Below are 57513 nucleotides of genomic sequence, written 5' to 3'. Positions count from 1 at the left end.
TTCATCCCAGTGATAGATTTCAGAACGCAGATAGCGTAGTTCATCGTCGAGGGCGTCCTCCGCAAGCTCGATCCACCATGATTTCAGCCGCCCATCACCGCCATCCGACCAGCGATAGCCGCGCGCCTTCAAGTGGTCCTTCATTTCGAATGGGCTGTTTTCGGCAAAGAGGCGAACGCGCGACCACTGGCTTGCCTCATAGAGTTCGGCAAATGGCGTTCGTCCCTGCGCTCCCCCCTCCTGTGCGAGGACTTCGAGTAAGGCAAAGCAGTCGTCGACCGCGCGATGGCCTTCATGGAAATAGCCCGCCTGCCCGATCAGATAACCAAGCTTTGTGCCCTCGAAGCCACGCACGCGCCAATCGATTTCGGAGGCCGAGCACGCCCAGGCTTTTCCGGCAAAAATGGGTGAGAACGCCTCGCAGAACGGCCGATCGAAACCAGCATTGTGCGCGATGACGAGATCGGCGGGCTCGACCATGGCTCGCAATTGATGGAGATCAATCATTTGGCCGGCGACCATTTCGTCCACGATGCCGGTAAGGCGGGTGATTTCCAATGGGATCGAAACGCTTGGCTGCTGCAATCCACCATAGATGCCGATGACATCGCCTATATTGCCAGTCTCGTCAAATGTGAATGCGACCACACCGATTTCAATAATCTCGTCTTTACGATAATTGAGGCCGGTGGTCTCTGTATCGAGGATCAGGCCCCGCAGTGGAAACCCCGGTTGCGCCGCGGTTGCGACTGAACGAGACTTAAGCTTCTTCAGGATACGGTACCGGCCCGTCTCCTCGAGATGCCGTACCATATCCTCGTCGCTCAACGCAGCCGTGGAATGGCGTTTCAGCGCTGGGGAACCAGTCACCTTCACAGGCTCTGCGTCGGGTGAAACAAACAGATCGAATTGCTGCGTCATTAGCTATCCCGGTTTCAGTTTCAGCTTCGCAGGCCGAGCACTCTCAGCCACACATCCACCTGTCCAAAAGCATCAAGTTGCCACTGGACAGGCGCGCGGTCACCGAGAATCTCGGTTTCAGCCACGAATTTTCGGACACTTGTCGGGCCATATCCCATCATGGCCAACAACACTTGTATGGACCATACGCTAGGCCCATTTGGCATTTCGATCATAGGATACTTAGTCATCCGTAATCTCATCGGGCCACAATTGCGCTCCATGCAGAATGCGCAAGACGCGAATTGCATGGTCAGTTACCGCGCATAGGCCGCGATGTAAGACGTTCGCGTAATGACAAGCTCTCGAGTGCCTGCGACTCTGCCAGGTCTTCCGCTCTCCGGGAAATCCACCAGACATCGAACGGCCAAACCGATCTGTTCGTCGACATGAATCGCAGCTATGGGATTTTCAGCTTCGATGTGATCGAATATCGCATCACGGTCAAAAAGAGCACACTGTGCCCAAATAAGTTTCCTCATTGATCAGAGGAAACCTTGCGAAGCGCAGTGCTGCGCCGTTTTACAAAATGGGCTTCGACATCAGTATCATCAAGAGCTTGCTGAACTTTTGCGCGAAACCATTCGTCATAGGCGTTGCTGTTACTGATCAACTCAAGAGGCAACGCTCCTTCCTTCGCAGTACGGGTCAACAAAATTCGAACTACGTCTGAGACTGTTAGCCCCATACCTTCCAGAACAGCTGTGGCACGTTCTTTCACGTCAGCGTCGATTCGTGTCTGAACCAATGCATTCGAAGCCATGACAGTTTCTCCTTTGCTCGGTCACAATGTAATGCAAATGCACGACATATACCAGATTGGATTTTGATCAGATTCTGGTTTTATACAAACTCGTAGAATGCGAGAAAATGATTGTTTGTTGGTTCCGCTAAATGGCATACTCACGGAGTGGACACGCGCCTTGACATGTGTCGACATCAGCCAGTTTTGATGATTTCGAAATAAGACAAACATTCCGCAATCACGGTTTCTGCCGCAGGATGCGAACCATAGCGTTATAGTTCTCCAATAGCGTGCACCAGTCTGCACCTTGCATCATTTACCAACTCAGAGAACCTGGAGTTGGCAACAATCAGCCTGACTTCATTGCCTTGTGGCCTGTTTTCGCTTCCACCAATATCCGGAAGTAAATCGGTTCCAGCTTTCGGATGTGGTCGCGGATTATGGTATCGACATAGGCGGGCTGCCACCACTCAGCCCGTTTGCTCAACAGATTGTAGGCTTCGTTGCGAGCCTCCAGATGCTCCGTATCGGACGTCAATTCCTCGTAACGCCCAGTGACGAGCACGCTCTGCCAATCATCGGTTGCGGATATGTGGTCGAACTCAACGCAGACCTTTGGATTGGCGCGCATCCATTCGACCTTTTTACCGAGCGTCGTGAAGGAATAAAGATAGCCGAGACGATAGACGAAGTTTAGCGGAACGATGTATGGCTGACCATCTCGGGCGCAGGCCAGGCGTCCGACCTTCGCCGTTTTCTCCAGTACCTCCATAATTTCGTACTGGTTCATTTCCCGAATGATCATGGAACCAACTCCTCGTGTGAATTCGGCTGAGGCTTCTGAAACGCTTTAACGCGCCATCAGGATTGGCAAACGCGCTTCATCGATCATCGACTTGGTGACGCCGCCGAAAATACGTTCCCGCATGCGCGAGTGCCCATACCCGCCCATGACAATCAGATCAGCGGCAATATCGGTCGCGTGCTGCAGTAGAACGCTGGCAATGGAATCGCCGCCGCTCGGCAGCCGGTCGACAATAATCTTGACCCCATGATGTGCAAGATAGGCCGCAATATCGGCACCTGGCTCGGCTCCATTGGCTATTGAACTCGTGTCCGGGTCAATCATTGTCACATGAACTTCTGATGCTGAAACCATGAAGTCGAGCGCTTCCCGGGCAGCGCGTGCACATTCCACACCGGAGTCCCAAGCCAACAGCACACATTTTGGTTTCAATGTCGGCTTGCTGTTCGTGGGAATGATGAGAATCGGACGGCCTGATTCAAACAGGCCGCCATCAATGGCCTTTGTCTTGAGCAATTCGTTTTCAAGCAGGTCAGATCCGATAAGCGTGACATCGGCATATCGGGCACGCCTGCCGATCAGGTGCCCAACCCTTGCAACTTCAGGATATTCATCGGTGACGGAGGCCGAAATATCGGCATCCCGAACGAGAACTTCAATCTCATCCACCCGCCGTATAAGCGCGTCCTGATCGTCCTGACGCTGTTGGAGCCACACATCGGCTGTACCGATGGGATAGTCGCCAATGGGCGGCAGTTCCGCCAGGGCAACAACCATCACCGAGAGTTGCGCATTCTGTTCGGAACAAAGCCCAATGGCAGTATTCAGATCATCGTTTGACTGATTGACGTCAACGACACTCAGCAAGGTTTGGAAGTGCATCGCGTTGCTCCAGATGGGATGGAAATGTTCATGCCGACATCGGTAGCAACAGGCTTCGGCTTTCACATTGCGCTGGATCAAACACACCGCAATTCCAGAATTTGATCCGCATCAATGCGGCTAATTCCAGCACTCGCGAGAATTGCGAAAGCCCGGAAAAAGTTCCGGACAGAAAGGGAGAACCATGACCATGAAGTTCCTGGTGCTTTATTCGAGTATTGAAGGCCAAACCCGCAAGATCGCTGAAGCCATAGCCAGTCATCTGGAAGCACAGCAGCATTCTGTCCTGTTAAGCGATGCCAACCAGGTTGGATTCGCCGACCCTGGGGTTGGCGATGCCATCATTTTGTGCGCGCCTGTTCACGGCGGACAGTACCCTGCTGCCTTTGTTCACTATCTCCGCAACTGGGCACAGGTTCTCAACGACATGCCGTCGGCCTTCATTTCCGTGTCGTTGTCTATCGCAAGCGCCGACGTCGGCGAGCAGCGGGAAGCCAAGAGCTACCCTGAAGAGTTTTCAAAGGAGACCGGCTGGCTTCCCTCAGCGACCCTCAATTGTGCCGGAGCACTCAAACATTCGGAGTATGACTATTTCAAAAAATGGATGCTCAAGAGAATTGCCACCGTTGAAGGCGGTCCCGTGGACACCCGACAGGACTATGAGCTGACCAACTGGACCGCAGTAAAATCTTTCATCGATTCATTCGTCCAAGTGGTGTCGTCAAAGGAAACTGCGAAAGCCATTTAACTGTGGTTCTGTCCGGCCAAGATATCCGGTTGCGAAAAATCTGTCCGCTTCGATCACCTATCGTCAAAGCGAGCAGAAACATTGCTCAAGCGTACATCTGCTAGCGCGTCATGAAGAGAGGCAAGGTTGGCGCTGCCAGCATTGACCTGGTTACACCACCAAACACGCGTTCATGCAGGCGCGAATGACCATAAGCCCCCATCACCAGCATATCCGCACCAAGCGTGGCTGCGTGTTCGTTGAGTATTTCGGCGATGGATTTGTACCCTGCCGGCAATTGATCAATCGTCAGATTGACGCCACGACGCTTCAGATAGACGGCAAGGCCCCCGTCCTGCCCAATCCTTTTCTCATGTCCAAAGGACATGTGACCCACGGTGCTGAGATGAACCTCATCCGCGCCAACAAGCATGTCGATTGCTTCATGGGTGGCGCGTACGGCCTCAATGCCTCCATCCCATGCCAGCACAATTTTCTTCGGATGGATCGTTGCCTTGCTTCCCGATGGCACGACAAGCGTTGGCCGGCTGGAGTGAAAGAGCGCGCCTTCGACGGCGGGCTCTCTTAGCTGAGGTTGCAGCATGAGATCGGGACCAATGACGATGAGGTCAGAATACCGCGCGCGCCTGCCGATCATGTCGTCAAGCCAATCCTTGTGCGAATATTCAGTATCGATATCGGCGGAAAGACCGTAAGCGTTTATGAGTGCCTTCACTTTCTCTTGACGTGTTTTGATCGAGGCGAGCTCGGCTTCCCGCTCCAACATCCACTCATTTGATGACAAAACGCCGTACCCGCCTATTGGCGTTGGCGCAACGCCAACAATAAGCACATTGAGATGGGCTTCTGCTTCAATGCACAGATTGATGGCCGCGATCAAATCCTGGTTGCATTCGTCTCTTCCGATGACACAGAAGACTGTTTTGCAAGACATGGCGACGCTCCTTGTTTGGCTTCACGCGTATCGCTCTTTGATAAAGGCGATTTCAAATCCGCTCCTTGCGCTGGATCAAAGCGTCTGGAGTTGCTCTCGGTAGACTTCACTTGAAACAAGGGAATATCTGCCATGTCTGAAACCAACGAAATCAACGCAAATTTCCGTCACGCACGCCTCGTCCTTGCCCGCGAGAAGGGTCATCCGGCGGGGGATGATGACGAGGGATATGACCTTCTGTTACCGCTCGACCAAGAGGGGCGTATCAATGCCAAGGAATGGAAAGAAAACCAAAGCGGCTGCCGGGTACGGCATTTTCGCACAGGCCAAGACGATCGGATCGGGCGATTACGGCGCAAACCGGGTGGCCAATGGTACTTCGATTATGCGGATGGCTCGCCCGGTGGTGAGACAGTCTTCCGCTTGAGCGAAGAACGTTTTGTTGCCGGCGAATATATCTCCATCCGGAGGGCGGGCGTCATGCACACTTACCGCGTTGCTTTCGTTGAAACGCCATGACATCTCCCGAAACAACGGCGCATTTGCGGCGACATCACCCCAGTAGAGAAGCCATCATGACCTACAGAACCATACTTGTGAATCTCAGCATCGACGAGAAGGCAGCCTCGTTGATCGAACTGGCCGTAGATCTGTCAAACAAGTTCAATGCTCACTTAATTGGATTCGCCGCCGCAGATATCATGCCGATGATCGCCAGTCCGGATGGAATGGGTGCGACCGGCGAAGTCATGCAGCTTGAGCGGGAGGATATCGAACGCCGGTTAAAAGAACTGAATAGGGAATTTCAGCGCATCTGCGGCCCCCTGCCAAGCCACGAATGGCGCGCAGACGTGGCCAATCCCACGCACTATTTGATCGAAACCGCTCGTGCTGCTGATCTGATCATAACGTCGTCCGTTTCAGAATCCATTTTTACAAATGGCAACAGGTCAACCAATCTAGCTAGTCTCGTGTTGCAAGCCGGCCGGCCGGTGCTGGTAGCGGCACAAACCACGCGGCGATTGTTTTCCAACACGGCACTTGTTGCATGGAAAGATACGCGCGAGGCACGACGAGCCGTCGTCGACGCCATACCATTGCTGTGCCAAGCGACAGACGTGATCGTCGCCACTGCTGACCACACCGGTGACGTTCTGGTCCGCGAAAGCCTGCAAGACGTTTTGGCTCTTTTGCTGCGTCACGGCATCCGAGCTCGTAGCGAAATCATCAATGATCGGGACGAAAGCGCTGCACTTCTCGCCTTTGCCGGATCAATTGAAGCCGAGCTCATCGTCTCGGGAGCCTATGGGCATAGCCGGGTGCGGGAATTCGTCTTTGGCGGCGTGACACGGTCGCTGTTGGAAAGGCACGACACCTGCAGGCTTATGTCGAGCTGAATGGCTGGCATCCTCATCCGCGTGTGGTGATTGCTATTGTAAATCAACAAATTTGCTGCTCTCTGACGGGATACTATATCGTTCCGCACATATGGCGACTGATAGCAAAATGCCCGCACGCGATATCCCAGGTTTTAAAGGCCGGCTCTTGCAAGCAGCCCTTTCCTCTCAATTTGAAGGAATAAGGGGCCACGTGCTTGCAGCCGTGGCCGTTGCCGGATCGTTTTTCGTCCGGCTGGCTCTGCAAGGGCTGTTGCAGGACCGCGCCATTTTCATAATGTTTGTTCCTGCCATCCTGATTACGTCAATTGCCGGGGGTATTGGCCCCGGATTATCGGCCGTCGGCTTATCGTTGGTCTGTGCGTTCTATATTGGTGGAATGCAGTTCAACGCGTCGGAAAATGCGATCGAGTTTGTCATTCTGATCATTATCGGCGTGGCGATTGCCTGGATGGGCGGACTACTGCACCGTGCCCGACGTGTCACCGACAAGACACTCAGCGAGCTTGATACACGCGAAGCGCACCTGCGGTCCATCCTGGATACCGTGCTGGACGCAACCGTCGTGATCGAGAAAAGCGGCACAATCACATCATTCAATGCCGCCGCCATCAGGCAGTTCGGATATTCTGAAACCGAAGTCGTCGGTCAGAATGTTCGGATACTCATGCCGGAACCTTACCGCCATGAACATGATGGTTATATCAATCGCTACATGGAAACCGGCGAAAAGCGGATCATCGGTGTGGACCGCGTGGTGGTCGGCCGCAGAAAGGATGGATCCACCTTCCCCATGAAACTGGCTGTCGGCGAATTCAAGTCGGGAGGCCAGAGCTATTTTACGGGGTTCATCCGGGATTTGACCGAACGCGAAGAATCTGCGGCCAGGCTTGAGGAAATTCAGGGGGAGCTGGCTCGAATGGCGCGGCTCAACGAACTTGGTGAAATGGCTTCGACTTTGGCGCATGAGCTCAATCAGCCGCTTTCTGTTATAGCAAATTACGCGCAAGGCTGTACCCGCCTCTTGCGGGATATGGACGATTCCGTCGCTTCGAAGATGCGCGACGCGTTGGAGGAAATGTCCCGGCAATCGCTCAGGGCCGGCCAGATAATCCGCCATCTTCGCGAATTCGTCACGCGAGGTGAAACCGAGAAGACCCCCGAAAACATTCGCGGGCTCGTTGAAGAAGCAGGAGCCTTGGCCCTCGTCGGGTCCCGCGAACGTGGAATGCGATCAGAATTCGAATTTGGAGCCAATGGCAAGCTTGTCGTGGCGGATAAAGTTCAGATTCAGCAGGTTCTGATCAATCTTATGCGCAATGCCATGGAGGCGATGCGTGATAGTCCCGTTCGTGAGCTGGTTGTGAGTACGTCTACAACTGGAAACGGCATGGTTGCCATCGAAGTTGCCGATACAGGACAAGGCATTTCGGATGAAATAGCCGCTCAGTTGTTCAAGCCATTTGTGACAACGAAGCCTGGCGGTATGGGCATCGGCCTTTCAATCTCAAAACGGATCGTTGAATCCCATGGAGGTGAGATTTCTGTGCGGCGAAACGAGAATGGCGGTGCTACATTCCGGTTCACACTTCCAGCACTTGAAGGCGAGACCCTGAATGGCAAACAGTGACTATATCGTGCACATCGTGGATGACGAGGAGGCGGTCAGACAATCCCTTGCATTCCTCTTGACAGTATCCGGGCACGCTGTCCGTTTGCATGACTCTGCCACGGTCTTTCTCACTTTGGCGCCTTCAATCCGCAATGCCTGCCTGGTAACGGACCTGCGGATGCCGGATATGAGCGGCGTTGAACTGTTGCGCAAGCTTCAGACCGCAGCCATCGACATTCCGTCGATCGTGATCACCGGGCATGGTGACGTGCCAATGGCCGTGGAAGCCATGAAGGCCGGCGCACTAGATTTTATCGAAAAGCCATTTGACGATCAAACCCTTCTTGATGCGATCGAACGTGCCGCGGCGCGGATAAGCCAAGTCCCTGCTCTCGAGGATAATGACGCCATTCATGCGCGGCTCGCGCAATTGACAGAACGTGAACATCAGATCATGGCGGGTGTCGTGCAGGGGCTTGCGAACAAGACGATTGCTTATGACCTCAAGATTTCGCCGCGCACCGTTGAGGTCCACAGAGCCAATGTGATGACAAAAATGCAGGCCAAAAGCTTGCCGGAGCTGGTCAGAATGGCGCTCAGTGTAAAATTCGGCAGCGAAGAGTGAATGACGCGCCCCACTTTTCGTTGATTTGATTTAGCGCAATGCCGGTATTTTCCCGAAACACTAGGCTCATTGACGCCGATTTTCCGGCAATCGATCAGAGATCGTGTTGTGAGGGAGTTCCTTGACCAATTTGAACCAGATATTGATCATCGCTCCCGATCGTGGATTTCGACAGTCCCTCGAATTCGCGCTGGAAGTCGAAGGTTTTAAGATCGCGTCCTATTCAACTCTGGAAGCAGCATCCGCAACACTCCAAACCGCGGCAAGCGCATGCGCGGTGATCGATGAAACAGCGCTCAAGAAGGGCTCGACATCATGGAACACCCTTCAAAATGGACCAATTCCCATCATTCTACTCGTTGACCGTGCGCACCCTTTTCCCGAAGTCGACTATGTCCGTTTTTTGATAAAACCAGTCTTTGGCAACGCGCTGATCACCGAAATCCGCAAGCTCATCGGTGGTGAGGCAGACAATTAGCACAGCCTCTACGGGAAAACCCGTAGGTACATAACCGAATTACGCCAGGCGGCCATTTGCAGGATGCTCCAATCATCAGGGAATTGGGAGATCATCATGTTCGCTTTCGCAACACCGCAAATGGCTGTAGACACGCAGGCCGCAACAATGGGTGTTCCGCTGCCCTTCGGTGCCAGGTGTCCCCAGCATACAAGCTTCTACGCGCCCGGATGCGAGATTTACGCTCAAGGTGAAGCCGCTACCCAGCTCTATCAAGTGGAGTTCGGAGCCGTTCGTGTTTACCGTCTGTTATCGGACGGGCGCAGACAAATCAGCGCGTTTTATATGCCAGGTGAAGTCTTTGGCTTTGAGGGCGATACAATCCACCACTTCTTTGCAGAAGCAATCATCGGCACCAGTATCCGCGGTTTCCGCGCGTCGCAGTTGAACGACGCCTCCCATATACTTCTGCCAATGACATTACGCGGGCTGACCCGAGCCCAGGAACATCTGCTGGTCCTTGGCCGCCAGACTGCGGCAGAGCGTGTTGCTGCCTTTCTCGTTGATATTGCCCGCCGTCAGGGTGGGCTCGATCAGATTGATCTACCGATGTCGCGCATGGATATTGGTGATTACCTCGGCCTGACCATCGAAACCGTGTCGCGGGTTTTCTCCAAGCTGAAAGAAAAAGGGATCATTGCCCTGCCTTCACTGCGCACGGCGGAAATCCTGAAATGGAATGCTCTTGAGGCCATGCGTGATTGACCCAAGATTAATGGCAAGAAAGACGTTATGATCATGCTTCCCTTTTTGCGGCGATTGATGGCACAGGCTCGAAGCGAGGATATGGAGTTTCAACTCGCCTGTATTTTGACCTTTGTCGCAGGCACGGTGAACGCTGGCGGCTTTCGCGCCGCGAACCAATAACTCATCTCTTGCGCCTGGAGAAACAATACACGATGTCATTTCCGCGCCTGCATTTTCACGGTGCTGCTCATTCGGTCACGGGATCCTGTTTCGAGATAGAAACGAGATCAGCGCGCATTCTTGTTGATTGCGGTTTATTCCAGGGTCCGAAATCCGAACGGGAGCTGAACTACAAGCCATTCCCTTTCGACCCAGCAAGGATCGACGCGGTTCTTCTGACACACGCGCACATTGATCACAGTGGGCTTTTGCCCAAGCTTGCTGGCAACGGTTTCAATAGTCGGATTTTTGCAACCAAAGCCACAATCGACCTTTGCTCTGTCATGCTGCCGGATTCGGCGCATATTCAGGAAACTGAAGTGGAGCAATTAAACCGCCGCAATACGCAACGCGGGCGTCCAACCGTTGATCCGATTTACACACAGGCCGACGCTGCAGCGTGCATGACCTTGTTTCGATCAGTTGAGTACAGGAGCTGGATCAACATCGTGCCTGGCATAAGGGCGCGCTATTGGAATGCCGGGCATCTGTTGGGATCCGCCTCCATCGAACTTGAAATAGCGCAGGATGTTGAAAATAATCCGATACATTTGATGTTTTCCGGAGATGTCGGCCCTGCTCATAAGCTGTTGCAGACCTCGGCCGAAGGGCCCCGCGATATCGACTACCTTGTCTGTGAGTCCACCTATGGCGACCGCGAACGTGGCGAAGTTTCATCGGATCAACGACGGGCCATTTTACTGGACGAAGTACAGATGGCTGTAAGGGCGAATGGGCCCCTTATCATCCCGTCCTTTGCTGTCGAACGCACCCAGGAACTATTGGTGGACCTTTTCCTGCTCATGAAAGCGGGAGATATTCCGCAAACAAATATCTTCGTGGATTCGCCGCTTGCGACACGCGCCAGTGAAATATTCGAACGGCATGCCGCAGAAATCGAACGCGGCGATGTCCTGTGCGAAGCGCTTAATGACGGTCATATCCGTTTCACCGAAACAGTGGAACAAAGCAAATCGATCAACCGAATTTCGGGTTTTTTCATCGTCATCGCTGCCAGCGGCATGTGCGATGCCGGCCGGATTCGCCACCATCTGAAAAACAATCTATGGCGGAAGAATGCGACAATTCTCTTGACCGGCTATCAGGCACAAGGCTCGCTCGGCCGAATTCTCCTCGATCAGGAGCCAAGCGTCCGCATCCAGGGCGAGGAGGTGCAGGTTAAGGCCAGAATACGTCAGCTTGACCTCTATTCCGGGCATGCCGATGCCACCGAACTCTGCGAGTGGATTCAAGGACGATTTCCTGTTTGGCAGAACATATTCCTGGTTCATGGGGAGGAAAGCAGCCTTCACGCCCTGAAAGACCGCCTTGGAAAACTGCACAACGCTCCCCATGTCGTGTTGCCGCAATTGGACGATGTTTATGAGCTTGGGCAACCAGAAGCCAGATTGATCGACAGCGAACATCCGCGCCGCTTGCAACCTGGCAAGGTTGCCCGTCTCGATTGGCACAATGATCTGACAAAGCTATTGCTTGACGTGAGCGACGCGGTTGGCAATGAAGCTGACGAACGCGGCAGATCTCTCATCATCCGTCGGCTGCGCAATGCTTTGAATGCCACCGAGCACGATCGGTCAGGTGCAAATTGAGATCGGCCCGGTGCCCACCGGCAGTCGTGATGCCGCTGGATCAGCCATCCAAGACGCCTCATCCAACTGTTATCCTGTCGTCGACCTTCTTGACACCCGGAGCGGACCAGGCTGCCCTTTCCGCTGCGATGCGCGCAAACCAGGCATTGACCTTTCCCTGCAACGTCACCATGCCGGCGTCATTCACGTCGACCTTGATAGATTCAGCATCCACTTGCGCAATGCGGCGCAGTGCATCCTCAATACGCCGCTTCACATCGAATGCGGACACATGCGGTTTGACTTCGATATAGTTGACCACATCGAATACGCCGGCAAGCCCGCGTATCGCTTCCATTGCGGCGATCTTCTGATAATGCCATTCCACTTTTCCGGTGAGCGTTACGCGACCATCCTGAACGCGCACCTGCACTGACTCGTTGGGGATTACGGTGTTCCAGCTGATGACATTGAGCGCTCTTTTCGCAATTTCATCGTCGGCCGTGCGATGGCTGCCCAAGGGCCTCACTTCGATTTCCTGAGCAATCCCTCGAACGCCCTTCACCCTGCAAACAGCGTCCGCCACCGAATTCTTTTCGCAATAGGTCGGTACATGCCCGGTTAAAGTTACAATGCCGTTCTCCACGGCCACGCCAATGCTGGCTGCATTGATGCTGGGTTCGTAGTCCAATTCGTCGATGATGTTTTGGCGCAAGGCGATGTCGTTCATATCCGTTCCTCTCGGTATCAAGGAGACGCAATTATTCTCCCTGTCGAGACAACAATGCCATTCCCGCTTGCCCAACGCATTGATTACAATCAATGCGTTGGGCAAGCGGGTGAGTTACGCGGAGGTGAGGAACGACAGGACTTCCCGGGCAACGGCATATTCTTCATCGGTTGACATCACAAGAACCTTCACAGTCGAGCCGCGCGCAGTAATGTCTCCCTCTCCTCTCCGGTTGCGCTCCTGGTCTATCTTAACGCCAAGCCATCCGGTCGCTGCACCGATCTTCTCGCGGATCAAGGAAGAATGCTCTCCTATACCAGCACAAAAAACCAGGGTATCGAAGCCGGCGAGCGATGCGGCCATGCATGCGATCTGCTGACTGGCACTGTACACAAAAAGATCAACGGCCTCCCTGGCCGACGGCTCCTTGGAGGCGAGCAAGACCTGCATATCACCCGATATGCCGGAAAGGCCCAACAGACCTGATCTATTGTACAGAAGTTCAACGATCTCCTCAGTGGGCATACGCTTCTCCTGCAGCATATGCAGCACCACGCCCGGATCAAGGGAGCCGCACCGTGTGCCCATTATCAGGCCATCAAGGGCCGAAAAACCCATGGTGGTCGCCGCGCTTACGCCCCTATGCATTGCGCACAAACTCGCGCCGCTGCCCAAATGCGCAACGATTGAACGCCCTCCCGCGTCGCTGCCATATTTTTCGCGCAGACGCCTTGCTATGAAGCCGTAGGATATTCCATGAAAACCATAGGAAACAATGCCTTGCTCTGCGAGGTCGAGAGGAAGACCATAGAGCTTGCCAATGCGTGGCCTGCTATGATGGAAAGCGGTGTCAAAGCAGCCATATTGCTGCGCTTGGGGGAGCGCTTTCATGGCCGCCGCTATAAGCTCGAGATTGCGCGGCTGATGCATGGGCGCAAGCGGGATAAACTGGCGCAAGCGTTCGACAACAGTATCATCAAGCACTGTCGCGCCTTCGAACACGCCACCGCCATGAACAATCCTGTGGCCAACCGCCCCCACAGAACGCAAATAACCGCGGTCGGACAGTTGTTCCAGCACCAGACTCATCGCCTCTTTGATATCGATGGCATCGCCAACGACCGGAACTTCAATGCTGTTCGCGCCCACACTTTCAGACAATTTCATCTTTGGCCTGGAATCCAGCGACGCGACACTGCCGCGAACGCGCACGGGTAAATCATCCTGCAGTTCAAAGATGGCAAACTTCAAACTGGATGAACCCGCATTGAGGACAAGTATCGAGCCCGGCATCAAACCGCTTCGCTTTGCAAGCGCGAACCCCACTTCCAATTGAGGATCTCCGGCATGTCTTCTCCGTGCACCCGGATATAGTCATGGTGCTCGAGCAGTTTGGCTTTCATCAATTCAGCCAGTTTTGCTCCCGATGAACGCGCTGCGCGAACCTTGTCGAGCACACTCAGAACAAGGTGATACCGATCCAGTTCGTTAAGAACCGTCATGTCAAAGGCGGTTGTCGTCGTCCCCTCCTCATTGTAGCCGCGGACGTGAAAGTTGTCATGATTGGTTCGCCGATAGGTCAGCCGATGAATCGTCCAGGGGTAACCGTGATAGGCAAAAATGACGGGTTTACTGTCTGTGAATACAGCGTCAAACGCAGCGTCGGAAAGGCCGTGCGGATGGCGTTCCTTGGGCTGCAATGCCATCAGATCGACGACATTGACCACCCTGACATTGAGCTGCGGCAAATGCTCCTTCAAAATACTGACAGCCGCCAATGTTTCGAGCGTCGGCACATCGCCTGCACATGCCATGACGACGTCGGGTTCGCCGCCATTTTCCGTTGACGCCCAGTGCCAGACGCCAAGCCCTTCCCGGCAATGAATCTTGGCCTGTTCAAGCGTGAGCCACTGCCAGAGCGGCGGCTTTCCAGCCACGATTATATTGATGCGATCCCACGTGCGCAGCACGTGGTCCGTCGTGCACAAGAGCGTGTTGGCATCCGGCGGCAAATAAACCCGTACGACATCGGCTTTCTTGTTCAGAGCTACATCAATGAACCCGGGATCCTGATGGCTGAACCCGTTGTGATCCTGATGCCAGACGTGACTGGTCAAAAGGTAGTTCAAAGATGCGATGGGCTGCCGCCAGGGAATGTCCCGGCTCGTATCCAACCATTTCGCATGCTGGTTGAACATGGAATCCACGATGTGAACGAAGGCTTCGTAACAGGAGAAGAACCCGTGCCTGCCGGTCAAAAGGTAGCCTTCGAGCCAGCCCTGACAGGTATGTTCGGACAAGATTTCCATGACCCGTCCGTTACGGCCAAGACTGGTGTCTTCAGGCAGTATCGACGCCATCCAGGCGCGATCCGTCACCTCGAACACGTTTTGCAGTCTATTTGAAGCGGTTTCATCCGGACCCATGATCCGGAAATTTCGGGTGTCAATATTTGCCGTCATCACGTCGCGCAGAAACGCCCCCATGACTTTTGTGGATTCGGCCTTGACGGTACCAGGTTGCGAAACATCAACGGCATGGTGCGCAAGATCGGGCATCTTGAGCATTGTTCGCAGCAATCCGCCGTTTGCATGCGCATTACATCCCATCCTGCGCGCGCCAAGCGGCGTTGTTGCGGTAATATCGGATACAGGTGCGCCTTCTGCATCAAAAAGCTCCTCCGGCCGATAGCTGTGCATCCACTCCTCGAGAATCTTCAGGTGCTTGGGATTGTCCGCCAACCCCGATAGCGGCACCTGATGCGATCGCCAGAATCCCTCGGTTTTCAGACCGTCGACTTCCTTTGGTCCTGTCCAGCCTTTGGGGCTGCGCAAGATGATCATCGGCCAGTTCGGACGTGTTGCGTAAGCATCGTAGTCTTGACGCGCATTCTCCTGAATGGATCTGATTTGCTGCATGGCTTCATCCATGGCATTTGCCATGAGCTGATGCATCGATGCGGGATTATCGCCCTCGACAAAAATCGGTTCATACCCATAGCCGACAAAGAGCGAACGAAGCTCCTCCTGCGGAATGCGGGCAAGAATGGTCGGGTTGGCAATCTTGTAACCGTTGAGATGCAGGATGGGCAGCACCGCGCCATCACGTTGCGGATTGAGAAATTTGTTTGAGTGCCACGCCGCTGCAAGCGGACCAGTTTCCGCTTCACCGTCACCGACAACGCAGGCGACAACCAGATCAGGATTGTCAAAGGCAGCGCCAAAGGCGTGGGAAAGGGAGTATCCAAGTTCTCCGCCTTCGTGAATGGATCCAGGAACGTCCGGCGCAGCATGGCTCGGTATTCCGCCGGGAAACGAGAACTGCCGAAAGAGCTTTCGCATGCCCTCTTCGTTTCGGCCAATGTCGGGATACCGGGCGCTGTAACTGCCCTCCAGATAGGTGTTTGCCACCATGGCCGGGCCGCCGTGCCCGGGGCCGCACACGTAAATGACGTTGGCGTCCATCGTCCGGATAATGCGATTGAGATGGGCATAGATGAAACTCAATCCCGGCGAGGTTCCCCAATGGCCCAATAGCCGCGGCTTCACATGCTCGATCTTCAGCGGCTTTCGCAGGAGCGGATTATCAAGCAGATAAATCTGTCCCACGGTCAGATAGTTCGCAGCGCGCCAGTATAAATCGATGTTTACCAACTCATCCGCGGACAAGCGTGCGGGAGCAATGTTCATAGCCGTTCCTTCCATCTCGATTCCGGGTATCCAAAGGGTACTGCCTTTGACGAAACTATCTGCATCAGCTCCTGGTGCCCTTGCTAAAGCCCCTGCCTGATCAATGCTTGGGCCTTGCGGGTCTCACAGGGCCCGATTTCCGGATTCAACACCTAAAGCGCACGCACTTTTATGACATTGCGCTGGATCAATCCTTGCAGCCGCGGGGCGAACTTCGCATCCGAGGCGTCTACTCTGGCTGGTATCCAGTTTCTTACCGCGTGGTACGCCACGAAGAATGGTGCCCTGAAGCGGGAAAAGTACCGTGACTTCGGCGCGGCAAACCTTCACCGGCGATTGTGTCAATGCTGGTTCAGTTGCTTGCGGACAATGATCAGAGAAGGATCGTCAGGATAGGCTTCAGCAACGAAGCCGAACTCGCGCTCAAGTTCGATTGCCGCATGATTTTCGCGGTTCTCAATCGATTCAAGGCTCTTGATGCCTTTGGCCTCGGCATACCGGGAAATATGACCAAGCAACTCCCAGCTCACTCCGTTACCCTTATTCTCCGCACGCACGGAGATTGCGACCTCTGCCTTATCGAGAGCGTCGTTGCAGGCCAACATTGCAGTGGCTATGATCGGGCCTCCCTTGTGAGAAAAAGCCAAAAAATTCTCTGTTCGAAGATGATCGACCTGAGCCAAGGCGACGAGGCGGTCATGCCCGACTTCCCGTATGCTTGACAAGAACCGGAATCGCAGATCCTCCGGTGTCACATGAGTGAAAAACTGTGCCAAGGCGGCTTCATCATCTGGTTGCGCAGGGCGTACGTGGAATGTGAATCCAGTACGCGTCGTCAAATCGCGGGTCCATGGATCTGTACTCATTTTCTTGCTCCTGAATGAACCTCCACCCACGGGTGTGCCCAATCTGTGTGGAGGGCTGTTGGGAGAGGTAATGTTCGAGCCACATCGTTGTCTTTTGCCCCGCTCAAGGCATTGATCTTGATCAATTCTCCGGCCTTGAAACAATGGCAATCGATATCACTAGTTCGGTATGAACATAAATACGGCTGCGGCCCCCATGATCAGGGTGGCGATCCAACCGAGAACAAGGAGCGAGCGGCTGGCGGTGTAAGAGCCCATGACGGACTTCTTTGAAACAAGCAGAATGATGACCACCATAAGCGGGACGGCCACAACGCCGTTGATTACGGCACTCCAGAGCAATGCTTTCATAGGGCTTATCGGTGAATATTGAATGATGAGCCCTGCGAGCACACTAATGGCGATCACCCCGTAAAATCCGCGGGCGTCCTGTGCCTTCAGTTCCAATCCGGATTTCCAGCCCATCGCCTCGGAAAGAGCATAGGCCGCCGAGCCCGCCAGAACCGGTACGCCGATCAAACCGACACCCAGGATGCCGAGTGCAAAGAGAAGATAGGCGAAGTTTCCCGCCAGCGGCTTCAATGCGCTGGCTGCTTGCGCGGCAGTCTCGATATTGGTTACGCCTGCCACGTTCAGTGTCACGGCAGTCGCCAGAATAATGAAGTAAGCCGTGATATCGGAGTACAGCATGCCGCTCCAGGTGTCCCACCGGATCCGGTTGAGCTCCGTCATTGCGGCAGGTGTATCGGAAGTGAGCAACGCATGTCCATGCCTTGCCTGCATATCCTCAACCTCCTCAGAGGCCTGCCAGAAGAAGAGATAGGGACTGATGGTTGTGCCGAAAACACCAACGACCATGGCCGCGGCACTGGCATTCCAAGTCAGCGTTGGCCAAATTGTACGAAAGGCCACTTGGCTCCATGGAACATGGACCGTGAACAACACGGCGGCATAGGCCAAAAGCGAGAGCGTCAGCCACTTCAGAAACGAGACATAACGGTGGTAGGGAATGAAGACCTGAAGCAACAAAGTCCCAATGACGAAGAAAGCTGTCATTAGATGACGATCGACGCCGCTGACGAGTTCAGCGACTTCGCCCATGGCTGCAACATCGGCGGCAATGTTAAGAATGTTGGCGATCAGCAGTAAGAATACAACGCCTTGAAGAACAATGGGCGGAAAAGCTGACTTGATGTTGGCCGCAAGACCCTTTCCGGTCACACGGCCGATGCGGGCGCACATGGACTGAACTGCCGCCATCAACGGGAAGGCGACCGGCATGGTCCAAAGCATGTTCAGACCAAATTGCGCCCCTGCCTGTGAGTAGGTAGCGATACCGCTGGGATCGTCGTCGGCAACACCTGTAATAAGCCCTGGACCGACGCGTGATAAGGGATGCTCCTTGAGGCGAGCCCAAAGAGTTTGAAGATTGCTTGCCGGCCGAGGTTCATTGCACTCATGAACCATGGCCCATCTCCATCCGGCCCAATGCCACGCTCCCTTAAGGGTCTGCCGCGCTGATTATGAAATCGCCGTACAGAGAATATCGCTGCAAACGATCGCGACATTGTTCTGGATCAAACAAATGCGCTCGATTTACTGACCCCTCCTTTCGCACAGTCGGCTCCTCAAATGGGGACACAAAAAGATCGCCGCTAAATCCTATTGAACGTTAGGCGAACTGTGGAAAATGTCAGATGTGTGCAAACTGGAAAGTCGTGAGATAACGATCATTTGATCGCACTGCGATTGACTCGTGAGTTGGAGTGAACCCGGCTAAGATCCGGAAACAGGACGGCTGCGAAGCTTCAATACAGTCTCCCGTTCTGCACGTCTGCAGACCTGAGGCGGAAGACCGCGCAGCACCAACTCAGTGTCTGCAACGACCAAGCGACCAATGTCGAAGAAGCTCTCGGCCATACCTCCGCTTCGGTGGCTCGAAAGAATGACGCCGTTCATTTTCCTGATCGGTGCATCCGACGGCAGCGGTTCAACGGGAAAAACGTCAATGCCTGCACGGATGCGTCCTTCGCCGATAGCGTCCTCCAATGCCGAAAAATCGATAATCCCCGCCCTGCTCATCAACAGGAGAATGGAACCACGCTGCATTCTTTCCAGTTCTTTGGCCCCGATGAAGCCTTGGTTTTCGACCGTCGATCCAGCAAAAAGAAAGACAATCCGAGAGCGCGAGAGAACCTCGTCAAGCGTGGACGGCACACAGTCCCTCTCCATAATTACCCGCTCCGAAAGCCAAGGATCATACGCTCGTACTTTGCATCGGAACGGCACAAGCATACGCCGCAAGGCAGTGCCGAGATCGCCGAGCCCGACGATGCCTACGTTGGACCCGGTGAGCAGAAAGCTGTCTTTGTTACTTGCCAGACCCCAAGATTCCGAAGCCGTGCGAAACATTTCGTGCGTCGACGTAATCTGCCTTGCCAAGTCCATAGCCATTCCAAAGGCCGTTTCTGCAACAGCCGTCGCATACACCGGGCTAACGTTTAACACGTGGATGCCGCGCTCCAGACAATAGCCGTAATCTACATTAGGAAAAAAATTGCCTTCCACATTGAAGACCGCCTTCAATTTAGGCATTTTTGAGAGGCGGTCAGATGGCAGGTCGATCTGGCCTATGACAATTGTGGCCTCCGCCAGATCAGTGGCAAGCTCAGTGTCGCCAAGCCGCTGGCCGTCGGCATGGATCCTGACGCGCCCCAAACTACGCAGCTTCTCCATTACTGCAGGTTCGAAGATCATCGCCACGGTTCGCGGCTCCGGATCGGCAATAAGTATCAATGGATGATGTTCCGACATTTTTTCCCTTGCTTTCCGATTGGTGGCTGGGGTCAAACAACGAGCTTGCAACTGCGCCATTGATCGCACTGACTCGATTCGAACGCTGCTTCAATGAACCTCACTCCCTTCGCGCCATCGAGTGCCGTGGGATAGGCCAAAAGATCCGGGTTTAGCTGGACGCCCAATCTGCGGGCATCCACCGCTACGGCAATTTCGGTATAAAGATTGGCCCAGGCATCGGTGAGCGCCTCAGGGTGCCCTCTCGGCATGCGCACGAACCGCACCGCGGCGGGTTTCATGCCGCCGCCATAACCCCGGCTGATCACTTGAGTTGGCTCGTCGATGCGGGTGAAATTAAGATACTCGGGGTTTTCCTGCTGCCATTCCATACCACCCAATGTACCGAACACCCGCAGGCGTAGTCCACAGTGCGTGCCGGCAGCTGCCTGAGAAACCATCAACGTTCCGGGGATGCCACCTTCAAATCGTACGTGCATGAACGCGGTGTCCTCGAGCTTCTTCGGCTTACCAGACACATGGAAGTCAGCGCGTACGCTTTCCAAGTCTTTGTCCGTCACAAATGCGGCCAAGTGCGCGGCGTGCGTGCCGATGTCGCCCACGGTGAAGGTAGGACCGACCTTGTCTGGATTCAATCGCCATGGCACACCGTCACTACCCTCGTCCGTCAGTGAAACAGCCCATTCCTGAAAATACTCGACGTGGACTTGTTTGATCTCCCCAATCTCGCCTGCGCGGACCATCTCCCGGAATTGCCGAACCATCACGTGTGAGGCATAGGCATATGTCACTCCGAAGACCAATCCGGTTTGCTGTTGTCGCCGAACAAGATTGAGGGCTTCTGCGAGATTGGTGGTGAGGGGCTTGTCGCAAATAATGTCGATTCCGCCATCCATGAAAGCAAGTGCGACATCATGGTGCAGATGGTTGGGAGTGGCTATGACGACGGCATCTATGCCGTCCTCCCGTCGCGCCTCCTTTACCGCCATGTCTCTGTAGTCGGTGTAGATGCGGTCCTTGGATAACATCCACGCCCTGCCGGACCGCAAGGCTCGCTCCGGCTCAGATGAAAGCGCTCCGGCAACAATTTCCCAGCGGTTCGACAACCGCGCCCCGTTCGCATGAACCTGCCCGATTAGAGCCCCTTGGCCGCCGCCGACAAACCCCAAACGCAAGCGTCTGGAAGGTAGGGGGAAGGCCTGACCTTGAACCGTATCGCTCATATGTTTGCTCACTCTCAATCAGGTTGCTGTAGCAGATTGGGGCACACCCTCCGGCGTGCCCCGGATCAACCTCATTTATATTGGTCGGCATTGTCCTTGGTGACGAGCACCGTGCCGGTATCAATCACCAAAGGCACTTGCTTGCCGGCCTTGAGATCAATAAGCGTTTGGATCCCCAGACCACCGATTTTCTTGGGCGCTTGCGCGATGGATGCCGTCATCTCGCCCGCAAGAATAGACGTTGCCGCATCGGGATTGGCATCGTAGCCGACAACCATGACGTCCTTTAGTTTTGCCGCGGCCTTCAAGGCTTCGACAGCGCCGAGCGCCATGTTGTCATTGGATCCAAAAATGCCTTTGATGTTGGGGTTACCAGCTAAGATACTTTCGGTCACCGAAAGACCCTTTGCCCTATCCCATTCCGCCGTCTGCTGGGCTACAATCTTTAACCCGCAAGCTTCGAACGCGGCTTTGGATCCACCCGCGCGGTCCACTCCATTGGTCGTGCTCATAATTCCTTGAAGAATCGCCACCTCCGAACCCTTTGGAAGGTTCTTGCACATATATTCGCCTGCAAGTTTGCCGCCTTCCAAGTTATTGGTCCCGATGAACGGGACCCCTTCGTTGGTACCGGCACCGTCGACAAACACCGTCTTGATGCCGGCAGTCTTTGCCGACTCTATGACCTCTGCGAGGGAATTCGGATCGGTCGGCGCAAGGGCGATACCGTCGACTTTTTGAGCGATCAAATCTTCCAGCTGGTTGATTTGCGACTGCACGTCGGTTTCAGCAGGCGGCGCAACGACAATTACATCGACGCCCAACTCCTTGCCCTTGGCCTTGGCGCCCTCCTCAACCGCAGCCCAATAGGGGTTTCCCGCACCGGGGCCTTTCATGCTGAGGACGAACTTGTCTGCATGTGCGGTTCCGGCCAACGCGAATACACAAATTCCCGCGAGCAACATTTTCTTCATTTGATAGGTCCTCCCGACCATAGCGTCCCCTGAATACAAGCGCCCGTCAGGAGACGGAACGGGCTGTTTCGTGTTCAAAAACGTCCACGATCAACTGCGGACTCCGGCACGGCGCCTTAGGACATCGATGTAAACGGCAAAAATGATGACGAACCCGATTAGGATCATCTGCCAAAACGCGCTGACATTGTTGATGTTAAGTCCATTGCGCAGAAGTCCCATGATCAGGACGCCGGCCAATACGCCGAGGACTGTCCCTCGTCCGCCAAAAAATGATGCGCCTCCGATAATGACAGCCGCTATCGCATCCAGCTCAATACCAATGCCCGCATTGGGGAACCCGCTGTCGGTTCGGCCGGCAAGCAAGAGGCCCGCAAGGCCGGCAAAAAAGCCGCAGATCATGTAGACCAGCACCAGAATCCGATCGACATTGATGCCGGACACACGGGCAGCGTGTTGATTTCCTCCGATAGCGTAGATGTGCCTCCCGACATTTGTACGTGCCAGAAAATACCAGAGGCCAATAGCGCATACAGCGACAATAACAAGGCTGGCTGGCAAGCCAGCAGGCGGCGCGAAAATGCCAAAATCGAAATACTTGACGCCGAGATAGCGCACTTCGGGTTGAAGTCCGGAAACCGGTGCCCCAGCAGTGACGAGATAGGTTAGGCCCCGCGCAATGTTGAGCGTGCCGAGGGTCATGATAAACGGATGCGGCAGTTTGAGCCACGTCAACCCTACCCCGTTTATCCATCCGACCGTCAAGCCTATTGCCGGTCCGATAAGAAGGCATAGCGGCCAAGCGATTCCTGCCTTACTGGCGATAGCAATGCACACCATTGACAGGCCCATCGTGGAGCCCACGGAAAGGTCAATGCCGGCCGTGACGATGACGACGAGCATCCCGAGAGCGAGCAGCGCCAGCGATGCGTTCTGCTTAAGAATATTCGTTAAGTTCTGGGAAGTGAGAAACACGTCCGGTTTTATCGTCGCAAGTCCGATCATCATGGCGATGACGACGAACACGATCCCGTAGGTTTCCATGAAAGAAGCGAGTTTCGGGCTGTAGATCATTTCACTGCACTCTGTCGTGAGCTAGCTGATCATGGTGACCTTTGGTCCCCATGATCCAACCGATTACTTCGTTGCGGGTGGTTTCACCGAGGGGGGCTTCGGCAAAATTCGTGCCTTGAAAGAGTGCAATGACGCGATCGCAGCAGTAGAAAATGTCGTCCATGCGATGGGAAATGATGATGACCGCTACGCCGTGCTCTTTGAGCGACCGTATGAGATCAAGTACCTTTCCGACCTCTTTTATCGCCAACGCCGCAGTGGGCTCGTCCATGATCACAAGTTTCGCATCGAATGCCGTTGCGCGAGCTATGGCGACCGCCTGTCGCTGGCCGCCGCTTAAATTTTCGGTGTTCTGGTCAATCGATTTTACATGGATTTTCAGCTTATCGAGATGCGCGGCTGCCATCTCCCGCGCTTTGGCGTGGTCCACGATGGTGAGCGACCCAAACTTGAGGCCAGGCTCGCGGCCAAGATAAATGTTTTCGTAGATGGGAAGGTTCCCGGCGAGAGCGAAATCTTGATATACCATCTCTATGCCCAGGTTCCGGGCGTCACGTGGACTCGTGAATTTAACCGGGTAACCTTGGTAAATGAGTTCGCCTTCGCTCGGCACATAGAGCCCCGAGAGTATTTTCATCAAAGTTGACTTGCCAGCTCCATTGTCGCCAACGACACCGAGCACCTCTCCTTCCCCTATGTGAAAATTAACATCGTGAAGCGCTGTTATAGCTCCAAAATATTTTGATATGCCCCTTGCCTCGAGAAGCCGTGACCCATTTGCGGGAACATTAGCCATTTATTCCTCCCTTGATACTTCGGTGCAAACCGAACGACTGCTGTTCACACCATAACGATGCAGACCAATCTCTAGACAATGCGGTCAAGTGAGACAGCGAAGACACCAGCGGTCCCGCCGTCCCCACTTTCGAAGTCATCTTTCGAATTCTCAGGCGAACGTCGTTGTGAACAAAAATCTCGGTGCCGACAGAACTGCCTTTAACAAGGACGCTCTCGATTACCCTTTATTTTTAATTGCTTGCGGCCACTCCTCAATGCCGTGGATCCGAACTGAAAACATCGCAAGGACCTTCAGCAACCGTATTATGCAATTAATTATGCGTCAATGAAAAAATGCAATAAAAATTGCATTACATGCAAAGCGGAAAAACTTTGCCCCTGCGGTCTCAAGATCGGTTTTCAGTTCAATTGGTCCACCCCCGAAGAGAGGCTCTTTATGAAGTATGGCTTTTGAGCCAATAAGGGATAACGAGAATGCCAAAGCAAGCGACGCCAAACCCAAATAGTTTGGCGCGAGGTGGTCGTCTACCGCTTGTTTTGATGTGGTAGAATGGGTGCATTCTGCAGCCGTCATCAATGGCACCTCGCCATTGCCTTAAGCTCTCTTCCTGCGCCGATAGACGTCAGCCACAACAGCAGCAACGATAATACCGCCCTTGATGATCTCCTGATAATACGCGTCGACGCGCAGAAATGTGAAACCGGAAGTCATCACACCGAGAATGATTGTGCCAATCACAGTGCCAGTAATGCGGCCCACGCCGCCTGAGAGCGATGTTCCTCCGATAACAGCGGCTGCAATGGCATCAAGTTCATACATTACACCCATGCCGGATTGAGCCGTCTGTGCTCGCGCAGCGGTCACAATTCCGGCCAAGCCTGCAAGAAGCCCTGCAATTGCATAGACTTTTACGAGATGAGCTTCGACATTGATCCCGGAAACCCTTGCCGCCTGAGCATTCGCGCCAATCGCATAGGTGAACTTGCCGTAACGCGTGTAACGAAGCGCAATGTGGAAGACCACAGCCATAACGAGGAAGACGATGACCGGTACGACGCCACTGCCGATAAAATTGAACTGATCCGTGAGCCCGGATATTGGCTGGCCCTTCGTGTACCATTTGGCAACACCGCGCGCCGACACCATCATGCCGAGTGTTGCAATAAAGGGCGGGATGCGGGTGAAGGCAATCAACCAACCGTTCAGCAGTCCGGCCAATACGCCGATGATCAGCCCGATACCGATCGGGATAAATGCAGGCAAGTCGGTCATACTGGGATAAATGGCACGGGCCCAGGTCGAGGATTGTGCAAAGCCAGCGGCGATCATGGCAGTCATGCCAACAACCGATCCTGACGATAGATCGATGCCACCGGTAATGATCACCTGCGTCACACCAATTGCAATGATCCCGATGACGGAAACCTGCAAGATCATGATCGTCAAACGTTGAGGATTAAGCAAAAAGCTCTGTCCAACGAAGAGCCAGCCCAGCACTTCAAGTACGAGTGCGATAGCGATCAAAACCATAAAGATGTTCAATTCCGGAGGCAAACGTCGGGCGGATGTGGTTCTTTCGGTCTTTTCAGTGACAAGTTGATGAGTGGTCATAGTTGTTCCTTCCAACCGTCCGCAGACGCTTAACGCGCAGCCAGTTCCATTATTGTTATTTGGGTGGCTTCTGATCTATCGAGGAATCCGGTGACCCTCCCCTCATGCATCACCATCACGCGATCGCTCATGCCAAGCACTTCCGGCAACTCCGACGAAATCATGATGACAGCCACGCCGTCCCTCGCCAGTTCCGTCACGAAGCGATGGATCTCCGCCTTTGCACCAACGTCGATACCGCGCGTAGGCTCATCAAGAATAAGGATGCGCGGATTGGTGAGAAGCCATCGACCGATGAGAACCTTTTGCTGGTTACCGCCCGAGAGGTTTTCGATTTTCTCATGCAAGTTCGGGGTCTTTACACGAAGCTTTCGGCTCATTTCCTGACAGGCAGCATAAGCCTGCTTTTCCCGGACGAAACCGCCACTTGCAAAGCGATCCTGCAAAACGGCTATTTGCATGTTTTCAAGAATATCAAGAACCAGCAGACATCCTGTGTCTTTCCGGTCTTCAGTAAGAAACGCCATGCGATTGCGGATGGCGGTTTTGGGACTATCGATGTTGACATGATTGCCATTGATTTCAATCAAACCGGACGACGCGGGCGTCACTCCGAACACCGCTTCTGCCACATTCGATCTGCCAGATCCTACAAGCCCGGCTATACCGAGTATCTCGCCTGCACGAACATCAAACGAGACGTCGTGAAACACGCCGTTGAGTGTCAGGTTCTTGACAGAAAGGACCGTATCCCCGATCGGCACCTTTTCCTTGGGGAACATCTGTGTGATCTCACGGCCAACCATCATCCGGATAATGTCGTCCCGTGTTACGTCCGTGGACCTGTGCGTGCCGATGTACTTGCCGTCGCGAAAGACCGAGAATTCATCGGCGATCTCGAACAGCTCATTCATTTTGTGGGTAATGTAGACGATCCCGATGCCTTGCGCGCGCAGATCGCGGATGATCTCGAACAGATGACCGACTTCACGCTCGGTCAAAGCCGACGTCGGTTCGTCCATAATGAGAACATCGGACTCGTACGAAACAGCTTTTGCAATCTCGACCATCTGCCGATTGGCAACGGACAGGAGCCGGACTTCCATTTCCGGATCGATGTTGATCTTCAAGCGTTCGAAGAGTTCGATCGTCATCCGGTGCATTTCTCTATGATCGACGAATCCAAACCGGTTCTTTGGTTCTCTGCGGATCCAGATGTTTTCCGCAACGGTCATATAGGGCATCAGGTTGAGTTCCTGATGGATCATGGCAATGCCGTTCTCCAGCGCGTCGAGTGGTGACAACAACCGGATTTCAACGCCTTTGAGTTTGATTGTGCCTTTGTCCGGTTGGTAGATACCTGCGAGCACCTTCATCAGGGTGGATTTGCCGGCACCGTTCTCGCCCATCAAGGCGTGAACCGACCCTCGCCTTAATTTGAAAGAAACGTCGTCCAACGCAACGACACCCGGAAATTCCTTGTGTACACCCTCGGCAGAGAGAAGGTATTCGGCATTTGGAATTGTCCTGCTGGCGCGCACGGCGGCCATTGCTGTCGGGCTTATGGTCATTTCTGTCCTCCCAATCACGACCCTGTTGCAATGCGTATTGGGAGCGGGATTGACCCCGCTCCCAACGGCCCAATCACTTCTTGGTCTGATACTGTGAGAGGTTTTCTTTGGTCACGAGCTCAAAGGGGATGTACGTCTTCTTTTCGACAGCCTCGCCTTTGATGATCTTGCGCGCCGTGTCGACCGCACCACGTCCCTGGCCGGCTGCATTCTGGAACACCGTGACGTGTAGATCCCCTGCCGCTACAGCAGCTAGAGCATCTGCCGTGGCATCAACACCGCCAACCACAACGCTATCCATCTTCCGCCCCGAAGCCTTCAATGCCTGTATGGCACCCAAGGCCATTTCGTCATTGTTGGCAATGACCGCATCGAATTCGACACCGGCGGACAACCAGTTTGTCATCAAGTCGAGAGCCGGTGTGCGCATCCAGTTGGCCGACTGTTCTTCAACGACTTTGATGCCGCTGCATTCCGGCGTGGACAGCACATCGTGCGTGGCTTTCGTGCGGCCACGTTGACCTGTAGTGCCGAGCTGTCCCTGCATGATAACCGCTTTGCCTTTGCCTGCGAGCATCTTGCAGACAGTCTGAGTTTCCAGCGTTCCAGCCTGCTCTTCATTAGACCCGACAAAAGCTTGCTTGTCCGGCAGGCTGTCGACGTTCGACGGTGCATTGTTCACAAAGATCAGCGGAATACCTGCTGCCGCCGCAGTTTTTGAGATCGCTGCACCAGAGTCGGCGTCGACCAGCATGATAATGATCGCATCAACGCGGGACGCGATAAAGTTGTCCACCTGGCTCTGCTGCTTTGCGATATCACCCTGACCATCCTCGGTCAGTATGGTCACACCGTCGAGTGACTTGCCGTAGTCCTCCATGCTGTGACGAAGACCGGTCAGCCAGTTATCGTCGAACAATGACATACTGACACCAATGGTTTCGGCATGCGCCGTGCTCGTCAACAGTGCTGCCGCAAGAGCCGCACATGCAAAATACTTCTTCATTCCATTCCTCCTCTGTTGTGCGGACGATTTCAGACGTCCGCGATTAATGCCAAAGCATCTTCGTTCCGGGAGACGACGCGCCTCCGGTTCTGCCGGTTTCTTCCGGCTTCGTTCGATCTTTCGGTATTCTTGGCATCCGCGCGATTTGCGTACAGATACCGTTTTCAGACTAGCTCCTCCCAGCTGTGTCGATCACACGAAGCGTGGTTTTTGCCAGCCTCCATCGTGTATTTCGTGGCTATCCACGACAGCGTCCACGAAGGCGACCCCCTTCAATCCGTCATAGGATGTCGGAATGACGTCCTCATCCACAGCTTCACCGCATGCTTTCGATCGGATTACCGATGCGAAAGCAGAGTAAAGATTGGCAAATGCTTCAATGTAGCCTTCCGGATGACCAGGCGGCGTGCGCGTCCGAACCTGGGTGTTCTCAGAGAGATCGTCCCTGCCACGCTTGATGACGATGGGCGCACCAAACAGCGGGGTGAAATGCAGCTCGTTGGGATGTTCCTGATGCCAGGCCAAGCTGCCTTTTTCGCCGATTACCCGCAACCGTAGTCCATTTGATTGGCCGATTGCCACCTGCGACGACCACAATAACCCGCGGGCACCACCTTCGTAACGGATCATGACGTGAGCATTGTCATCAAGCGCTCGTCCTTCGACAAAGGTAGCAAGATCGGAAGCCAGCGCTTCGGCTTTGAGACCCGTTACAAATCCCGCCAGATGATATGCATGGGTGCCAATATCTCCGATTGATCCGCCGCGACCGTTTTTTTTCGGGTCTGTCCGCCAGGCTGCCTGCTGGTTTCCCTGCAGTTCAATGCCAGTCGCCATCCACTCCAATGGATATTCAACCTGAACGACCCGAATGTCTCCAAGATCGCCGCGCTGAACCATTGCACGTGCCTCATGGATCATCGGATAGCCGCAATAGGTGTAGGTTACGCCGAGGAAAAGACCAGTCGATTGTGCCAACTCATGCAAGGCGATGGCATCTTCCACGGTTGTTGTCATCGGCTTTTCGCAGATCACGTGAATACCAGCTTCGAGGAAGGCCTTGGCGATCGGGAAATGTGTATGATTGGGCGTGCAAATTGCCACGACATCGACACGATCGGCCCGGGATATTTCCCCCTCCACCATTGCCTTAAAGTCATCGTAGGATCGATTTCGTTCGATGTAGTTTTTCGCCGCAAATGCGTGACCGCGCTCGGCATTGACGTCGAACGCGCCTGCGACGAGTTCGAAATTGTTGTCCAGTCTTGCCGCGAAACGATGGATGCCGCCGATATAGGCACCATCACCGCCGCCCACCATGCCCAGTCTTAGTCTGCGATTTGCAAGGGGTATCCCGGTCATCGCAATACCTCCGAAATTCCAAGGATCTCATGATTGAGCGAGCGGTCAGCTCCGGATTTCACAAAGTCGTCAAAGGCCCGCTCTGAAACCCGAATGATATGATCTGCAATGAATCGTGCGCCCTCAGCGGCACCATCCTCAGAGTTTTTCAAGGCACATTCCCACTCAAGGACGGCCCAGCCATCAAAGTCGTAGCCGGACAATTTGGAGAAAATCGCGCCGAAATCGACCTGACCATCGCCTGGAGACCGGAAACGGCCGGCTCGGCTGATCCACGGCTGGTAGCCGCCATATGCTCCAGTCTTACCCGTCGGGCGGAACTCGGCATCCTTGACGTGGAATGTCTTGATCCGTTCATGGTAATGATCAATGTAGGTCAAATAATCGATCGACTGCAGCACCAGATGGCTCGGATCGTACATAATGTTGCATCTTGGGTGATTTTCGACACGTTCCAGGAACATTTCGAATGTGAGCCCGTCATGCAAATCCTCAGTTGGGTGGATTTCGTAGCATAGATCCACGCCCTCGCTGTCGAACGCATCAAGCAGCGGACGCCAACGTGTGGCCAGTTCATCAAAGCCGTCCGAAATCAAACCGTCCGGCCATTGCGGATATGGATAAAAATAGGGCCAAAGTAATGTTCCGCTGAATGTTACATGGCGATCTACGCCAAAGCGCCGCGAGGCCTTTGCCGCACAAAGGAGTTGGTTCACAGCCCACTCCTGCCGCGCTTTCGGGTTCTTGTGCACCTTTGCGGGGGCAAAAGAGTCCGCGGGAAGATTGAAGGATGGATGGAGGGCAACAAGTTGTCCCTGAAGATGGCTTGCGAGCTCGGTGACCACGAGGCCGTCTTCTTTTAAAATGCCCTTGAACTCATCGACATAATCCTGGCTTTCGGCCGCCTTCTCGAGGTCAATAATCCGCCTGTCCCATGTTGGGATCTGAACGCCCTTGAAGCCCTTGTCAGCGGCCCACCCGGACAAGCCTTTCAGCGAATTAAATGGTGCTTCATCGCCAGCAAACTGTGCGAGAAATACCGCAGGTCCCTTGATTGTCTTCATTATAATACCTCGTTCGGCATCAAAGTGGCGATGCGGGGTGTGGGATGCCATCATAGGCTCCCCATATCCCTTGATCGAAATTTATGATTGCGCCTGTCATCAGGCCGGATTCAGAGGACGCCAGAAACGCGATTGCCCGGGCAACCTCAACCGGGTCGATTAACCTGCCGTTTGGCTGGTCGGCAGCTGCCTGCTCAAGCCAGTTTTCTGGTCTGCCGTCCAGGACGCGCTGGGTCCTGTCTTCACCTTCCGATGCCATCCAACCGATATTCAGGCTGTTGATGCGGATACGGTTGCGAAGAACTGCGTAAGCAACATTACGTGTCAGCGTGTCAAGCGCACCTTTGGAGGCACAATAGGCTGTCAAATTTGGCTGGCCGCCCATCGATGACATTGAGGAAATATTGACAATCGTTCCTTCGATCTGCTCGCGCTTGAAAAGCTTGATTGCCTCCTGGATCAGGAAAAACGGCGCGCGTGTATTCACCGCAAACAACATATCGAACAGCTCAGGTGAGGTTTCCAGGATGGTGCCTCTGTTGGTCGCACCCGCAACGTTAATGAGACAATCCAGCCGCCCGAATACTCTGTCTGCTTCCGCAACGACCTTGCGGCAATCATCGATGTTCCCAAGATCGGCTTTCACAAACACGGCCTTACAGCCTAGTTCTTCAAGTGCGGCTACCTGCGCGGCGCCCTTTTCCGTCGAGCGGCCACAAATTACCAAACCTTCCGCTCCCCGTTCCGCGAAAAGCTTCGCGGTGGCGGCACCCAATCCCTGCGTGCCTCCCGTTATAAGAGCAACTTTACCTTTGAATTGACCGTTCATGTCGTTGGTTTCCGCATAACCGAATTGCGCCGATAACAGATTTGGAGAGCCCCTAAATGCCGACACGCTGCTTTTTACGACCGGCTTGCTGGTCGGCCGACGCGACATTCACTTCCGGGCGGGCACTCACTTGGGGTACGCCTACATCCCACCAAGCGTCTCCAGGCGTCCAGGTGAAAGCATCCGACACAATTGTGAGTACAGTTGTCCGGTCTGTTGACTGAGCCCACTCCATGGCGGCTCCAAGATCTGCCAGGCTTTCAACATGGCGCGTCAGTGCTCCCATGGATTCAGCATGCTTGCCGAAGTCCACTGGAAACGCCTCTTTGACCCGGCAATCCTTCAACAGATTGTTGAAGGACGCTCCGCCCTTGGCGTTCTGAAGGCGATTGATGACAGCATAGCCGCCATTGTCACAAACAATCAGAATCATCTTGTGCCCCGAAAGCACTGTGGAATAGATGTCCGAGTTCATCATCATGTAGGTGCCGTCACCGATCATGACGATCGGGGTACGGGTGGGATCAGCCATCGCTGCGCCCCACCCGGCTGCAATTTCATATCCCATGCACGAAAAGCCAAACTCGCAGTCGAAGGTATTGGGAGCTTTGACCCGCCAGTTCTTCATGACTTCACCAGGCAAACCGCCGGCGGCCGTAATCAGGAGATCGCGCTCGCCGGCATGGGCGTTCACGACGGCGACAACTTGTGCGTAGGTAGGTACGGCAGCATTGGTAGGCTTTTGATAACCGTCGAGCGCGGTATTCCATTTCGCAAACTCGGTCCGACCCTTTTGGGTCCATTCTGGTGCAGCCATATAGCCGCTGAGTGCTGCCTGAAGCTCGTTTATACTCTCACGCGCATCGCCAACGACCGCAACCGCGCGATGCTTGTTGGCATCCCAGCGCGCCGCATTGATCGATACGAACGTGGCGTCCGGCGAGAATGCGGTCCAGGATCCGGTTGTAAAGTCCATCAGCCGCGTGCCAACGGCAAGGATTACATCTGCTTGCGCAGCCAATGTATTTGCCGAGGTGGAGCCAACGATACCAATAGGGCCGACATGAGCGGGATGATCATGCGTTACGGTACCCTTGCCGGCGATGGTTTCGCACATCGGTATGCCGTGCTTTTCTGCGAAGTCAGCAAGGGCTGTTTCTGCTCCGGAGTAGCGCACACCGCCACCTGAAATGATCAGCGGACGTTTGGCAGACTTCAAGACTTTGACAGCCTGCGCCAGACTATCCAAATCCGGGCGTGGGCGCGGAGCTCTATGCACTGTTGGCTCGAAGAAGCTCTCCGGATAGTCCCATGCGATTTCCTGCACATCCTGCGGCAGGGCCAGAAATGCCGGACCACAATCTGCCGGGTCAAGCATCACGGCAACCGCTTGCGGCAGGGAGGCAATGATCTGTTCTGGATGGGTGATCCGATCCCAATATCGTGTGACCGCCTTGAATGCATCGTTTACCGTGATCGTCGGATTGCCAAAATGCTCGACCTGCTGCATCACCGGATCGGGACGACGATTGACAAAGCTGTCACCGGCGAGCAGCAAGACTGGAAGCCGGTTGCTGTGAGCAACACCGGCTGCGGTGATCATGTTCAATGCGCCAGGACCGATCGAAGACGCTGCAACCATGATCTGACGCCGCTGCGTCGCTTTCGCAAAACCAATTGCAGCAAGTGCCATCGACTGTTCATTCTGTCCGCGCCATGTCGGCAATATATCTTTAACCGCTTCGAGTGCTTCTGAAAGGCAGGTCACATTCCCATGCCCGAAGATCGCAAAAACACCAGGAAACAGGGGTTCACGCCGCCCCTCAATCTGCGTGAACTGATTGCAAAGATAGCGGACCAGGGCTTGTGCCATGGTTAAGCGGACAGTAGACATATTAATCCTCCCAAACTGGCGCTCCTCGACCAGCCTTGTGCATGGAATATTTATTGCATTAATTTAAATATTGCAAGTCTTTTTGCATTTCAGCTGTGTGTGGCCCGTCCTGGGACCGTTCAGACAATGTGAATCAATCATAGTTTCGATCAATTCGAGCGGCCATGCGCCTCCAAATGCGCGCGGGTACAAACAGCACGGGCTGAACCACACAGAGAACCAATATTGTCATATTTGATTTATTGCAATATTTTTTGCATTGAGTTACTGCAGAACCGCTTGATCAAAACCCCGGGAGGAAATCCGTGTTAAATATCGCCCTTCTCGGCTGCGGTCGCATCGGTAAAATGCACGCAGCCACGATTGCCCGCTCGCCTACCGCGCAGCTTGTTTCTGTTTACGATCCTGTCTTTGAAGCGTCAGAGCAGGTTGGAACGCAATTTGGCTGCGCTGTTGCGCCGAGCGCCGAAGTGGCAATCGCTTCAGCCGATGCTGTGCTTATCGCCACGTCCACACCGACGCACGCAGACCTTATCGAAGCATCAGTACGAGCTGGAAAAGCTGTATTCTGCGAAAAGCCCATTGATCTGTCCCTGGAGCGGGTTGTGAAATGCCGGAATGCGATTGCTGCCCATGCGAGTGTCGTTCAAATCGGGTTCAACCGCCGGTTCGATCCGGGACATCGCGCAGCGCGTGAGGCCGTACGCAATGGTGATATCGGAGACCTGCAACAGATCATCATCACATCGCGCGATCCTGGACTGGCCCCATGGGGTTACTTGCAGGCATCAGGCGGAATTTTCAGAGATATGACAATCCATGATTTCGATCTCGCGCGCTTTATGCTCGATGAGGAGGTGGATGAAGTGTTTGCAACTGGAAGCGCACTTATCGAGCCAAGACTTGCCACGGAACTCAATGATGTCGATTCCGTAATGGTGGTCATGCGGACAGGGAGCGGCAAGCTATGCCACATCAACAACTCGCGCCTGGCCACTTACGGTTATGACCAGCGCATTGAGTTGTTTGGCTCCAAAGGCATGGTGATTTCTGACAATCGTCGCGCCCACGAACTGAAGCGCTTTGGGGCAGTAACTACAGCCGCAGGCGAGCCCTATCTTAATTTCTTCATTGAACGTTATGTTGAAGCGTTTTCCGCGGGGCTCGAAAGCTTCATTGAAAAGGCTGTCAGCGGCGGAAAACCGGAAGCAACGTTTGATGATGGAGAGCGGGCGCTTGCGCTCGCCGAAGCGGCAGTCCTGTCTTTGAAAGAAAAGCGCTTCGTGAAGGTGTCTGAAGTTTCCTGACGAATGCGCCAAGCGCCGTTCGCAGGAACGGCGCTTGTCAGATCATACCTTCCGGCGTTGATTTTCCGTGACAGTTGGAATGTGCGGCGTACTTTCGCCATCTTCCTGGAGGGACGCCGCAAGGGCTATCGCGATACATTGGGTGATGCACATGGGCGCCGCCAAAGAGCGCGAAAATGAATACTCGTCTTCCGGTACCGTGAACAAGACCTTCGCACTCTTCGCCAAAGGAGACAGCTGGCTGTCAGTGATGGCGACCATGGGCGTACCATTGCTCGCGGCAACGTCGGCGATCGAGACCACTTCCTTGGCATAGTGTCGGAAAGAGATCGCTACGAGTACGTCTTTCTTGCCCATGACCTGTGCCATTTCAGGAGCAAGACCACCGGCCGGATCAAGCAGGACAACCCTGCGTCTCAGCATTGAGAGAACATACCGCAAAAAACCGGCAATCGGTTCAGAGCGAAGTTGTCCGGCAATAAAAATCGTATCGGCATTTTTCAGCAATTTTGCGGCATCTGCCAGAGACTTTTCCGTAACTGCGTTCAGCAATTCCTGCAGCGTTGCTATATCCCGCACCACCAGATCGTGCAGAAAGCCCAGATTGCCTTTGCGTTTGTTCTTTTCCAAATCCGCATCGAGAGCGCTGATGCGTTCCCGGTATCCCGGCGCAGCAGTCGACAGTCTTGTCTGGAATACACCCTGCAACTGCTTGAAACCGGAAAACCCGAAGTGCTGCGCGAAGCGCACAAGAATCGAGGGGTGTGCGCCAACTTGTTCGGCAATCGTGTTAATCGACTGCATGGCGACTACATTTGAATTCTGCGTGAGAAACCTCGCGACTTGCTGGAACCTGTCGCTCAAAGAAGGATATGCTTCCGTGACAGCGTTGACGAAACTCTCGTAGTTCGCCAATCGCGGTTCGGATTGCTCAGAATTCTTTACCCTTGGCATGAAACAGAACCTCTTCATTGTTAGCCGCTCACGCGAGCCAAGCCAGCCGTTTAAGTCGCTGTCACTTAACAAGGAAGCACCGTGCCAGTTTGATTATTGCAATTTTTCTTATTTCGCAACATTCCATGTTCACAGCAGGTAGATCGAGCCGTGTGTTGTCCGATCTCTGAACGGTTGGAAGAACCGGTGCACCCGAAAGTGCACCGGGGACAATCAATACGGAGCGTCAGGAAAATAGTACTCTACCGCATTATCCTTTGTGATCAACGGGCTGCCAAGAACATACCGACCATTGATCGGGGCTTGCGTGGCAAATTTCATGGTCACCAATTCAATCGCGGGAATAATAAGCGTCGGTGGATAAAAAATATCGGCGTCAACCATGTCGTGCCCATCCTTGACGAGTTTAACGACCTTGTTCATGCCAGATCCGCCAAGAACGGTGACATTCTTGCGGCCAGCTTGCTTGATAGCCTCGATGGCACCAAGCGCAGCATCGTCATCCCCAGCCCACACACCGTCGATCTTTGGGAAGCGCTGCAAATAATCCTGCATAACTTCAAAACCCTTGTCGGGGTTCCAATTGGCGTATTGCATGTCAAGGACGTCGATCTTCGTGCCCTTCAATGCGGCATTGAAGGCTTCGATACGAATGTTATCGATCGCGGTCGGTATTCCCCGCATAACGACAATCTTGCCACCGTCCGGGAATTTCTTTTTGAAGTATTCCGCAGCTGCACGCCCGTACTGCGGATTGTCGCCTCCCACGTACAGGTCTTCAATGCCTTCTTCGCCCAGTCCCCGGTCGACGGTTGCAATAAAGATACCCTTGGCTTTTGCGGCCTTCACCGGTTGGGTCAAGGGATCAGATTCAAATGGCAACACAATGAGTGCATTGATGTTCCGGGCGACCATATCCTCAATATCATTGACCTGCTGGGTCGCACTGGATGATGTCGTCAGAACAAAATCGACATTCGGGAAGGCCTTCTTCATGGTGTCGATCGTTCGCCTCGTGTGGTAATTCAGACCACCAGTCCAGCCGTGCGTTGCAGCTGGTATGGAGACACCAATAACGGCATCTGCAGCATTTGCCTGTATTCCACATCCCGCGATCATCATTGCTCCCGCGACAAGAGCCGTTTTCAAACTTCTCAGCATGATAGTTCCTCCCTTATTTAGACAACCCAACCCTTCCAGACTCATGCAAAAGTCTGGCAAGCTCTTCATTAGTGACAGTGTTCGTCGTTCAGCCTTGCGAGCGATCCCGCTGCAGGAGAACTGCGATAATTATGATCGCCCCCTGGAAAGCCCCGTTGAGATAGGGGCTGACAAAGCCAGTGAGGTTCAGGATATTGCTGATGAACCCGAGGATAAGCACCCCAACAACCGTTCCCCATATGCGGCCAAAACCGCCACTCAGAGCAGTTCCGCCAATGATGACGGCCGCGATGGCTTCCAGTTCCCACATCAATCCCGTCGAGGGTGTTGCCGCGCCGAGGCGTGGAACATAAATGACCGTGGCGACTGCCACACAGAAACCTTGAATGACGTAGGTCAGGATTCGGACGCGGTTAACGGGAATTGCTGAATAAAGGGCGACATGACGATTGGAACCAATCGCGGCAACGTGCCGCCCAAACCGCACACGTCTCAAAACCACTTCGCCGATAACAGCCATGACAATGAGAACGATGATCGGAACTGCGATCCCTCCCACCTGCCCATAGTAGATTGGTCTCGCCGCATCACGCAGGGAGAAGTCCAGCGAAATGGAACCACCATCGGAAAGCCAGGTAATAATTGAGCGGAAGATGCCCATTGCGCCAAGTGTGACAATGAATGCTTCGACTCTGCCCTTCACAATCATGTAGCCATTCAGGAACCCCGCAGCTGCGCCCACAAGAATGGAGAACAGTATTCCTGCTGAAATCAGCAACCAACCGGATCCAAGGGCCCCCACCGAGTGATTGAGGAAAAGAATGGTCACACCTGCGACCAATGCGGACAGCGAGCCGACCGACAAATCCAGCCCGCCCGCTGTAATCACGAATGTAGCACCAATCGCTATGATGCCGATAATGGCACTTCGCGTGAAGACATTTGACAAGTTCTCGGCACCGAGAAAGGTACCGCTTGTCAAAGCGCCGATTATCATGAGCAGGATCAAGGCGATGAGCGGGCCCATAGCTTCCAATGTCCGAGTTATGGTCAGACCAGAGCCTGTCGGGGCACCTGCGGTATTAAGTGTGACGTCAGACATGGGTTAGCTCCTCCTGCAAGCCCATTGCGAAGCGGATAATCTCGCTTTCCTGTACTTTCTCTCCCGTCAGCTCACCGGAAATCTGCCCCCGCCGCATGACAACAACACGGTCCGATAGTCCAACGATCTCTTGCATTTCCGAGGAAATGACGACGATGGCTTTGCCTGCATCGGCGAGCCTGGCGATGATTTCGTAGATTTGTTGTTTGGCTCCGATGTCCACACCTCGCGTCGGCTCATCGAAGACGACCAGATCGGGATCTGTTGCGAGTGTCTTCGCAATCAGGATTTTTTGCTGATTGCCACCGCTGAGCGAACCAGCAGTTGCGTTATATTTCCCCGCCCGGATATTGTATTCCTTCACCGCAGTGACCAGGTCCAGATTCTCCAAGCGATGACTGATCCAATTGCGGCTACTCAGCGCTCCCTTTGTCAGCGCAATATTTTCAGATAGTGACTTGCCCAGCAGGAGGCCCTTCCCTTTCCGGTCCTCGGTCAGGTAGGCAAGCTTCAATTGCCAGGCCTCCCGCGCATGCGGCAGCGCACGGCGTTGCCCGTTGAGTTCGAATGAGTGACACGACGCGGAACGCAAGCCGAGAAGTGCCTCGAACAATTCTGTCCGCCCTGACCCCACAAGTCCGGAAATTCCGAGAACTTCCCCCTTGTGGATCGTCAGGCTGGCATCAATAACCGCATTCGCCGAGTTCAATCCGATCACGTCGACAAGGATTTCACCCCTCGTTTTTGTCTTTTGACGAACCGGATAGATTTCCGACAATGGCCGACCGACCATGGCTTCGGCCATTTCATTTTCAGATATTTCGCTTGCCCTTGCCACCCGCACAATCTGGCCATCCCGCAGCACGGCGATCCTATTGGCGATAGCCTTCACCTCATCGAGACGGTGCGAGGTGAAAACGACCGAGCCCCCCTCGTCGCGGAACAGTCGGATGCGATCGAAAAGCTGGTTCGCTTCTGTCCCCGACAAAACCGCCGTTGGTTCGTCCATAAGGATTAGCTTAGGTTCGCGCGCAAAGGCTTTGGCAAGCTCGACCATCTGCCAATCAGACACAGGCAGATCTTGTAACCGAGCACGCGGTGAAACGTATGATCCGAGTTTTGCCAAGATATCAGCGGAAGCCTTCTCCATGGCTTGGCGATCTGTAAAAATCCCTTTGGTCAGTTCACGTCCGAGAAAGACGTTCTCGGAAACGGTCAGATGCGCAGCCAAACAGAATTCCTGATGCACCATAACCACACCAGCCCGCTCGGCTTCCCGCAGAGTCTGCGGGGCACGTTTTCCTTCAAAATCCATCGTGCCGCTCGATTGGGGTGCAAGCCCGGCAATGATACGCATCAGGGTTGACTTGCCAGCACCGTTCTCGCCGACCAGCGCAAGAACCTCGCCCTGCTCGACAGACAGGTCTATCCCCTTCAGGACGGGAACATCGCCGTACGATTTGAAGAGCTGGGTGAGCGTAAGCATCGGCATCGTCAAACGCGCGCCGCAACCAGCGTCTGATGGCCGATCTCTGCGTGGTTGACGACCAGAGCCGCGCTCAAATTACCATTGAAATAATCGATAATATTGGCAGCGGCAGAAACGGCCATCCTTCGCCCGCACGCTTCCGTTAGCCCGGCGTTGTGGGGTGACAGGACTACCCGCTCGCAAGCAAAGAGCGGATTTCCGGAAACTGGCGGTTCCTCGGTGAAAACATCCAGCCCGGCAGCACCTATCCGATTTTCATTCAAAGCAGCGAGCAATGCCTTTTCATCGACCAGGCCACCCCGTGCCGTATTGATGAGGATCGCAGACGATTTCATCAAAGCCAGTTCGCGCTCTCCGATAAGTGCCTGAGAGCCAACCTTTGGTACATGGAGGGAAACCACGTCCGCGACGCGAAGACCGTCTTCCAAAGTATCAACAGGATGAACACCATGTGCTAGAATGCTTGACGGATCCTGAAATCGGTCATGTGCCAGGACATTCATTCCCAGTGCAGCGGCAATTTGCGCGAGACGGCGACCGATACGTCCAAAACCAACAATCAGCAATGTTCCGCCATCCAACTCGACTGCATCGAGCGAATTGCGATAGTTCCAATCGCCTTGCCGCATTTTCTGATCAAACAAAACGGTCCGACGTGCCGCCGAGAGCATGAGCATAGCCGCGTGTTCTGCAACCGCACGGGAATTCACGTCACCGACCACTGCCAGCGGGATTTGTCGCGCGTTAAGGGCCGCGACATCGACAGAGTCGTACCCAACGCCATGCCGGGATACAATTTTCAGATTGGGTGCTGCAGTGACAAACGCGGACGACAGCGGCTGCGTTCGGATGAGTAATGCATCTGCGGTTGGTAGATAGGGCTCGTAACTGGCTGCAGTGACATCTTCAACGTAATCGACTTCGATTCCCGGCGCATTTTGCAGGAGAGACAGCCCGTCCGCGTGGATCTTTCCAGCGACAACAACTCTTGGCATGCTCAATACCCTCCCCGGTCGAGCTTGTTTTCAGGAAGCGCGTCCGCCACGAGTTCCCTGAATTTTCTCACACTTGCATCGGCTGCCCCCGCCATAAGGCGAACGTCGTTCGAAACGGTGACCAGATCAAAGCCCCATCCAACGGCTTTTGCGGCATACTCCGCTGTTCCGTTGTGAAGAGCTGCGCGTTTACCCGCCTTGTGTGCGGTGTGGAGAATATGCTGGATCGCCGCAATCATTTCGGGCTCACTCCGATCGAAGCCGGGGGCATACTTCCTGCCTTGAAGTCCGAGCGTGAGGTCGGCTGGACCTATGTAAACACCGTCAAGTCCGGGCGTAGATAAAATGTCGTCAAGATTTTCATATGCCTGCGCGGTTTCGATCATCGCGAGGCAGATCATCTCGTCGTCGGCCTCGTTTGCATATCCCGTTCCGGTAGAGAACAGAGCCCGGCTGGGCCCGAAGCTGCGAACACCATGTGGCGGATAGCGGACGTAAGAAACCAGGCGCTCGGCTTCCTCCCTCGTGTTTATCATGGGGCAGATGACACCATAGGCGCCCGCGTCGAGCGCCTTCATGATGTCAGCTGGGTCGAGCCAAGGAACGCGAATAAGAGGTGCTACACCGCTTGCGCGCATGGCCTGCAACATCGGGACGGCGCCATCATAGCCAACGATCCCATGCTGCATGTCAATAGTGATTGAATCGTACCCTTGAGCGGCCATAATTTCCGCACTGAATGAACTCGCAATCGACAGCCAGCCATTGAGCACCGGCTTTCCATCGGCCCAGCGGCTTTTCACACCATTCTTGATCATTTGCGGATTCCTTAAACCATCATCTGTGAGAGCTTGACGTTGGAGTAGTCGAGAATTCCCTCGATGCCGCCCTCACGGCCCATCCCGCTTGCCTTGATTCCGCCGAAGGGAGCTTCTGCTGCTGCCAGGGCGAAGCTATTCACACCGACCATGCCCGCCTGCAGCCGGGCAACCGCATCACGGGCCCGCGCCGCATCCCGGCTGAAGACATAGGCAGAAAGCCCCATCTCCGATGCGTTGGCGCGCTCAATCACTTCATCCGTATTTGAGAAGGACGTGATTGCCGCAATTGGCCCGAAATTTTCCTCAGCAAGTGCCTTGGCATCGTCAGGCAAGCCCGTGATCACAGTAGGTTCGAAGAAGTATCCGGTATTCAGTTCAGCGGGACGGCGTCCGCCAGCAAGTATCTTTCCGCCCCTGTCACGCGCATCTGCAACGACTTCCTCAATAGCATTGATGCGCCGCTGATTGATCAAAGGCCCCATCTGCGTTGTCTCGTCGAGGCCATGGCCAAGCTTGAGCGCACGTGCGCGGGCGGCGAAGCCTTCTGCGAAAGAGTCATGCAGGGATTCGTGAACGTAAAACCGATCGGGCGTGACACACACCTGACCGCTATTGGCATATTTTGTGGGCACTGCAAGATCGAGCGCGCGCTCCAGATCAGCATCTTCGAAGACGATCATTGGAGCATTCCCGCCAAGTTCCATGCTCACACGCTTCACAGTTTGCGCACTGTCCCTGATCATTTGCTGTCCAACTTGCGTTGATCCGGTCAAAGACACTTTTCTGACAACGGCCGATGCCATTATCGGTCTGTAGGTATTGGCAGTAGGACCGATCAACAGGTTTGCCACACCCGCCGGGATTCCAGCTTCCCGAAGGCAGTCAAACATAATCATCGCGACGCCTGGCACCTCAACGGAGGGCCGTACAATTACGGTACACCCGGCCGCAAGAGCCGGCGCAACCTTGCGTGCTATCAAAGCTGCGGGAAAGTTCCACGCGGTAAAGGCTGCTACAACGCCAACTGGTTCATGGGTAACTTCAAGCCGTCCACCGGGCAATCTGCTTTCAATGATCCGACCGTAGATGCGGCGGGCTTCTTCCGCATACCAGCGAAATTGATCCACAGCGAGATTCCATTCACGGCCGGCCTGCGCAAAGGGTTTACCGGTCTCAAGCGTCATGCGCCGAGCCGCCTCGACTTCGCGGCGGATCATCGTGTCAGCAACTTTATGAAGTAGATCGGCACGTGCCCAGGCGGCTGTCTCGCGCCATTTGACCAGAGCCTGTTCGGCGGCAGCAATTGCTGATTGCGTGTCTTCCGCGCTTGCGGCAGGAACAATGCCGAGCACTTCTCCGTTACCCGGATCCGTGACTTCCGTGCTTGCCCCTTTCACCGGACCGGACCACGCGCCGTCGATGAAAAGCCCGTAAGATGTATACATGTCTCCTCCTCGCGGTGAAGGCCGTTTCGGCCTAGCGCCGTATGCAATTATTATTTCAAATTAGCAAATTAAGCAATTTTTATTGCTAGTCAAGTTATATTTGAATCGCAAATGCTGGGGATTTGCGCATCTGGGTTGCTACAACTTGTAAGTATAAAGTTTCACAGGGACAGCCCAGCCGTTCTGCCGAGGCGTCACAATGGCTGCCCTTGAGGCATGGGCAAACAGGATTCGTTATTAAACTATTATTGCAATATTTCATATACCGCAAGTTAAATTGCAAACCGCACCGTGACGCAAGCCGCAACCTTCAACCCGCAGGCACAATAGACATGACGTAATCCGCGATCAGCTTCAGCGACAAAAAGAGCAAGGTGATCTGAATCAGCAGATAGAAAATACCCTCGGGCAAAAGACGCGTCAGTTTGGCACCAACAAACGTTCCCGTAATTGCTGCCGGCAGCAACCATAATGCTAGCGTCGTATCAAACTTCGAGAACTGCTGGAGTTCCCAATAGGGTATTATCTTGGCAGCATTCACGATCGCGAAAAGAATGGTTGAAGTTCCTGCGAACTTCATCTTTTCAAGGTGCTGCGGTAGCACGTACATCTGAAACGGGGGCGCGCCGGAATGAGAGACGAAGCTGGTCAAGCCCGTGAGCGTACCCCAGAAGACGCCCCCGGGAATGTCTGCGGGCTTTACAGTCTTCCTGTATTTCGCGCCAAACCACGCGTTGAAACAGAACAGAATACCGACAAGCCCAACAAGCATTCCGATGAACAGACTTGAGAGGTTTGCGCTAAACATCCACCCTAACCCCACACCAGCGAGCGCTGCTGGCGTAAGGATCACGAGATTCCTGGCGGAATAATTTTTCCGATAGAGATATAGCCCGACCATATCGCTGATCACATAGAGTGGTAGCAACAAAGCTGCGGCTGTCACAGGCGATATGACCAAGGCCATAAGCGGCACAGCCAGTGTCCCGACCGATGGCAGGCCACCTTTCGACAAACCGACGAGAAACGATGCAACCACCGCAATCGCCAATATTGTTGGAGTATGCTCAATCATTCAGTTCATCCAGTCTCGCCGGGAAGCCCGCGCCAACTTCAAGATTAAAAAGCGTTCATACCGGGCGCGATGGCAGCCGAAGCTCCGTTCGTTGCCATGTTCGCAATGCGCTGACGATCTGTTCTGCAAGACAAGTCGCTACAAGTCCATCCCACGACGTTGATGCATCTTCTGAAACTTTTCCTAGCCGAAGCGCATCCACCCAGGCCTGACCTTGAACACGATATGCGTCCGCAAATCGAGGGATCCAGTTCGGCGGAAAGCCTGCCATTTCAGCATCGCCGCGTTTGCTATGCGTTAACGCCGGTTGCGCCAAGGAAACGGTGCCATTGGAGCAGACTGCCTCCGCTTGGACGTGATAGCCATAACTGGCATTCACGAAGACTTCTGCGGATACAACTGTGCCATTGTTCATTTCCAATATGAACAAAAGCGGGTCGGCAATACCGCTATTCCCAATACCGGCACAAGGGATGACAGTGGCCGAAATGAACTCAGCTGATAGCAACCACCGACAGATATCGATCTCGTGGACGAAGGCAGACGGATCGGCCGGATGGTTATGGGAAGCGCAGTACTCGACTTTCTCCCGCGATTTTCTTCTTCCATCACACAACCTCCACGGCAAGCCAAGTCCCATTCCGCGATGAGTTCTGGATGGTTTCAACCAGCGTTTGGATGCGTAGTCCGGCGCGGAAATTAAAAGGTTCGGGGCGAATGCCGGCGATGGCTTCCAGGTAGCCGGCGACCTCAATCGCCTTGAGGTCGTTAAACCCCAGCTGATGACCGGGCGCGACGCAAAAGCGACCGTAAGGCACGTGATCCGGCCCCGCCTCAATGCGCCGGAAGCCCTGTCTGCCCTTCGTATCGCCCGTTGAATAGTAATGCAGTTCATTGAAACGTTCTTGAGAAAAGGCCAGCGCCCCTTTAGTGCCGTAGACTTCAAAGTCATGCTGCATCTTTCGGCCTGTCGCGATCCAGTTTCCTTCAACGGAACCGCTGGCCCCGTTTTCGAACCGCAGGAAGGCGCGTCCAACATCATCCGTTTCAACTGATTGCATTTCGCCTTTTCCGTCTGGGCGGCTATCGATCATCGTAACGCAATCACCCATGACACGCGTAATCGGGCCGAGCAGGAATTCTGCTGTAGCCAAGGCGTGGCTGCCAATATCCGCCAGCGCACCACCACCTGCCGGGTTATGCCGGAAAGTAAACGGTCCGCTGGCATCAGCCATATAATCTTCCGCGTGAAGACCGCGATAGCCACGAATTTCCCCAAGTTCCCCACTGGCAATCATCTCACGCGCGAGACCAAGCATCGGATTGCAAAGGTAATTGAAGCCAACCTGCGTTTTTATCGACGCGCGTTCGGCCGCCTCGGCCATCTCCCGGGCGTCGGCGGCGAGTGGTGCCAACGGCTTTTCACAATAGACATGCTTTCCTGCAGCAATGGCTGCCAGAGCCATTTCTTTGTGGAAGGCATTAGGCGCGGTGATATCAATCACGTCGATCGAGGGATCGTGCACCATTCTGCGCCAATCGTCGGTTGCTTCCGCAAATCCAAGTGAGTCACGTGCTGCCTCAGCCTGAGCCATTGTGATATCGGCGATACATGCCAGTTCGATTTCATATGGCAGATCGAACACGCGCTGCGCCGCTGCAAAACCGAAGACATGGGTCTTGCCCATGAAGCCTGATCCAATGAGACCCAGCCGAAGTTTATTCTTCATGCTTTTTTTCCTTGAGATGATTGTAACGATGCCCGGCCAGGTCACCGTGCCACGCGGTGGCCTATCGCCGATATCGCCAAAGTGAGAAGCAACTGGCGGCTCCAAACCATGTTCAGTGGAGTTGCTTTACGCAGCTCGTTTTCCGGCCTGACTGAGCAACGCCTCTGTCAGTTTCTGTTTGGTCCACCCTTCCTGAACGGCTTGGGTAAGCAGGTCCTGTTGGGCTGGAGGAGCAAGTCCACCTAGAGGGGGATCGCTGTCCAGGTTTGTTGGAAATGGATAACCGTCCGCTGTTGCGGCAATGACGGCCTCGCGCGCGCGAGTTCCCAAGCTGGCGAGATAAGGAAATACGGCCAGGCACATTGCAGCCCTATCCAGTGTTTCCATGTGTTTTGCGAAGGGTGAAACCACCTGCAGAAGGTTCACAAGCCTGATCACATTCGATGTCTGGTTTGCACCCGCTGCGTGAAACAATGCAGGACTGAAAAAGATGACATCGCCTTTTTCAAGCGGAAGTTGAACGCAGTTAGCCTCAAAATAATCTCGAAACTCTTGTTGCGACGTAGCGAGATAGCCGGACAAATAGCGCTGGGAATGCGGCAGCAGTTTCGTCGTCCCGCTTTCCACTGGCATATCGCAGTGCGCAACCCCGCCCTGAAGAACGAGGCCTTGACCGAAAGCATGGACGTGGGCTGGAAACTGGCTCATCTGCTGCGTGGTCATGAAGCCAAGATGGAAGTCTCGGTGAACCGCCTGCGCTTTGCCGCCGGGGCGAACCTGATTGACCTGTGTTGCTATCTGGTAGCCTGGTCCCAACCAGGACCGGCACGCCAAATGGATGATCGGATTTGCCATGTAATGCGCATATACTTCGGGTGCACGCAGGCACAGCTTTTGCAGACTGTTCCAGATGCGATCGTTCGCGCCAGTTGCCGCAAAATGATCGCCTATCGCTGCACCCTGCGCACGTTCCTCGGCAATGATCATCTGGAAAACACTCGTCGCCATATCGAGAACCTTAGTATCAGCAAAGGCTCCCCGAATGACGATCACCCCGGGACCTTGTCCAATGGCACGCACCCATTCCGGGCCATGGACATCGTCCACGTCCTTCCCCTCGTAAATTGGAATTTTGGAGATAATCTCACGCGCCAGCGGATAGTCGGCTGCCAAAGTATCAGTTTCCACCTCTGACCGAAAATCGGAAAGATTTGTCTTCATTATCGGCTCCTCCTCAGCCCACACTTTTTAAGTTCCCTTACAAGAGCGCCTTCACGGTCGCTTTCATGGGCTTCATTCACCTGTTCAAGGATCGCAAAAAACCGTAGCTACGTTGTCGTTGTAACGACTGATTGGACCTCGACCCGAAAGAGTTCCACTACTCCCTATCCTTAATGCAATATTTTTTGCAAGTTTCTTGATTTGTCAATATTTATTTTGTAACAATCCAGCATGCGGGAGAATGGCGATGCACGATTGCGGCAATCTGATAGCTGGCTCGTAAGGGCTTAACCCTCTAAAGATTTACACCAATCAAGTATGGAAATTGTGTCGGAGTAAGAAATGAAGGCCAAACTTGGGATAGCCCCCATTGCATGGTGGAACGACGACTTAGCCGAGTTGAGCGGGGATATTTCCCTGGAGGGCTGTTTGGCGGAAGCGCGTCAAGCGGGCTTTACCGGAATGGAAACCGGCAGGCGGTTCCCGATGGATGCGTCGATCCTTGGACCAATTCTCCAGCAACATGGAATAAGTGTCTGCGGTGGTTGGTTTTCCGGGCAACTGCTTGATGGAGATATCGCAGCTGAAAAAGAACGCATCGCCGAGCAGATGGCATTGTTCAAGGCAATGAATGCACCCTGCATCGTTTATGGCGAAACAGCGGGCACCATTCAGGGTGATCGCAATGCCCCGCTTTCGACGAAGCGGAAACTGTCTGAAGACCAGATCAAGGTTTACGGCCGCAAAATGACGGAATTTGGTGAATGGTGTGCGGATCAGGGAATGCCGATCTCATACCATCATCATATGGCTGCGCCGATTGAAACGGAAGAAGAACTGGACCTGCTCATGAAGCACTCGGGCGAAGGCCTGCCGCTTCTGTTCGATGCAGGGCATATGGCATTTGCCGGTGGTGAAGTACTTCGGGTGATCGACAAACATCATAACCGCATTTCTCATGTCCATACGAAAGATGTGCGGATGGATGTAATCAACGCGCTGGACCGCACAAAAGAGAGTTTCCTCGACGCGGTCGTAAAAGGTGCATTCACAGTACCCGGAGATGGCACACTCGACTTTGTTGCGATTGTCAAAAAGTTGGCGGCCTATGGCTATGAAGGTTGGTTTGTAGTCGAAGCCGAACAGGACCCGATCCAAAACCCGCCGTTGAAGATGGCTCAAATAGGACACCAAGAACTCATGCGGGTGATGAATTTAGCGGGATACGAAGTTGAATAGGAAATGCAAACAAAGAACAGTTCCTTTGTAAATGCCGATAATCGGCAGATTGGGGTGGTTTTGATCGGAGATAAAAAATTCCATTCATAATGACGGAACCTCAAGACGATCTTCTTGAGATCGCGCTTAGCCTCACTGCCCGAACGTGACGGATTGGTCCGACATATGGGGCGGTGTTCGATGGTCTGGTGCCTGAGTAGTTTGGCATACCGCTCTCCATGCGTAAAGGCGGCTCTGACGAACCGCCTTTACGCATGTATTAGGCTAGGACCGTTTTTGAGACGGAAGATTGCCAATGGATATCAATATCCTTGGTTATAATGACGATGACCATGTCGATAATCACGATTACCGCGATGACCATTCCAATTGCCGTGACGATCGCGACGGTTGTCATAGTGTGGACGGCGACGATCACTGCGATCCCATCCATGACGATTATGCGAGCGACGATCGTTATAATGTAGTCGGCGCTTTTCCTGGTATTGGACCTGCTCGATGTTGCTTACCGCTGGCGTCGCTTGTTGTAAAACGGGACCAGCAAACGATGAGACCACCGAAGTAAGACCAACCAGTGCGACGATGAAACCGCCGGTAATTAGCGAAACAAGTTTTTTCATGATATCTCCTATCAATACGATAATGAGCTACCTGCATCTTTGTTCCTTGTTGCCGCGGGAAAAGAATCGTTAGCTCCTCGCCTGCACTTCAAAGTATACTGCAATCCTAGCCGGATTGAGCGGCATCACTCGGTGCGCTGATTGAACGTCTCGCGGACTGAAAGAGCTTAAGCATCAATCTATTTTTCCTTGAACGGCTAGCGTCGCCTTGCCATTTGAAGCGGTATTTACAGTCATGAGCCCGAACCCGGCCACCGATATCACGTCGTACCGCTACAAGGCCAATGAACATTAAACGGGCACAGATATACGGATAAGAGAAGCGATTTTAAATATTGTAGAATTTCCATTGCTACTAATCCAAGCACGTGAAATCCTTCACCGTTTCGACGTCAAGCTCATCCTAAAAATATATGGGCTATATACGTTTTTTCAAGCTTGGAGAGGCTGCAATATCTGTGCCCATTTAATGTTCAGAGCCAGGATCCTTCGTCGAGCCTGACCAGAGAGAAACTGCGCCATGCATTGGCCGCCGGGCGCTCCTGAGCAACGGCTCCCTCTTGGCAGCAGGCTTTCTTAGAGCGTCCCACCTGACAAAGTCAGCTTACCGCAGGCGCTAGTCATGGCTAAAATGTGAAAGAGGATAAAATGAAGAGACTAGCTTCCGGTGCCAATTATGTTCGATACGGTCTCGGCAAGATCGCAGTGATCGCGCTGCGGGATGGCTATATCGATATGCCCACCAGACGCTTGCGCCAAACGGGAAACCAACCGTTCAAAGACCTTCCCGACCAAGTGGAATTGGTCGGTGGAAAGCTTCGACTGTCCGTTAACGCATTTCTGATTGTTGACGGCGACGAGCATATTCTGATCGATACGGGAGCGTCGAACTCTTTGGGCCCGACGATGGGCGAACTTCTTCGCGCACTCGGGGACGCCGGTGTCAAACGTGAAAAAATCGGCACGATCGCATTGACGCACACTCACGAAGATCACGCCCATGGTTTGGTGGCTGCGGATGGTTCGGATGCGTTCCCAAATCTCCAGCGGCTTTTCGTTCCAAGAGCCGAAATCCCGCTATTCGACAAGATCGGGAGGGTTGCCCGGTTCCGCGAGCTTCGCGCACGGATCGACGATGGTTTCAAGCTAAGCCCGAGCGTCACGGCCGTAGGCGCCCCCGGCCACGAGGTCGGCCACACCACATACGAAATATCGAGCGCCGGCGAAACGCTGATCATCTGGGGAGACATTGTCCACGTACAGTCGATCCAGTTCGACAGGCCGGAACTGACATGGGAGTATGATGCCGACCAGGATATGGCCCGTTCCAGCCGTTTATCGATGCTACGCCTTGCCACACGTCCGAACGTATATGTGGCTGGAGCACATCTTGACTCTCCGGGTGTTGGCAAAGTGAGCGAGAACGGCTCGACATTCAGCTACGTTCCACTATAGAATCGCTGAGACCCACCCGAGCGTGGTAGGCTCAATTCTACTTTAGAAGACACCAATCGCGACGCCTGGTGACCGCAGTGCGCCGTCGCCATCCTTGCCGGAATCCGAGCCTTGATTTCGAACCGGGTGGATCGTCTTCGAATAGGTCTTGGGTTGCCATCGATCAACCCCGGGGTAACAGCCGCTAGCTTCGAAAAATTCCGGTGAAGAGTGCGGCGCAATCATTCCGGTTCACCAGTTTTTGCCGACAATATTACTGTTCGGGGGCGATTGACGACCTGTACAACCTCGGCAGTTGTTAGGACACGATCAATTTGGCGTGTCGTTTCAAGTACGGCGCATCTTCCATCAACAGTCGCAGGGCGGGTAAATGAGCTCGAGAACAGACCCTTGTAATATCCATACATCACACGTAGGATGTGGTGTATTGTAAAAATTTCTCTCCATTTTTTTCCGTTTATGAAAGTTAAACTCCTTGCGGGATCATCTCGACCAAACCGATCGTCGTCTCGTCAAACTGCTTTCACAGGATGCGCAGCTCGGCATTACGCGGCTCGCTGAGATGATGGAGATATCGGTGCCGACAGTACGGACGCGGCTGCGCAATCTGCTTGACCGGAACCTTCTCAAGATCACAGGACTGCTGAACCTGACCGAGCGTCCGGAACTGATTTCAGCCATTGTCGGCGTCAATGCACAAGGGCGTGGCCGGGCGCGGGAGATCGCGCGGCGCATTGCAGAACTACCCTTTGTCAATTCTGCATCCGTCGTGACAGGACGGTTCGATATTATTGTCGACGTTGTCGTTGCCGGGGATGTCGCTGACCTTTATCGGGTCACCAGCGAATTGATCCCTGCTGTTGGTGATCTGGGAGAGATCGTCCGTACGGAAACCTTCGTGGTGATGGCGTCGTGCAACAAATGGGTCAATCTGCCGGAAGGATGCTGGTCCGAAAGCACAGAGGTACCGGTAAGCGAATAGAGGATCTGAAAGATCCTGTCCGAGAAGATAGGACCCATACCAAGAACGTCTAAAAATGGACGGACATATAACAAGGAGGAACCAGGAATGAAGATTGCCAAGTTGTTTGTCGCAGGTCTTGCGATGCTCACCGCTGCCGGCGCCGCGAGTGCCGGAACGCTCGACGATATCGTCAAGCGTGGAGAATTGCGTGTCGCAGTACAGACACAAGGTCCACCCTTTTCCATGGTTGACCAAGCCGGCAAACGCACAGGAAGTTCCGTGGAGCTTGCTGAGCTGATGGCAAAGGAAATGGGCGTGAAAATCAGTTTTCTCGACTTTGACTGGGATGGGCTTATTCCGGCGCTCCTTTCCGGCAAGGCCGATCTGCTGGTGGCGGACATGACCCCGACCCTGCCGCGCGCCATGAAAGTCGCCTTCACCAAACCTTTCATGTTTACGGGCAGTACCGTTTTTGCGAAAGCAGGCAGTAAGTTCACCACGATCGACTCCTGCAAGGCAGCAGGCACCAAAATCGCGGTATTGCTGGGTGCTACCGGAGAAAAGGTCGCCAAGGCTACATTCCCCGATGCTGACATCAAGAGTTACAAGGGTGGCGGCCCTCTCCTCCTCGATGCCGTCAACAACGGTCAGGCCGATTGCGGCGTCAACGATGTCTCCGCTGTAAAGGGCCAATCGGCCGCATATCCGGCCGGGACCTTCACAGTCATGCCGGAAATGCTGTCGAAAGAGCCTTTGGCCTTTGCCACGCGTTACGACGAGCAGGACCTCCTCATCTGGATGAATCTGTTTCTTGATCAGGTCGCCATTGACGGTCGCCTCCAGAAAAATCTGGATTACTGGGTTAACTCGGACGCCTGGAAGAAGGATCACTAGGCAGGGATAGATTTGGGTGGCCGTGAGCCGGTTCTTTAACCTGTTCGGGGCCACCCGTCTGCCGGATCATCATTTGCACAGTCGCCTGAGGGATCATCCCGGACATGCTTGAAAATTTCAGCTTCCGTACCATTGCCGAGTACCTGCCGCTGTTCGCACACGGCTTCCTTGCCACGCTTTGGTTGTCCGTCGTTTCCTTTGCCGGCGCACTTGCGGTTGGGATTGTGCTTTGCGCAATGAATTTGCAACGCTCGCGCTTGTCGAAAGTTCCGGCAAAGATCTATATCGATGCTATCCGTGCAACCCCGCTGCTGGCGCAGCTTTATTTCCTTTATTTTGGTTTGCCGCGACTGGGTATCGTACTGCCGGAACTCGTTGTCGGCATTCTTGCTCTGTCGTTGAACAGCGGAGCTTACATCGCCGAGATCATCCGGGCGGGCATCCTTTCGATCTCTCGCGGGCAGGTAGAAGCAGGTATTGCATCCGGTATGACTTACACGCAGCGCATGCGCCTCGTGGTCCTGCCCCAGGCTTTTCGCGTGACCATCCCTCCTCTCCTTGGCCAAGCCATTGTGCTGGTGAAGGATTCCGCGCTGCTGTCCCTGATTTCCGTTTCCGAACTGACCCGTGCCGGGCAGCTTCTTGCTTCTGACCGCTTCATGCCGGCGGAGGGCTTTATAACAACCGCAGCGTGTTATCTCATCCTCTATTATGGATTGAAGGGTCTGGCGGCCCTGTCAGGGCGTTGGCTTGGTTCGCAGCCGATGAGGAGCCGAACATGATCTGGCAACAATTCCAAAGTCTCATCGGGAGCTATCCGCTGGCTTTGCGGGGCCTTGGCATGACTGTGACGCTGTCATTGATCAGTCTTGTTCTGGGCACGTTCATCGGCTTTGCCCTCGGTATAGTGCGGACAGGGGGCAATCAGTTGATCAGTCGGATGATTGGCGCTTGGGTCGATCTGATACGTGGAACTCCATTCCTCGTGCAGATTTTTCTGATTTTCTTCATCCTACCGGAACTGGGCATTGAGCTTGATGCTTTCACAGCTGGTATCATTGCACTGTCCAACCTTGCGGCCTGCTTCATTTGCGAAATCGTTGCCGCCGGTATCCGCGCCGTTCCAACCGGCCAGGTCGAGGCATCCCTTGCCTCGGGCCTGTCGCGCTGGCAACGCATGCGGCAAGTCGTGTTACCGCAAGCAATGCGAATGTCTTTGCCACCACTGGTGGGGCAATATGTTCTTCTTATCAAGGATTCCTCTGTCGTCTCCGCAATCGGCTTGACCGACCTCACCCGAGTTGGCTGGCTGGTGGTACAACGGGTACCCAATGGGCTGCTCGTGTTCGCCATTGTCGGCGTTGGCTATTTCATCGTTTGCTATCCGCTCATCTTGCTTGCCCGCAAACTTGAACGTCGCATGGGAACGGCTCATGGCGAGGTACAATTGTGAATTCTGGCAGATACACCATCAAAGAAAGTACCAGGCATGATTGAGTTTCGCGGTGTCAACAAATGGTTTGGAGCACTGCATGTGCTCAAAGATATCACCCTCAGCATTGAACCGCGCGAGGTTGTGGTGGTATGCGGACCAAGCGGTTCTGGCAAAAGCACCTTGATCCGCTGCGTCAACGGTCTTGAGACCACAAAGGACGGTGATCTCATCGTCGACGGTCAACGCGTCGGCGATCCGACAACGAACATGACCGATCTGCGTGCCGAAATTGGCTTTGTGTTCCAATCCTTCAATCTCTATCCGCACAAAACTGCATTGGAGAATGTTACACTCGCGCCGATTCACGTGCGGAAAATCGCTCGTTCGACCGCCGAAGCGGCTGGGCGTGAGTTACTCGCAAGAGTTGGGCTCGCCGACAAGTTCAAAGCTTACCCATCTGAGCTCTCCGGCGGACAACAACAGCGGGTCGCTATTGCCCGTTGCCTTTGCATGCGACCCAAGATCATGCTGTTTGATGAACCGACATCAGCCCTCGACCCCGAGATGATCAGCGAAGTGCTCGACGTCATGGTCAGCGTAGCCGAAGAAGGAATGACCATGATGGTTGTCACCCACGAAATGGGTTTCGCGCGCAAGGTCGCACAGCGCGTCGTGTTCATGGATGCCGGGGCCATTGTGGAAAGTGGTACACCGGAAGAGTTTTTCTCTCATCCAACGACCGATCGCAGCCGTGCCTTTCTCAGCAAGATCCTGCGCCACTGATATATTCATCAGTTTCCTTATGGTGGACTGGAAACATTGGAGGTCAAGACATATTTCGCAGCTCGGCCAAAGAGCCCTTTGACCGCGAATGGCGCCTGCAATACTGTTAAGTGTGTCTAAAGCATGGATGAGCGATGAGACGCTTCAACGAAGTCCTGCTTACTGGCGAACTTCAAGGAAGCCTTCGGATTCCGCACGATCCAACGGAAATTGGCATTGTCGTTCTCGGCTGGTCAGGCGTCTGTTCGCTGTCCAGCGTGCCAAATTTCTTGCAGCCAATGGTACGATGGCTGTTACAGTTCGATATTCTGGTGGGGACGGCCAGCATCCGGCTTTGTTGCAAACTCTTCATCAAGACGACTGCGCTATGATGCTGGCTTTCAACGAGCCGGGATGTGATTCAGCCTTACAGAGAGCAAGAGAACTGCGCCCGCGCCTGCGTGGAAGCTGTAGGACATGATTGCAATTGCTCCTGTATGGGGAAAAACCATAGTGCTGGTGTTCACCGTAGCTGGTTCGAAGTATCGGAGACATCCGGCAGACGGGCGGCCTGCCGGATCCGGCGATCAGTAGTCGCTAATCTTCTTCATGTAGCGGCGGGCTTCCAGCATGGTCTGGTTGCGGTGTGCGGCGAGCTTATAGGCGAATTTCCAGAGAGCATCGAAAAAGATGAGAGGCACCAGATAGCCTTGGAACTGTTCGTCGATTCCAGCAAGATCCAGATCCTTGGCATCGAGCACCAGTATGTTGTCCTTGTCCCCGAAACGATAGAGGAAGTCGCGTGCCCGCTCCTCCAAGCGACGGGTCTCGTCGAGGCCGATCATTGTGATGAAGCATGTATCCTTGTCGACGACTTCGAACGGTCCATGGAAGAATTCGTTGGCATGGATAGCCTGCGAATTGATCCACTGCATTTCCATCAAAACACAGATTGCAAAGGAATAGGCGGCACCATAGTTCGCGCCGCTCGCCGTCGTATAGATCACATCGCGATCCTTGAAACGCTCGGCAAAGGTCGTGAACAGATCGGCGTACCGCACATGCGCCGCCTCGATGGCCGGCTGCAGGTTGCTGAGGCTCCTTAGCAGAGAAGGCAGATAGTCGGCTCCGTCGGCAATCTTTACCAGGCCGGCGAGCAGCATGTAGAGGATGGCGTAGTTGCTATCTGCAGCGTCGATGGCAATGCCTGTCGTGTAGGACGCTTGGTAACGCAGCACGAAATCGGCCGCATCGGCGAGCGGCGATGACGGATCGAGCGTCATGCCGATCACGGTTGCACCCTTTTCCTTGGCATGTCTGGCGGCGCGCACGGTCTCGCGGGTTGTTCCCGTCTGCGAGCATAGGATGACGATGGCGTCGGCATCGAGTTTCATCGGATCGCGGCAGACGAATTCATCGCCATTGTAAACATCTGACGTGATGGTCTTTGAATGGCGGTCGAGAAAATACTTGCCCGGATGCATGATGGACAGCGAGCCGCCGCAGGCGACAAGAAAGACTTGGGAAACAGGCTTTTTCGCGAGCGCCTCAAGCGCTTTGGCGATATCCGGACTAAGGGTAGCTTTCATAGAATCCTCTTGGGTATTGGCGCCGTCGCGGCGCTGCTTTTGAAATCCGGCTGTCGAACATTCTTCCTGTCCTGGCGCGGTTGGAAGCGCTGCCGGAGGGCATTTTCATTCCGACATTGCTACCAACCGTCCCGATCATCGTTCGCGTTGACAGCTTTTACGCAATGTGCGAACGTTCTCACAACTTGTCAATCGGAAAGACTCCAGATGATCAAAATTGCTGCGATGGGCGACAATGTCGTTGATTGCTACATTTCCAAAGGCGCGATGTTTCCCGGCGGAAACTGCCTCAACGTTTCCGTGTTTATCCGGCGTTTTGGCGGATACTCAACCTATATCGGAGCCATTGGCCAAGACGCAGCAGGCAAACTGATAGAGGCCGCGCTCCTTGATGAGGGCGTGGATCTGACGAGGCTGCGCATCCTTGACGGACCGACTGCATATTGCATCATCGGCCATCGCGATGCCGACCGGGTCTTTGTGCGCGCTGACCTCGGCGTATCGATGTTTTCACCGGTCGATAACGATATCGCGTTCCTCAAGGATTTCACAGCCGTGCATATCGGGCAATCGAGCGGGCTGGACAACCATGTTGCGGCGGCGGCGGCACAGACATTGCTGTCCTATGATTTCTCGACCCGCCGCGATCCCGGTCATCGCCGCGCGATTGCGCCCCATTGTTTCCTGGCATCGGTCTCCGGCGGCGACCTGACGAGCGACGAGGCGGTGGCCGTGGCAACCGAGCTCCGTGCGGGGGGCGCAAAATGGGCTCTGATCACACGTGGTAGCAAGGGCGCGATACTTCTGGGAGCTGAAGGCCAGTTCGAGGTTCCCGCCTCCCCCGCCGAACTGGTCGATACACTCGGCGCCGGCGACACCTTTATTGCACGCACGCTTTACGGACTGGTTGCGGGTGAGACGCCTCAGATTCTGCTCTCGGCAGCCGCAATCGCAGCCGCCGAAACATGCCGCTATTTCGGGGCCGTCGGCCATGGCGCGCCGATCGCACTTTCGGGGGACGTGCCGGAGCTTCAGACTCTTTCGGCCTGAGGCGCCGTGACCGAACCGCGCAGCGCCAGCCTGTGCTTCAACACCTGGTGCTGCTCTTCGCCACACTCCCCGCCGATCCGCGCGAGAATGAGGCGGGCGGAAGCCTCTCCCATCTCGGTCAAGGGCTGCGCGATCGCCGTGATGCCAGGCTTCAGGAAGCTCATCCAGTCGAGATCGTCAAAGCAGATCAGTGAAAGGTCTGTCGGGATCTGCAGGTCGAGCGAGGTGACCGCATCCATTGCAACAGCCGACATCAATCCGTCTGCGGTAAACAGCGCCGTTGGCCTATCGGGACGCGAAAGAAGGTCCATCGTCGCCGTTCTTGCCGCCGTCACCGAATAGGTTCCCACCCGGCCGATGAGGCTGCGGTCGATCGAAAGTCCAGCCGCACGGTGCGCCTCAATATAGCCAAACAAGCGTTGCCAGCTGGGAAACAGGCTTGCGGGATCGATCGATCCCTCGATGACCCGGTCGATGAAAGTTGCCATATCCCCGAATTCCCAGCGCTCCAACTCGGCCACCATGCCGATCCGGCGGTGGCCCGCGGCAAGCAACTGCGCGACACTCTCGCTCGCCGCCCCGCGGTTGTCTAATGTCACCGAATCGGCAGGAAGCCCATTGACGCGTCGGTCTATCTGGACGATCGGGCAGCCTGAGGCAGCGGCAGCATGCAGATGGTGCGAAGCGGATGTGTCGCAAGGTGCGACGATCAATCCATCGATCTGTTTTTCGAGCAGCAGTTGCACAGCTTCGAGCTCGCGCTCCAGTAGTTCGTCGCTGTTGGTCAGCAGTACACCGAAGCCCTGGGCACGTGCAACGTCGGCGATCCCTCGCAGGATGCTGGCATAAAACGGGCTTTGGATATCGCCTGCGACGACGCCGATTGTCTTGGTTTTGCCAGTGATCAGGCTGCGGGCGAGCAAGTTGGGACGGTAACCCAAAGCCTCGGCGCTGCGGCGCACCCTTTCCTTGTTTTCCT

General features: G+C 54.3%; 55 protein-coding genes and 2 pseudogenes (2 of these 57 cut by a window edge). 18 read left to right on the top strand and 39 right to left on the bottom strand.

What is annotated here, in order from left to right; genetic code table 11:
* From ACZ5FP_RS27290 to ACZ5FP_RS27265, 6 genes and pseudogenes are all read right to left on the bottom strand, one after another.
* Positions 1 to 921: the 5' portion of a 3'-5' exonuclease gene (locus ACZ5FP_RS27290; protein ID WP_464665131.1), read on the bottom strand. The gene continues 51 nt to the left of window position 1, outside the view; the window shows 921 of its 972 coding nt (coding positions 1–921); it begins with the start codon at positions 919 to 921; its stop codon lies off the left edge, out of view.
* Positions 922 to 941: 20 nt separating this feature from the next.
* Positions 942 to 1076, bottom strand: a pseudogene (locus ACZ5FP_RS27285) (hypothetical protein); the annotation flags it as partial.
* A 67-nt stretch (positions 1077 to 1143) separates the two neighbouring features.
* Positions 1144 to 1442 (bottom strand): annotated as a pseudogene (locus ACZ5FP_RS27280) (type II toxin-antitoxin system RelE/ParE family toxin).
* Positions 1439 to 1723, bottom strand: a complete 285-nt coding sequence (locus tag ACZ5FP_RS27275) for a type II toxin-antitoxin system RelB/DinJ family antitoxin (protein ID WP_464665130.1) — start codon at positions 1721 to 1723, stop codon at positions 1439 to 1441. The pseudogene ACZ5FP_RS27280 and the gene ACZ5FP_RS27275 overlap by 4 nt, the downstream one beginning before the upstream one ends.
* 331 nt (positions 1724 to 2054) lie before the next feature.
* Positions 2055 to 2510 carry a pyridoxamine 5'-phosphate oxidase family protein gene (locus tag ACZ5FP_RS27270; protein WP_464665129.1) on the bottom strand — a complete coding sequence of 152 codons (456 nt, stop codon included), beginning with the start codon at positions 2508 to 2510 and terminating at the stop codon, positions 2055 to 2057.
* 45 nt (positions 2511 to 2555) lie between these two features.
* A complete protein-coding gene (locus tag ACZ5FP_RS27265) occupies positions 2556 to 3473 on the bottom strand; it encodes a universal stress protein (RefSeq protein ID WP_464665128.1) in 918 nt (305 codons plus the stop codon).
* Between the two features lie 103 nt (positions 3474 to 3576).
* On the opposite strand from ACZ5FP_RS27265, the gene ACZ5FP_RS27260 reads away from it, so the two are divergent.
* On the top strand, positions 3577 to 4140 hold the full coding sequence (locus ACZ5FP_RS27260; protein WP_464665127.1) for a flavodoxin domain-containing protein: 564 nt from the start codon (positions 3577 to 3579) through the stop codon (positions 4138 to 4140).
* A gap of 100 nt (positions 4141 to 4240) precedes the next feature.
* Here the strand turns inward: ACZ5FP_RS27260 and ACZ5FP_RS27255 are convergent, their stop codons facing one another.
* Positions 4241 to 5074 (bottom strand): universal stress protein, encoded by an 834-nt coding sequence (locus ACZ5FP_RS27255; RefSeq protein WP_464665126.1) that lies wholly within the window; start codon positions 5072 to 5074, stop codon positions 4241 to 4243.
* Between the two features lie 132 nt (positions 5075 to 5206).
* Here ACZ5FP_RS27255 and ACZ5FP_RS27250 point away from each other — a divergent pair, with 132 nt between their 5' ends.
* From ACZ5FP_RS27250 to ACZ5FP_RS27215, 8 genes are all read left to right on the top strand, one after another.
* The gene (locus tag ACZ5FP_RS27250) at positions 5207 to 5593 is read left to right on the top strand and encodes a hypothetical protein (RefSeq protein ID WP_464665125.1); all 387 of its coding nucleotides are present in this window, start codon (positions 5207 to 5209) and stop codon (positions 5591 to 5593) included.
* Positions 5594 to 5649: 56 nt separating this feature from the next.
* Complete coding sequence (locus ACZ5FP_RS27245) at positions 5650 to 6471, top strand: universal stress protein (protein WP_464665124.1); 822 nt, start codon at positions 5650 to 5652, stop codon at positions 6469 to 6471.
* 109 nt (positions 6472 to 6580) lie between these two features.
* The gene (locus ACZ5FP_RS27240) at positions 6581 to 8101 is read left to right on the top strand and encodes a PAS domain-containing sensor histidine kinase (RefSeq protein WP_464665123.1); all 1521 of its coding nucleotides are present in this window, start codon (positions 6581 to 6583) and stop codon (positions 8099 to 8101) included.
* Positions 8088 to 8708 (top strand): response regulator FixJ, encoded by a 621-nt coding sequence (gene fixJ / locus ACZ5FP_RS27235; RefSeq protein ID WP_464665122.1) that lies wholly within the window; start codon positions 8088 to 8090, stop codon positions 8706 to 8708. Before ACZ5FP_RS27240 ends, fixJ begins: the two co-directional genes overlap by 14 nt.
* 121 nt (positions 8709 to 8829) lie before the next feature.
* The gene (locus ACZ5FP_RS27230) at positions 8830 to 9186 is read left to right on the top strand and encodes a transcriptional regulator (RefSeq protein WP_464665121.1); all 357 of its coding nucleotides are present in this window, start codon (positions 8830 to 8832) and stop codon (positions 9184 to 9186) included.
* A 96-nt stretch (positions 9187 to 9282) separates the two neighbouring features.
* On the top strand, positions 9283 to 9930 hold the full coding sequence (locus ACZ5FP_RS27225) for a helix-turn-helix domain-containing protein (protein WP_464665120.1): 648 nt from the start codon (positions 9283 to 9285) through the stop codon (positions 9928 to 9930).
* Between the two features lie 27 nt (positions 9931 to 9957).
* Positions 9958 to 10092, top strand: a complete 135-nt coding sequence (locus ACZ5FP_RS27220) for a hypothetical protein (RefSeq protein WP_464665119.1) — start codon at positions 9958 to 9960, stop codon at positions 10090 to 10092.
* 32 nt (positions 10093 to 10124) lie between these two features.
* Positions 10125 to 11741 (top strand): MBL fold metallo-hydrolase RNA specificity domain-containing protein, encoded by a 1617-nt coding sequence (locus ACZ5FP_RS27215; protein ID WP_464665118.1) that lies wholly within the window; start codon positions 10125 to 10127, stop codon positions 11739 to 11741.
* 58 nt (positions 11742 to 11799) lie between these two features.
* On the opposite strand, the gene ACZ5FP_RS27210 is transcribed toward ACZ5FP_RS27215, so the two are convergent.
* The 18 genes from ACZ5FP_RS27210 to iolD all read right to left on the bottom strand — a co-directional run bounded on the left by ACZ5FP_RS27210 (position 11800) and on the right by iolD (position 33226).
* Positions 11800 to 12450: a BON domain-containing protein gene (locus ACZ5FP_RS27210; protein ID WP_464665117.1), complete on the bottom strand. Its 651-nt coding sequence runs from the start codon at positions 12448 to 12450 to the stop codon at positions 11800 to 11802.
* 114 nt (positions 12451 to 12564) lie between these two features.
* On the bottom strand, positions 12565 to 13776 hold the full coding sequence (locus tag ACZ5FP_RS27205) for an acetate/propionate family kinase (RefSeq protein ID WP_464665428.1): 1212 nt from the start codon (positions 13774 to 13776) through the stop codon (positions 12565 to 12567).
* Positions 13743 to 16139: a phosphoketolase family protein gene (locus tag ACZ5FP_RS27200; protein ID WP_464665116.1), complete on the bottom strand. Its 2397-nt coding sequence runs from the start codon at positions 16137 to 16139 to the stop codon at positions 13743 to 13745. The genes ACZ5FP_RS27205 and ACZ5FP_RS27200 overlap by 34 nt, the downstream gene beginning before the upstream one ends.
* A gap of 341 nt (positions 16140 to 16480) precedes the next feature.
* Positions 16481 to 17005, bottom strand: coding sequence for an N-acetyltransferase family protein (locus tag ACZ5FP_RS27195; protein WP_464665115.1), 525 nt, complete (start codon positions 17003 to 17005; stop codon positions 16481 to 16483).
* A 159-nt stretch (positions 17006 to 17164) separates the two neighbouring features.
* On the bottom strand, positions 17165 to 18472 hold the full coding sequence (locus ACZ5FP_RS27190) for an NRAMP family divalent metal transporter (RefSeq protein ID WP_464665114.1): 1308 nt from the start codon (positions 18470 to 18472) through the stop codon (positions 17165 to 17167).
* 309 nt (positions 18473 to 18781) lie between these two features.
* Positions 18782 to 19819 (bottom strand): hydroxyacid dehydrogenase, encoded by a 1038-nt coding sequence (locus tag ACZ5FP_RS27185; protein ID WP_464665113.1) that lies wholly within the window; start codon positions 19817 to 19819, stop codon positions 18782 to 18784.
* 32 nt (positions 19820 to 19851) lie between these two features.
* Positions 19852 to 21042, bottom strand: coding sequence for a Gfo/Idh/MocA family protein (locus ACZ5FP_RS27180; RefSeq protein WP_464665112.1), 1191 nt, complete (start codon positions 21040 to 21042; stop codon positions 19852 to 19854).
* Between the two features lie 71 nt (positions 21043 to 21113).
* Positions 21114 to 22016: a sugar ABC transporter substrate-binding protein gene (locus ACZ5FP_RS27175; protein WP_464665111.1), complete on the bottom strand. Its 903-nt coding sequence runs from the start codon at positions 22014 to 22016 to the stop codon at positions 21114 to 21116.
* 90 nt (positions 22017 to 22106) lie between these two features.
* Positions 22107 to 23090, bottom strand: a complete 984-nt coding sequence (locus ACZ5FP_RS27170) for an ABC transporter permease (RefSeq protein ID WP_464665110.1) — start codon at positions 23088 to 23090, stop codon at positions 22107 to 22109.
* Between the two features lies 1 nt (position 23091).
* Positions 23092 to 23886 carry an ATP-binding cassette domain-containing protein gene (locus ACZ5FP_RS27165; protein ID WP_464665109.1) on the bottom strand — a complete coding sequence of 265 codons (795 nt, stop codon included), beginning with the start codon at positions 23884 to 23886 and terminating at the stop codon, positions 23092 to 23094.
* A 324-nt stretch (positions 23887 to 24210) separates the two neighbouring features.
* Complete coding sequence (locus ACZ5FP_RS27160) at positions 24211 to 24462, bottom strand: hypothetical protein (RefSeq protein ID WP_464665108.1); 252 nt, start codon at positions 24460 to 24462, stop codon at positions 24211 to 24213.
* A gap of 21 nt (positions 24463 to 24483) precedes the next feature.
* A complete protein-coding gene (locus tag ACZ5FP_RS27155; protein WP_464665107.1) occupies positions 24484 to 25500 on the bottom strand; it encodes an ABC transporter permease in 1017 nt (338 codons plus the stop codon).
* A gap of 29 nt (positions 25501 to 25529) precedes the next feature.
* Positions 25530 to 27071, bottom strand: a complete 1542-nt coding sequence (locus ACZ5FP_RS27150; RefSeq protein ID WP_464665106.1) for a sugar ABC transporter ATP-binding protein — start codon at positions 27069 to 27071, stop codon at positions 25530 to 25532.
* A gap of 73 nt (positions 27072 to 27144) precedes the next feature.
* Positions 27145 to 28077 carry a substrate-binding domain-containing protein gene (locus ACZ5FP_RS27145; RefSeq protein WP_464665105.1) on the bottom strand — a complete coding sequence of 311 codons (933 nt, stop codon included), beginning with the start codon at positions 28075 to 28077 and terminating at the stop codon, positions 27145 to 27147.
* Between the two features lie 192 nt (positions 28078 to 28269).
* Entirely contained in the window at positions 28270 to 29439 is a 1170-nt protein-coding gene (locus ACZ5FP_RS27140) for a Gfo/Idh/MocA family protein (protein ID WP_464665104.1), read from the bottom strand.
* On the bottom strand, positions 29436 to 30503 hold the full coding sequence (locus ACZ5FP_RS27135) for a sugar phosphate isomerase/epimerase family protein (protein ID WP_464665103.1): 1068 nt from the start codon (positions 30501 to 30503) through the stop codon (positions 29436 to 29438). Before ACZ5FP_RS27135 ends, ACZ5FP_RS27140 begins: the two co-directional genes overlap by 4 nt.
* A gap of 19 nt (positions 30504 to 30522) precedes the next feature.
* The gene (locus ACZ5FP_RS27130; protein ID WP_464665102.1) at positions 30523 to 31332 is read right to left on the bottom strand and encodes an SDR family oxidoreductase; all 810 of its coding nucleotides are present in this window, start codon (positions 31330 to 31332) and stop codon (positions 30523 to 30525) included.
* Between the two features lie 52 nt (positions 31333 to 31384).
* Positions 31385 to 33226, bottom strand: coding sequence for a 3D-(3,5/4)-trihydroxycyclohexane-1,2-dione acylhydrolase (decyclizing) (iolD, locus tag ACZ5FP_RS27125; RefSeq protein WP_464665101.1), 1842 nt, complete (start codon positions 33224 to 33226; stop codon positions 31385 to 31387).
* Positions 33227 to 33531: 305 nt separating this feature from the next.
* Between iolD and iolG the strand changes: the two genes are divergently transcribed.
* On the top strand, positions 33532 to 34533 hold the full coding sequence (iolG, locus tag ACZ5FP_RS27120; RefSeq protein WP_464665100.1) for an inositol 2-dehydrogenase: 1002 nt from the start codon (positions 33532 to 33534) through the stop codon (positions 34531 to 34533).
* A 42-nt stretch (positions 34534 to 34575) separates the two neighbouring features.
* Here the strand turns inward: iolG and ACZ5FP_RS27115 are convergent, their stop codons facing one another.
* From ACZ5FP_RS27115 to ACZ5FP_RS27065, 11 genes are all read right to left on the bottom strand, one after another.
* Positions 34576 to 35487: a MurR/RpiR family transcriptional regulator gene (locus ACZ5FP_RS27115; protein ID WP_464665099.1), complete on the bottom strand. Its 912-nt coding sequence runs from the start codon at positions 35485 to 35487 to the stop codon at positions 34576 to 34578.
* A gap of 213 nt (positions 35488 to 35700) precedes the next feature.
* Entirely contained in the window at positions 35701 to 36648 is a 948-nt protein-coding gene (locus tag ACZ5FP_RS27110) for a substrate-binding domain-containing protein (protein WP_464665098.1), read from the bottom strand.
* Between the two features lie 88 nt (positions 36649 to 36736).
* Positions 36737 to 37750: an ABC transporter permease gene (locus ACZ5FP_RS27105; RefSeq protein ID WP_464665096.1), complete on the bottom strand. Its 1014-nt coding sequence runs from the start codon at positions 37748 to 37750 to the stop codon at positions 36737 to 36739.
* Entirely contained in the window at positions 37743 to 39236 is a 1494-nt protein-coding gene (locus ACZ5FP_RS27100) for a sugar ABC transporter ATP-binding protein (RefSeq protein WP_464665094.1), read from the bottom strand. Before ACZ5FP_RS27100 ends, ACZ5FP_RS27105 begins: the two co-directional genes overlap by 8 nt.
* Positions 39237 to 39244: 8 nt before the next feature.
* On the bottom strand, positions 39245 to 40234 hold the full coding sequence (locus ACZ5FP_RS27095; protein ID WP_464665093.1) for a hydroxyacid dehydrogenase: 990 nt from the start codon (positions 40232 to 40234) through the stop codon (positions 39245 to 39247).
* A gap of 2 nt (positions 40235 to 40236) precedes the next feature.
* Positions 40237 to 41052, bottom strand: coding sequence for an HpcH/HpaI aldolase family protein (locus tag ACZ5FP_RS27090; RefSeq protein ID WP_464665091.1), 816 nt, complete (start codon positions 41050 to 41052; stop codon positions 40237 to 40239).
* Positions 41053 to 41063: 11 nt separating this feature from the next.
* A complete protein-coding gene (locus tag ACZ5FP_RS27085) occupies positions 41064 to 42500 on the bottom strand; it encodes an NAD-dependent succinate-semialdehyde dehydrogenase (protein WP_464665089.1) in 1437 nt (478 codons plus the stop codon).
* A 310-nt stretch (positions 42501 to 42810) separates the two neighbouring features.
* A complete protein-coding gene (locus tag ACZ5FP_RS27080; RefSeq protein ID WP_464665087.1) occupies positions 42811 to 43575 on the bottom strand; it encodes a sulfite exporter TauE/SafE family protein in 765 nt (254 codons plus the stop codon).
* 55 nt (positions 43576 to 43630) lie between these two features.
* Positions 43631 to 44215 carry a Gfo/Idh/MocA family protein gene (locus ACZ5FP_RS27075; RefSeq protein ID WP_464665086.1) on the bottom strand — a complete coding sequence of 195 codons (585 nt, stop codon included), beginning with the start codon at positions 44213 to 44215 and terminating at the stop codon, positions 43631 to 43633.
* Positions 44184 to 45305 carry a Gfo/Idh/MocA family protein gene (locus tag ACZ5FP_RS27070; protein WP_464665084.1) on the bottom strand — a complete coding sequence of 374 codons (1122 nt, stop codon included), beginning with the start codon at positions 45303 to 45305 and terminating at the stop codon, positions 44184 to 44186. Before ACZ5FP_RS27070 ends, ACZ5FP_RS27075 begins: the two co-directional genes overlap by 32 nt.
* 126 nt (positions 45306 to 45431) lie before the next feature.
* Complete coding sequence (locus ACZ5FP_RS27065; RefSeq protein WP_464665082.1) at positions 45432 to 46526, bottom strand: phytanoyl-CoA dioxygenase family protein; 1095 nt, start codon at positions 46524 to 46526, stop codon at positions 45432 to 45434.
* A gap of 342 nt (positions 46527 to 46868) precedes the next feature.
* Between ACZ5FP_RS27065 and iolE the strand changes: the two genes are divergently transcribed.
* Positions 46869 to 47765: a myo-inosose-2 dehydratase gene (gene iolE, locus ACZ5FP_RS27060; RefSeq protein WP_464665081.1), complete on the top strand. Its 897-nt coding sequence runs from the start codon at positions 46869 to 46871 to the stop codon at positions 47763 to 47765.
* 302 nt (positions 47766 to 48067) lie between these two features.
* On the opposite strand, the gene ACZ5FP_RS27055 is transcribed toward iolE, so the two are convergent.
* Positions 48068 to 48385: a hypothetical protein gene (locus tag ACZ5FP_RS27055; protein WP_464665079.1), complete on the bottom strand. Its 318-nt coding sequence runs from the start codon at positions 48383 to 48385 to the stop codon at positions 48068 to 48070.
* 648 nt (positions 48386 to 49033) lie between these two features.
* On the opposite strand from ACZ5FP_RS27055, the gene ACZ5FP_RS27050 reads away from it, so the two are divergent.
* The 6 genes from ACZ5FP_RS27050 to ACZ5FP_RS27025 all read left to right on the top strand — a co-directional run bounded on the left by ACZ5FP_RS27050 (position 49034) and on the right by ACZ5FP_RS27025 (position 53916).
* Positions 49034 to 49840 carry an MBL fold metallo-hydrolase gene (locus ACZ5FP_RS27050; protein WP_464665077.1) on the top strand — a complete coding sequence of 269 codons (807 nt, stop codon included), beginning with the start codon at positions 49034 to 49036 and terminating at the stop codon, positions 49838 to 49840.
* A gap of 475 nt (positions 49841 to 50315) precedes the next feature.
* Entirely contained in the window at positions 50316 to 50822 is a 507-nt protein-coding gene (locus tag ACZ5FP_RS27045) for an AsnC family transcriptional regulator (protein ID WP_464665075.1), read from the top strand.
* A gap of 87 nt (positions 50823 to 50909) precedes the next feature.
* Positions 50910 to 51698, top strand: a complete 789-nt coding sequence (locus ACZ5FP_RS27040; RefSeq protein WP_464665073.1) for an ABC transporter substrate-binding protein — start codon at positions 50910 to 50912, stop codon at positions 51696 to 51698.
* A 104-nt stretch (positions 51699 to 51802) separates the two neighbouring features.
* The gene (locus ACZ5FP_RS27035) at positions 51803 to 52480 is read left to right on the top strand and encodes an amino acid ABC transporter permease (RefSeq protein ID WP_464665071.1); all 678 of its coding nucleotides are present in this window, start codon (positions 51803 to 51805) and stop codon (positions 52478 to 52480) included.
* Positions 52477 to 53151: an amino acid ABC transporter permease gene (locus ACZ5FP_RS27030; protein ID WP_464665070.1), complete on the top strand. Its 675-nt coding sequence runs from the start codon at positions 52477 to 52479 to the stop codon at positions 53149 to 53151. Before ACZ5FP_RS27035 ends, ACZ5FP_RS27030 begins: the two co-directional genes overlap by 4 nt.
* Before the next feature lie 36 nt (positions 53152 to 53187).
* Positions 53188 to 53916, top strand: a complete 729-nt coding sequence (locus tag ACZ5FP_RS27025; RefSeq protein WP_464665068.1) for an amino acid ABC transporter ATP-binding protein — start codon at positions 53188 to 53190, stop codon at positions 53914 to 53916.
* Positions 53917 to 54482: 566 nt separating this feature from the next.
* On the opposite strand, the gene ACZ5FP_RS27020 is transcribed toward ACZ5FP_RS27025, so the two are convergent.
* On the bottom strand, positions 54483 to 55484 hold the full coding sequence (locus ACZ5FP_RS27020) for an SIS domain-containing protein (RefSeq protein WP_464665066.1): 1002 nt from the start codon (positions 55482 to 55484) through the stop codon (positions 54483 to 54485).
* A 207-nt stretch (positions 55485 to 55691) separates the two neighbouring features.
* On the opposite strand from ACZ5FP_RS27020, the gene ACZ5FP_RS27015 reads away from it, so the two are divergent.
* Entirely contained in the window at positions 55692 to 56534 is an 843-nt protein-coding gene (locus ACZ5FP_RS27015; RefSeq protein ID WP_464665064.1) for a PfkB family carbohydrate kinase, read from the top strand.
* On the opposite strand, the gene ACZ5FP_RS27010 is transcribed toward ACZ5FP_RS27015, so the two are convergent.
* On the bottom strand, positions 56516 to 57513 hold the 3' portion of the coding sequence (locus tag ACZ5FP_RS27010) for a LacI family DNA-binding transcriptional regulator (RefSeq protein WP_464665063.1). The gene runs 109 nt beyond the window's last position; 998 of the gene's 1107 nt are visible here — the last part of the coding sequence; the start codon falls outside the window, past its right edge; the stop codon is at positions 56516 to 56518. The two genes, ACZ5FP_RS27015 and ACZ5FP_RS27010, sit on opposite strands and share 19 nt — an antisense overlap.

The organism is Phyllobacterium sp. T2-21, assembly GCF_055378485.1.
This window is presented reverse-complemented; position numbering and strand designations above follow the sequence as displayed.

Coding starts and splice junctions, on each gene's coding strand:
- ACZ5FP_RS27275 (WP_464665130.1), bottom strand. CDS start 1,723: ATGGCTTCGAATGCATTGGTTCAGACACGAATCGACGCTGACGTGAAA.
- ACZ5FP_RS27270 (WP_464665129.1), bottom strand. CDS start 2,510: ATGATCATTCGGGAAATGAACCAGTACGAAATTATGGAGGTACTGGAG.
- ACZ5FP_RS27260 (WP_464665127.1), top strand. CDS start 3,577: ATGACCATGAAGTTCCTGGTGCTTTATTCGAGTATTGAAGGCCAAACC.
- ACZ5FP_RS27255 (WP_464665126.1), bottom strand. CDS start 5,074: ATGTCTTGCAAAACAGTCTTCTGTGTCATCGGAAGAGACGAATGCAAC.
- ACZ5FP_RS27250 (WP_464665125.1), top strand. CDS start 5,207: ATGTCTGAAACCAACGAAATCAACGCAAATTTCCGTCACGCACGCCTC.
- ACZ5FP_RS27245 (WP_464665124.1), top strand. CDS start 5,650: ATGACCTACAGAACCATACTTGTGAATCTCAGCATCGACGAGAAGGCA.
- ACZ5FP_RS27240 (WP_464665123.1), top strand. CDS start 6,581: ATGCCCGCACGCGATATCCCAGGTTTTAAAGGCCGGCTCTTGCAAGCA.
- fixJ (WP_464665122.1), top strand. CDS start 8,088: ATGGCAAACAGTGACTATATCGTGCACATCGTGGATGACGAGGAGGCG.
- ACZ5FP_RS27225 (WP_464665120.1), top strand. CDS start 9,283: ATGTTCGCTTTCGCAACACCGCAAATGGCTGTAGACACGCAGGCCGCA.
- ACZ5FP_RS27220 (WP_464665119.1), top strand. CDS start 9,958: ATGATCATGCTTCCCTTTTTGCGGCGATTGATGGCACAGGCTCGAAGC.
- ACZ5FP_RS27215 (WP_464665118.1), top strand. CDS start 10,125: ATGTCATTTCCGCGCCTGCATTTTCACGGTGCTGCTCATTCGGTCACG.
- ACZ5FP_RS27210 (WP_464665117.1), bottom strand. CDS start 12,450: ATGAACGACATCGCCTTGCGCCAAAACATCATCGACGAATTGGACTAC.
- ACZ5FP_RS27200 (WP_464665116.1), bottom strand. CDS start 16,139: ATGAACATTGCTCCCGCACGCTTGTCCGCGGATGAGTTGGTAAACATC.
- ACZ5FP_RS27195 (WP_464665115.1), bottom strand. CDS start 17,005: ATGAGTACAGATCCATGGACCCGCGATTTGACGACGCGTACTGGATTC.
- ACZ5FP_RS27190 (WP_464665114.1), bottom strand. CDS start 18,472: ATGGTTCATGAGTGCAATGAACCTCGGCCGGCAAGCAATCTTCAAACT.
- ACZ5FP_RS27185 (WP_464665113.1), bottom strand. CDS start 19,819: ATGTCGGAACATCATCCATTGATACTTATTGCCGATCCGGAGCCGCGA.
- ACZ5FP_RS27180 (WP_464665112.1), bottom strand. CDS start 21,042: ATGAGCGATACGGTTCAAGGTCAGGCCTTCCCCCTACCTTCCAGACGC.
- ACZ5FP_RS27175 (WP_464665111.1), bottom strand. CDS start 22,016: ATGAAGAAAATGTTGCTCGCGGGAATTTGTGTATTCGCGTTGGCCGGA.
- ACZ5FP_RS27170 (WP_464665110.1), bottom strand. CDS start 23,090: ATGATCTACAGCCCGAAACTCGCTTCTTTCATGGAAACCTACGGGATC.
- ACZ5FP_RS27165 (WP_464665109.1), bottom strand. CDS start 23,886: ATGGCTAATGTTCCCGCAAATGGGTCACGGCTTCTCGAGGCAAGGGGC.
- ACZ5FP_RS27160 (WP_464665108.1), bottom strand. CDS start 24,462: ATGACGGCTGCAGAATGCACCCATTCTACCACATCAAAACAAGCGGTA.
- ACZ5FP_RS27155 (WP_464665107.1), bottom strand. CDS start 25,500: ATGACCACTCATCAACTTGTCACTGAAAAGACCGAAAGAACCACATCC.
- ACZ5FP_RS27150 (WP_464665106.1), bottom strand. CDS start 27,071: ATGACCATAAGCCCGACAGCAATGGCCGCCGTGCGCGCCAGCAGGACA.
- ACZ5FP_RS27145 (WP_464665105.1), bottom strand. CDS start 28,077: ATGAAGAAGTATTTTGCATGTGCGGCTCTTGCGGCAGCACTGTTGACG.
- ACZ5FP_RS27140 (WP_464665104.1), bottom strand. CDS start 29,439: ATGACCGGGATACCCCTTGCAAATCGCAGACTAAGACTGGGCATGGTG.
- ACZ5FP_RS27135 (WP_464665103.1), bottom strand. CDS start 30,503: ATGAAGACAATCAAGGGACCTGCGGTATTTCTCGCACAGTTTGCTGGC.
- ACZ5FP_RS27130 (WP_464665102.1), bottom strand. CDS start 31,332: ATGAACGGTCAATTCAAAGGTAAAGTTGCTCTTATAACGGGAGGCACG.
- iolD (WP_464665101.1), bottom strand. CDS start 33,226: ATGTCTACTGTCCGCTTAACCATGGCACAAGCCCTGGTCCGCTATCTT.
- ACZ5FP_RS27115 (WP_464665099.1), bottom strand. CDS start 35,487: ATGCCAAGGGTAAAGAATTCTGAGCAATCCGAACCGCGATTGGCGAAC.
- ACZ5FP_RS27110 (WP_464665098.1), bottom strand. CDS start 36,648: ATGCTGAGAAGTTTGAAAACGGCTCTTGTCGCGGGAGCAATGATGATC.
- ACZ5FP_RS27105 (WP_464665096.1), bottom strand. CDS start 37,750: ATGTCTGACGTCACACTTAATACCGCAGGTGCCCCGACAGGCTCTGGT.
- ACZ5FP_RS27100 (WP_464665094.1), bottom strand. CDS start 39,236: ATGCTTACGCTCACCCAGCTCTTCAAATCGTACGGCGATGTTCCCGTC.
- ACZ5FP_RS27095 (WP_464665093.1), bottom strand. CDS start 40,234: ATGCCAAGAGTTGTTGTCGCTGGAAAGATCCACGCGGACGGGCTGTCT.
- ACZ5FP_RS27090 (WP_464665091.1), bottom strand. CDS start 41,052: ATGATCAAGAATGGTGTGAAAAGCCGCTGGGCCGATGGAAAGCCGGTG.
- ACZ5FP_RS27085 (WP_464665089.1), bottom strand. CDS start 42,500: ATGTATACATCTTACGGGCTTTTCATCGACGGCGCGTGGTCCGGTCCG.
- ACZ5FP_RS27080 (WP_464665087.1), bottom strand. CDS start 43,575: ATGATTGAGCATACTCCAACAATATTGGCGATTGCGGTGGTTGCATCG.
- ACZ5FP_RS27075 (WP_464665086.1), bottom strand. CDS start 44,215: ATGGGACTTGGCTTGCCGTGGAGGTTGTGTGATGGAAGAAGAAAATCG.
- ACZ5FP_RS27070 (WP_464665084.1), bottom strand. CDS start 45,305: ATGAAGAATAAACTTCGGCTGGGTCTCATTGGATCAGGCTTCATGGGC.
- ACZ5FP_RS27065 (WP_464665082.1), bottom strand. CDS start 46,526: ATGAAGACAAATCTTTCCGATTTTCGGTCAGAGGTGGAAACTGATACT.
- iolE (WP_464665081.1), top strand. CDS start 46,869: ATGAAGGCCAAACTTGGGATAGCCCCCATTGCATGGTGGAACGACGAC.
- ACZ5FP_RS27055 (WP_464665079.1), bottom strand. CDS start 48,385: ATGAAAAAACTTGTTTCGCTAATTACCGGCGGTTTCATCGTCGCACTG.
- ACZ5FP_RS27050 (WP_464665077.1), top strand. CDS start 49,034: ATGAAGAGACTAGCTTCCGGTGCCAATTATGTTCGATACGGTCTCGGC.
- ACZ5FP_RS27040 (WP_464665073.1), top strand. CDS start 50,910: ATGAAGATTGCCAAGTTGTTTGTCGCAGGTCTTGCGATGCTCACCGCT.
- ACZ5FP_RS27035 (WP_464665071.1), top strand. CDS start 51,803: ATGCTTGAAAATTTCAGCTTCCGTACCATTGCCGAGTACCTGCCGCTG.
- ACZ5FP_RS27030 (WP_464665070.1), top strand. CDS start 52,477: ATGATCTGGCAACAATTCCAAAGTCTCATCGGGAGCTATCCGCTGGCT.
- ACZ5FP_RS27025 (WP_464665068.1), top strand. CDS start 53,188: ATGATTGAGTTTCGCGGTGTCAACAAATGGTTTGGAGCACTGCATGTG.
- ACZ5FP_RS27020 (WP_464665066.1), bottom strand. CDS start 55,484: ATGAAAGCTACCCTTAGTCCGGATATCGCCAAAGCGCTTGAGGCGCTC.
- ACZ5FP_RS27015 (WP_464665064.1), top strand. CDS start 55,692: ATGATCAAAATTGCTGCGATGGGCGACAATGTCGTTGATTGCTACATT.